Source organism: Agrobacterium sp. ST15.13.013, from assembly GCF_027956525.1.
Classification (GTDB): domain Bacteria; phylum Pseudomonadota; class Alphaproteobacteria; order Rhizobiales; family Rhizobiaceae; genus Agrobacterium; species Agrobacterium salinitolerans.
In genome coordinates, this window is record NZ_JAQKGP010000018.1 from 57,672 (window position 1) to 114,111 (window position 56,440).

Here is a 56,440-nt window from a genome sequence, read left to right on the forward strand (position 1 = left end):
GGGCAAGGATACTCTTGTGAGAATCCATAACGTGAATACCGGCAAGCTGATCGAGGCGAAAGTTCCGACACGCGGTCATGAGGTTATTTATCTCGGCGACGCCTCGATCGACGGCGTTCCGGGTCTGGCGGCACCCATCGCATTGACATTCATGGATGCAGCAGGTGCGAAGACCGGCCAGCTGCTACCAACTGGAAAGCCGGTTGATCTAATCGATGGCGTCAACGTGACGGCCATAGACTGTGCCATTCCGATGGTTCTCATCCGCGCACCCGATCTCGGCGTGACGGGGTACGAGGATCCGCAAACCCTGAGCGCTCACAAGGACCTCATCGCACGGATGACCCGCATCCGCATCGAGGCTGGAAAGTTGATGGGAATGGGTGATGTCAAAGACATGGTCATTCCGAAACCGGTGCTCGTTGCGCCTGCCCGCAGAGGCGGCACTCTCTCGGTACGGTATTTCATGCCCAACGAGTGTCATCCTGCACTGGCGACGACCGGTGCTGTTGGCATCGCAACCGCGGCTGTCACCAAAGGCTCTGTCGCTTATAATATGGTTGGAGGCCTTTCGGTGCCAACCCAGATCCGCATCGAACATCCCGCCGGCTGCCTCGACGTGCAGCTGGAGATGCGAAACGGAGCAATAACGGCCGGACTTGTAAGAACGGCGCGCAGGCTTTTCGAAGGCTTCGCCTTTGCCAAACCAACCGCTGCGATTGAAGACGCAGCCTAGACGCGGCCATAGTGGCGAAAAATATAGTTGAACCGGGAGGAGACCCTTATGCGTAAATATCTGCTTGCAACCGCCGCGCTCTGTGCGCTGGCAGCATCAGCCAATGCCGAATCCGTCAGGATGAGCGTTGGCTCGTACAACCTCAACAACCTGCCTTTCCCCGTGGCTGCGAGCCTTGGCTTCTACAAGGAGGAGGGCCTTGATGTAACGACCGAGAACTTTGCCCAAGGCGGGTCGAAGGTCCTGCAGGCGCTTGTCGCGGGTTCCACGGACGTTGCCGTGGGCTTCTACGATCATACGATCCAGATGCAGTCGCAGAACAAGCATGTGGTCGGCTTCGTGCAGCTTGCCCGTAACTCGGGCCTGGTTCTCGCCGGCAAGAACGACACGGACTTCGATCCGGCCAAGCCCGAGACGATCAAGGGCAAGAAGGTCGGCATTACGTCGCCCGGCTCCTCCTCGGACTTCTTCATTCGCTATTACATGAAGCAGCATGATCTCAGCGACAACGACATCTCCATCATCGGCGTCGGTTCGGGTGCTGCAGCCGTAGCCGCTCTGCAGCAGGGCAAGATCGACCTGCTCGTCAATTACGATCCTGCCGCGACCATCGTCGTGGAACGCGGATTGGGCAAGATCCTCATCGATGCCCGTAGCGATCAGGGCGCCAGGGATGTCTATGGCGGCATCTATCCGACATCGGTCCTTTACGCGACGCAGGACTATATCGATGCCAATCCAGAAGTGGTTCAGAAAGTCACCAACGCGACGGTTCGGGCGCTGCACTGGATGAAGCAGCATTCTGCGGAAGAAATCGTGGCGAAGCTTCCCGATGATTTCGTGTCCGGCGACAAGCAGACCTACATCAAGGCTGTCGAAGCAGCCAAGGCGATCTTCTCCGAAGACGGCAAGTTCGAGCCTGCCGATCTCGAAACGCCGCTTTCGGTTCTGAAAAGCTTCAATGATGCGGTTGCCAAGGCGACGATCGATCTCAACACCACCTACACCAACAAGTTCGTCGAGGCTGCTGCCTCGAAGGCCGCAAACTGAGAGGCCGCCATGTCTTCGCCAGCCAGAAAGCTAGAACCCGTGACGGAACTGAAGCCCCCGCCGATGGTAGCAATCGATGATGTGACCATGGCGTTCGGTTCGTTTGTTGCCGTACAAAACGTAAATCTCAAGGTCGGCGATGGCGAGTTTCTCTCCATCGTTGGGCCTACGGGATGCGGAAAGTCCACCATTCTCAACGCCATTGCGGGCCTGTTGAAGCCAGCGCAGGGCAAGGTTTCCATCGACGGTTCGCTCGTCAAGGGCGTACAGAACAACATCGGATATCTGTTCCAGCAGGACGCGCTTCTTCCCTGGAAGACAGCGTTTCAGAATGTCGAGCTTGGCTTGATGTTCCGCGGCGTTCCCGAAAATGAGCGGCGCGCCAAGGTTCAGTCCTGGCTTGAAAAGGTCGGCCTGAAGGGATTCGGAGACCGCTTTCCGCACCAGCTCTCCGGTGGGCAGCGCAAACGCGTGCAGATGGCACAAGCACTCATCACCGAGCCGAAGGTCATCCTCATGGACGAACCCTTCTCCGCATTGGATATCCATACCCGCCACCTTATGCAGAACGAATTGCTGCGCCTGTGGCAGGAGGACCGCCGTGCGGTGGTCATGATCACCCATGATCTGGAAGAGGCGATTGCGCTCGGAGACCGGGTTGTTGTTCTCGCTGCTGGCCCGAAGAGCCGCGTCATCGAGAGCTTCCCTGTCGATCTTGAACGTCCCCGCAACGTTGCGGAAATCAAACTCGATCCAAAATTCATGACGCTCTATCGCGATATATGGGCGTCCCTGCGTGGCGAAGTGGAGAAAAGCTATGCAAGCCGTTAATGTTCGTATCATCCAGGTCGTTCTTCTGGTCGTGCTTTTGGGAGGCTGGCAGCTCGGTGTCACCTCGGGCGCCATCGACCGGTTCTTCTTTCCGGCGCCCTATGACATCGTCAAACAGGTGATTGACTGGGTTGCCGATGCCGGTTTTTACAAGCATGTCGGCATCACGCTGAGCGAAACGGTGCTTGGCTATCTCATCGGTACAGGTCTCGGCGTCGGCGCCGGCGTCTGGCTGGGCCTCAGCCCCTTCGTCGCCCGAGTGCTTGATCCGTTCATCAAGGCCGTGAACGCCATTCCGCGTGTGGTTCTGGCTCCGATCTTCGTGCTGTGGCTCGGCCTCGGCCTGTGGTCGAAGGTTGCGCTTGCGGTTACGCTCGTTTTCTTCGTCACTTTCTTCAACGCCATGCAGGGCGTGCGCGAAGTGAATCCGGTCGTGCTTTCCAATACTCGCATTCTTGGCGCCAAGCGTTCGGATCTGCTGCGTCACGTCTATTTCCCCGCTGCGGCGAGCTGGATTCTGTCGTCGCTGCGCACCTCCGTCGGATTTGCCGTGGTCGGCGCAATCATCGGCGAATATCTGGGAGCTTCCGCTGGCCTCGGTTATCTAATCGCCCGCTCGGAAGGCAACTTCGATGCGGTCGGCGTCTTCGCGGGCATCATCATCCTGGCGGTCTTCGTTCTTGTTATTGACCTCATTCTGGATTTTGCGGAGAAGAGGTTGATTACCTGGCGGCCGAATGCAGGCGAGGAGCGTCCCGCGTAAGCGGAATGAAACAAGACTATTTCCATCGGGGCGGCCAGTCGGCCGGCCCGCTTTTTCTTTAACGACGTTGCTACTCCCATCGGTCGCTTGCGGTCCAGTTTTCGTCGCCACACTTCCAAAAGTTCTGGGGTGCGAAGCCCCAATCGAGTTACCTGTTAACGCCACAACGCCGCGATTGGGACAGCGGATAGCCGCTCTCCGAACGGGATCACCTTGTCATGGTCGTACATGACAATGCCTGAAACAAATCGTTCCCTTGTTGCTTCAGCCAATATGCGCAGTCCAGGAAATCGGAATTCGTCACGGATGCCGCCGCTTTGATCTCGATACCGACAATCCTTCCCCCTATCATGTCGGAGTCAGTCAAGAGACAGGTCGCGCAGAGATGCAAGAAGACCGGAATCTAGAAAATGGATTTTAGGGCTCTTGGTCAGACGTTTAAGTTTATTGGAAAACCAGGGTTGAACCGTTCGGGCAAGGAAAAGGCTCTCAAATATGCCGACGTATTTCTGCGTTGTGACGTGATTCATCCCAATAGCGGCGCCGATCCCGGAATAGTTCACGATTTGTCCCGAATGCTCGGCCAGGATGCGCAACAGGCCTGGCATTTGTGCAATCTGTTCAATCTGCGCGACATCGCGAACGTCGCGTTGGACGATCGCCTCGACATAATCTTCGTACCAATCATGTCTGCGGCTCAGGTTCCTACGACCCAGCGCCTCTGGATATCCACCGGCCAGAACCGCGGCCATCAGATCATCGCCGACGATGGCTTCTCCGCCCTTGGCTTCATTTTGAAATGCATCGCGCAGAAAGCTGCCGCCGGCAGTTTTGATCTCGCTTTGCGCAAGCGGAAGCAATCGGACCACCTCCATCCGCCCTGCGAGCGAGTCCGACACGCGCGGCAGGGTCATTAGATTGGCTGAACCGGTCAGAAGGAAGCGTCCGGGGCGTTGGTCAGCATCGCAGGAAGGCGGCACAGTGTTGAGATTGATGGTGCCTGCCGAAAACGGGGATCACTTTCGGCAACAGCGCGAAGATGGTGTTGGCCGTCAGCGATTTGCCCGAGCCGGATTCACCGATGTTGCGGAGAATCTAGGCACGCTTGAGATCGAAGGGTACGTTCTCAACAGCGTGTGGACGCTCCATGCCGCGCGGTAGGTTAACGGTCAAACCACGAACCGCAATCACCGCGTCATCCGGCAACACAGGCTCGGTCGTAACGACCATGCCAGAGACAATATTCCTGGGCCGAAACTCTGACTGCCACGAGAAAAGCCTGCTCAAGGCAAGGCCTGGAGGTGAAGAGATTAACAGAAAGCTAAATCCAACATTCACTAGTCATTAATTGCAGCCTTTATGAATTGGCGGCAAATTGGGATCAAACCGGAAACCGGACTGATGGATGTAAGGACGCTCCAAATGCGTACAGAACCCAATTTCGCCAGCACGCTCGACACCCTGGAAACGCCCTGCCTTATCGTGGATGCGGATCGGATGGAGAGAAATATCACGCGGCTGCGGACGCGTCTCGATGCACTGGGCGTTTCTCTACGCCCGCATCTGAAAACTGCCAAGTCGATCGAGGCCGCCCGCAAGGTCATGACCTCGCCGGAAGGGCCTGCGACCGTATCGACCTTGAAGGAGGCCGAACAGTTCGCCGCAGCAGGCGTGCGCGACGTGATCTATGCGGTTGGGATTGCACCCGACAAGCTCGCTCGTGTCGCCGAGATGCGGGACCGCGGCATCGACCTCATGGTCGTGGCCGACAATGTCGAGCAGGCCGAGGCTATTGCCGCAGCATCCAAGGCGGCGGGTTTACGCATTCCAGCCCTCATCGAAATCGATTGCGACGGCCATCGCTCCGGCGTTCCGCCCCATGACCATGCCCGGCTGCTTCAGATCGGCGAAGTACTTGCCGCCGGCGCCGAGTTGCGCGGCGTACTGACCCATGCCGGTGATAGCTATCGCGGCGGCGGCCCGGAGACTCAGGAACGCTTCGCCGAGGCAGAACGCCGGGCTGTTGTCGAGTCCGCGCAGGTCCTGCGCGCCGCCGGCCTGCCCTGCCCCATCGTTAGTGTCGGCTCAACGCCGACGGCTCATCACGCAAAGGATTTGACCGGCGTGACCGAAGTCCGCGCTGGAGTCTTCGTGTTCTTCGATCTGGTCATGGCCGGGATCGGCATCTGCCGGGTGGATGACATTGCGCTCAGCGTTCTCGCCACCGTCATCGGCCACCAGCGCGATAAGGGCTGGATCATCACAGATGGCGGCTGGATGTCGCTGTCGCGGGACCGCGGCACCAGCAAACAGCCCCTCGACATGGGCTTTGGTCTGGTCTGCGACGTCAACGGCGAAGTTTTCAACGATGTGATCGTTGCCGATGCGAACCAAGAGCACGGGATCATTGCTGTCCGGCCGGGTTCCAACGGCCGCCTTCCAGACTTGGCCGTCGGAGACCGCGTCCGCATCCTGCCCAACCACGCCTGTGCGACCGCGGCACAGCACGGCGCCTATCATATCGTGCGCGGGGTCTCGCGCGATGTGGAAGCCGTCTGGCCGCGCTTTGGAGGCTGGTAATGACAAGATTGCTGGACATCAGCACGGATGACGCGCCGCGCCCGGCTGGGCATTATGTCCAGGCAAGGCGTGGCGGTGATCATCTTTATATATCCGGCCAGTTGCCGATCCGCCCCGATGGGGAGCCCCTGCCCGACGACAGTTTCGAGACGCAGGCTGCGCAAGCAATCGACAACATGCTGGCGATCCTCAAGGCCGCCGACGGGCAGCTGGCAGATCTCGTCCGCGTGACGGCGTATATCGTTGGGGTCAGCAATTGGCCGCGTTTCAACGCGGTCTATGCCGAACGGCTGGGTGAGGCGCGCCCCGCCCGCACAGTCGTTCCCGTCCCTGAACTGCACTATGACTATCTCGTCGAGATCGACGCGATTGCCGTCATTGGCCATTAAATCCAACGGACATCCGGTCGCAAGAACACCACTCACCTAGGTCAAGATTCATGACTCCACTGCTCAGATCCATCCCAAGCGACCCGGAACTCCCGGCCAAGGCCGATGTCGTGGTCATCGGTGCCGGCATCATCGGCGCGTCCGCAGCATTTTCGCTGGCCGAACGTGGTCTCTCCGTGGCGCTACTGGAAAAAGGTCTGGTTGGCGCGGAGCAATCGAGCCGCAACTGGGGCTGGTGCCGCCGGCAGAACCGGGATGAGCGCGAATTGCCACTCTCGGGCGTCGCCATGGACCTGTGGGACGAGATCGCGGCGAAGATCGGCGAGGATGTCGGCTTCCGCCGGTGCGGCCTGTTCTATGCCACGGACAATCCGCAACAGCTGGCGGAATGGGAGCAATGGCAGACGACCGCCCGTAAGTTCGATGTCAATACGCGCATGCTGAGCCCCAAGGAGGCACATGAAAGCGTTCCGGCGCAGGGGCGTCGATGGCTCGGCGGGGTTCATTCCGTTGATGATGGCAAGGGCGAGCCGGCCATTGCCGCTCCGACAATCGCGAGCGGTGCCCGCAAGTTCGGCGCAACCATCCACCAGAATTGCGCCGCGCGCGGGCTGGATGTTGTCAACGGCGCAGTCGCCGGGGTCATCACAGAAAAAGGCACGATCAGGACTCAGGCCGTCCTCAATGCCGGCGGCGCATGGGCATCCATGTTCAGTCGGCCCTACGGCGTCATATTTCCGCAGGCAAGTGTCCGCCAGACGGCGGTGCGCACAGTACCGACGGTGGATGTCGGCGATGCCCTTTACACACCCGAATGTTCGCTGACGCGCCGGCTCGATGGCAGTTACACTTTGGCCGTCAGCGGCAGGGCAACACTTGACCTGACGCCCCAGGGCATGCGCTATGCCCGCTGGTTCATGCCGATGTTCCTGAAGCGGCTCAAGGCCGTACAGGTCGGCGTCAGTACGTCGATGTTCCGCGGTCCGGAAGCGCTGGCACGATGGACGATGCAGGAAACATCGCCCTTCGAGCGGATGCGGATTCTTGATCCGGCCCCCAGCAAGCGCACAATTGCCGCCATGCTGAAGGGTGTCCACGACCAGTTTCCGGCGCTTGCCGGCGTCACGATCGCCGATAGCTGGGGTTCCTATGTGGACTGCACACCGGACGCAGTGCCGGTGATCTCTGCAGTCGACCGCGTGCGCGGCTTTTATCTGGCGGCCGGCGGGTCCGGTCGCGGTTTTGGCATCGGTCCGGGCATTGGACGACTCGCGGCCGACCTGGTTGCCAATGACAAACCCTGCGTTGATCCCACGCCCTTCCGGCTGTCGCGCTTCTTTGACGGATCGAAGGTGAATGTCGGCGCGCTTTGATTGCAGTCGAGATCGCCACCGCCAGCTAAACGCACGCGTCCGGTCCATCGTCGTCGGCAAACTTTATGCGTAAGCCGCGACGTCAATCACAACAATCTGCGTTCACCGGCAGTCTATGCGGCGAAAAATGAAGACAAATATCGGGCATGGTCATCACACGAGCAGTCGCACGCGACTGCAGGAAACTGCGAGCAAACCGATGTCAGCGATGCAAACGCTCCTACTCAACAAGGATCAGGTAAGACGCCTGATCGACATGCGGCAGGTGATAGGCGCTGTGGAAGACGCCTACAGGGCCTATAGCAGCAACCAGGTCGCACAACCCGACTATATCGGCATCCACCTGCCGGACGGACGCGGAGAGATCGATTTCAAGCTTGGCTATCACAAGCAGGCGGAAATGATTTCGATGAAAGCCCATTCCGGCGGCTTCGCCAACAACCCCGAGCAGCATGGCGTGCCGAACAGCATGGGAACCATTCTGCTGTTCGACGCCACAAGCTGCGCGCTTATCTGCATACTGGATGGAAGTCTGATCACAGGCTTTCGAACTGGGGCTTCTGGCGCCGTCTCAGTGAAGGCCCTTGCCCGAAAAAATTCCCGTGTCATTGCATCGATCGGTACGGGCAATCAGGCGAGAATGCAGATCCGCGCGATTAGCAGGATCATGCAGATCGACGAGATTCACGCCTGGAGCCGCACGTCGGCGGCCCTGGCTGCTTACAAGCAGGACATAGAGCGCGAGTTTAACATACCGGTTACGCTGGCGGCGTCCAAGAAAGACGCTGTCGAAAAGGCGGACATTCTGATCACGACGACGCGCGGCAAAGGCGATCTGGTGCAGGCCAATTGGGTAAAACCTGGAACCCACATCGTTGCGATCGGCACTGATCAGCGCGGCAAACAGGAACTCGAACCCGAAATATTCCGAAACGCGAAGATTGTCGTCGATTCCATTTCGCAGTGCTCGCAAAAGGGTGAAACCTTTCATCCGCTCGCAAACAACATCATCACCATGGACGACATCCATGGCGAAATAGGAGAGGTCCTGCTCGGCGCGAAATCCGGTCGGACAAATGATGAGGAAATCACGATCTTCGATTCCACCGGCATGGCGATCCAGGATAACACGACTGCCCGGTCCATCTACCAGAACGCCCTCGCCAACAATGTTGGCGCATTCTTTTCCTTTTTCGAGTGATCACCATGACAAGCTTCCCGACCCTTCAGGACATCCAGGACGCGCGAGCGCGCCTGAAACCCCATATCCGGCATACGCCCCTGTTGCGCGCAGACAAGATTGAAAAGGTTGTCGACTGCGAACTCTACCTCAAGCCTGAGACCTTGCAGGTTACTGGCGCCTTCAAGATTCGCGGCGCGCTCAACAAGGCTCTCTCGCTGTCCAGGGACGAAATTGCAAACGGGATTATCGCGACATCTTCGGGCAATCACGCACAGGGGTTAGCCTATGCCGCCCGTATGCTGGGCGTGAAGGCTATTCTGGTGCTGCCGGTCACATCACCGAAGATCAAGATCGCGAACACAAAAGCGCTGGGGGCAGAGGTCGTTCTCTTTGACGGAGACAATGCAGCGCGGTGGAAACACGTCTACGCGATGGCCGCCGAAAACGGATATGCCCCCATCCACGCTTTCGAGGATCCGATTGTGATGGCAGGCCAGGGAACGATCGGCTGCGAAATTCTCGATGATCTATCGGACGTTGATACGGTCATCGTCCCCGTCGGCGGTGGCGGACTGATTTCGGGTATCGCAACAGCCATCAAGGAAACTAATCCCTCCGTGCGCGTCATCGGCGTAGAGCCCTCTTTGACGCCGAAATATTACCAGAGCCGGATCAATAAGGAGCGCACTTCGCTTCCGTTGCTGAACACGATTGCTGACGGGCTGCGGCTCAGCGTGCCGGCCCAGAATCCGTTTCCCATCATTGAAAAATACGTCGATGAGATTATTTTGGTTGAAGACCGACATATCGTTGATGGCATGCGTGCGTTGGCAAAAGATGCCAAGCTGATTGCTGAGCCGGCGGCCGCGATCACGGTGGGGGCGCTGCTGGCTGGCTCGATAAATCTCAAGCCAAATGAAAAGGTCTGCGCCGTGCTGTCTGGCGGAAACTGGGACTTAAGCGATCTCGCTGAAGTCTATGCCGAGGGATAAGCATTTGAGTCGGTCTCACCAGGCAGCCGGCGACCAAACGTCTCATTGTATGGATTGACTGCTCATCCCTACCGGAAATGGTCCGGGAGAACACATCGGTAACTTGCGCCGTCTGGACGAAAGCCGTTCTTATTCTGGTGCAGGTTGGCTGCTGACTTGAGACAGTTGCCTGTTCTTGAACGTCGGAGTTCTTCAGGTGACCGTGACGAAGGTTACGCAGCGTCTCGATCGTCCTCCAGGCGCCGACATAGCCTAGCTTCATCACGAAGCTGTCGCCCGCGCGGCCGCGACAATCGAGGCTTTTCCGCGATTCTTCGATCAAACGTCTTGCCTCCTGAGTATGAAGATGAAAATTAATGTGATTAGAATATTAAATTCAGGACGAACTTAATGCTTACATCCGATGATCTCGCCTTCTTCTCGGTCCTTGTCGGCTCGCGATCCCTGGCGGAGAGCGCGCGCAAGCTCAACGTGACGCCGCCAGCCGTCACTCAGCGGCTTCGTGCGCTCGAAGAAAAAGTGGGTGTCAGGCTGATCGATCGAACCGGCAAAAGCCTCTTTTTGACCGAGGAGGGCTCGCTCGTCGCTTCGCACAGCGTTATCGTCAGCAACGCAATCGATGAGCTGTCAGAAGCCCTGGCGGACCGCAGGGGCGTGGTGCGGGGACATTTGAGGATCGCAGCCCCACACGGGTTCGGCAGGCAGCATGTCGCACCCGTCGTGGAGGCGTTCGCGCGCGAGCATAAGAGCGCGCTCGCCACGCTGGAACTGTCCGACCACCCTTCCGCCTTGCTCATGGAGAGTTTCGAAGTGATCATTCACATCGGCGCGCGGGGACATCTCGACCAAGTGGTAACGACGCTGGCGCCGAACCGGCGCATTCTCTGCGCCAGTCCGCACTATCTGACTTCGGCGTCGCCGATTTTGGAGCCGGCAGATCTCGCCAGGCATCGCTGCCTTGCCGTCCGCGAGAACGAAGAAGACGTGACGCTGTGGCGTTTCACCGGGCCCCGGCAGGAGACTGCGACAGTGCGTATCAATCCAGCCATGTCGAGCAATGACGGTTCGGTCATCCGAGACTGGGCACTGGCGGGCCAGGGCGTGATGATGCGGTCGGAATGGAGCGTCGCTGAAGACCTCGTCGCCGGCCGATTGCAGGAAGTGCTGCCCGACTGGCAGCTTCCCTCGGCCGACATCATCGCCATGCTGGGATCGAGGCACGGGCGGAGCGCCCGCTCCACCGCTTTCTTGAAGCTCCTGCGTCAGTCGCTCAAGCCGCCGCCATGGCGAAGCGGCAACTTGGCATCAGTCGGTCAGTAGCCGAGGATTGACTTCGTCTCGAGATATTCCTCAAGTCCGTGGACGCCGTATTCGCGCCCATTGCCCGACTGCTTGTAGCCGCCGAATGCCGCCGCACCGTTCCAAGCCGGATAATTGATATGAACCTGACCCGCGCGGATCCGGCTCGCCACGCGTCTCGCCCGGTCGATATCGCCTGACTGCACATGCGCGCCGAGACCGTAGACCGTGTCGTTGGCGATTGTGATAGCCTCTTCCTCGTCCTTATAGGGCATGATCGCCAGGACAGGGCCGAAGATTTCCTCGCGCGCGATGCGCATGTCAGGCGTGACGTCGGAAAAGACCGTCGGCTGTGCGAAAAAGCCGCTCTCGATCCCGCCAGGACGACCAGGTCCGCCTGCCACGAGCTTGGCCCCGCCATCGATGCCGGCCCTGATCATAGTCTGAACGCGTTCGAACTGGGCGCGGTTGGCGATCGGCCCCATCGTTGTCGCGGCGTCGCGCGGATCGCCAACCACCATGGCATGGACGGTGTTGCGTGCCAGTTCCTCCACTTGGGAAAGCCGGTGCGCTGGCACTAGCATCCGCGTCGGCGCGCTGCAGGATTGGCCGGCATTGCGCATGCCCGCCTGCAGTCCTTTCGGGACCGCGATTTCGAAATCGGCATCATCCAGCAGGATGTTGGGCGACTTGCCACCCAATTCCTGAACCACGCGCTTGATGGTCGGTGCGGCCGCCTGGGCGACCAGCACGCCTGCACGCGTCGAGCCGGTGATGGAGATCATGTCGACATCCGGATGGCTGGACAGAGCAGCACCAACGGCCTCGCCCGTGCCGTTGACCAGGTTGAACACACCGGGCGATGTGCCCGCATCGTGCATCAGTTCGGCAAACAGCACTGCGCTGTAAGGCGAAAGCTCGCTGGGCTTCAGGACAATCGTACAGCCAGCGGCAATCGCGGGCGCCACCTTGGCGGTGATCTGGTAGAGAGGCCAGTTCCAGGGGGTGATGAGGGCACAGACGCCGATGGCCTCTTTCGCTGTCGCGAGGCCTCCGTTCACCGACAGGAACGGATATGTCTCGAGCGTCTCCATCTGGACGCGGATATGTTCGGCGGCAAAGAAGACCTGCGACGACCGGGCAAAGCTGATCGGCGTCCCCATTTCGCTCACGATCGCCTGAGCGAACAGCTCGGCGCGTTCCATGACGAGCGCATGCATTCTTTTCAGAAGCGCAAGCCGCTCCGGGATACTCGATTGGGCAAAACTGGGAAAGGCCTTGCGTGCGGCGGCCACGGCCAGGTCAACGTGGCGGGCGCTTCCGGCAGGGACATGGCCGGTAACCTGTTCAGACGCCGGATCGACGACCGGCAGCAGGTTCACATCGGCGAATGCCTGCCATTCACCGTTGATGTAAAACTGGTTCTCTCGTTTCATCGCTACGTCTTCTCCTTGGTCCTGCACGACGTATTCCGTGCGCTTCGAACAGGATGACTGAAAGGGCAAGAGATCGACAGACGATCTCGCCTGAGTGCCCGATTAAGGCTGGGCTTAACAACGGCGGTCCCGAATGTGCAGGTCCGCCGGTCGCCTCAGCATGATCAGCCAAGTGTCTGGCTGGCCAGTGAGTACGTCACCGGCGCACGCGTTCCCTCCGTCGCAAAATCCGCAAGCCGCTTGCCCCGCGACATAGTCAGTACGGTATCGTAGACGGTAAGACCGCTGCGCTGCACGAAGAGTGCAAAGTCACCTGTTTCGTAGTGCGTATCGAGACGCAGGAACCGACCCTCATGATCGCGGATATGCGGCGAAACGACAGCGACGGCCTCCTCGTCGTTCGAGGCCACAATCGGCCCGACGACATGGCCGCGCCCGAACCGGCGACAGAGGGCAAAAGCCTTCAGTACGCCATCGTGGAAAAGGCCGTAGCTTCGCGAATGGGCCATGAGCTTTTCGATGACGCCTGAGCGCACCACGCCAAAGGCCGCCGCGTCGAGCGCCGTCACTGCGGCGAGATCATCAGCGCCCAAGACCCGCAAGTCGCCGGAAAAATCCTGCTCGAAGGGCGCATCGGTGACGATACCCTGGCACTGATAAACAATCTTTTCCGGCACGAAGTCGAGGGACAGGTAAAGCCTCTGGGCAGCCCGCGTTGCGTTGAGGCGCAGATCTATGCCGTCAAGATCTTGTAGCGCATATTCCATCAGCCAGAGGCCCGTGCCATGCGTCTGCAAGCGCGGCGAGGTGATGACCATGCCGATCGTTGCGAGCTCGGGCGATTGACGGAACCACATGGCGGAACTCATGATGCGGCCGATGTCATCGATCGCAACGACGCCTTTGCCGACGTCGCGCAAGAACTGCCAGTCCTGCGGGCGGTGCGGCCAGCCGACCGAAATCGACAGCGCATGAAGCTGCTCAAGGTCCGCCCTCGCCATATCGTCGATCTGCATCGCGAAGGCGTCGATCTGGTTTCTTTCTCCGAGCTTGAGGATTTCACTCACACGCATGTCCTCTATCAATTCCCACCATTTCGTGCCGCTCGTGGCGCATAGCGGCTCGATCATAACCCCACCGCGCCGCAGCTTTTGCTCGAAATCAGTGGAGCTTTGCAACATTTCACCGAAACGGTGATGCGTTCGGCATCACATCCTTCACAATGCCGTGCCCGATAGCTGTCGAACCGTGCCAAAGACGGCCGAAGCCTGCACCCGTGACCCGGTGAACGTGGCTGAAGTTCTGGAAAAACTGGTTTGCTTCATTAGCGTGTTCAGGACGCTGAATGCCGCGATCGTCGAATGGACCGAACGACTGCTGGTCGCAGCCCTGCGACGTCGAGGGCATCAGGAGGGGATGGCACAAACCCCTCGCTCCCGCCCCCTGAACCTGTAGAACCCCGAAATGGAGCTATTGCAAAACATGGATTCCATCTTGTGCGTTACATACAACAGAGTTTCGGAGGATGTGGTGGGAGAGGTGAACGCCGGTGTCACGACGGCCTGTATCCGCTATCCCTTGAGATAGCGACGCATGCAGTAGAGCAGCGTTGCCTGCTCTTCGCTCTCGCGAATGTCGATCACGCACCCGAAAAGAATTCGGTGCGTTGCTTCGTCGACGGCATTGGTCAGCTCGCATTCAAAGCTGACCGAGGCGTCAGCCAGAATCGGGACACCCGTGAGGCCGTCTTTCCATTCGCCAAGCGCAAATCGATCCTTCACCGGTCTCTTTCCGCCGAAAGCGTTCGAGATATCCTCCTGGCCCGGCATCAGCGTGTTGACGCAGAAGTGTCGCGCACGCTCAAACGCATGAAAAGATGAGCTGGCTCGATTGATGCAGACGAGAAGTGTCGGCGGCGTGTCGCTGACACTGCAAACAGCCGATGCGGCGAAGCCGTAACGCTTCCCGCCGTATGTGGTGGTGACGACGTTGACCGCAGAGCCGAGACGCGACATGCCGTTGCGAAACGTGGCTTTGTCCACAATATCGAAGCGGTGGTTCACCATGTTCATGTCGGCCTCCTGCGGCTCCGGTAACGCTAGGCTGACAGTTCTTTTCGAACGATTTCCGCACCTGCGGCGAGAGCATTCAGCTTGCCTCGTGCTACCCGGCGAGACAGGGGTGCCATGCCACAATTGGTACAAGGGCAAAGTTTGTCGGCATCGACAAACTGAAGTGCCTTTCGCAGAGTAGCGGCCACTTCCTCCGGCGTCTCGATGGTATTGCTCGCAACATCGATCGCTCCGACCATCACCTTCTTGCCGCGAACCAGTTCCATAAGATCCATCGGAACGTGAGAGTTGTGGCATTCCAGGGAGATCATGCCGATGCTGGATTTCTGCAGCTTGGGGAAAGTTTCCTCATACTGCCGCCACTCCGACCCAAGAGTCTTTTTCCAGTCCGTATTGGCCTTGATACCGTAGCCGTAGCAAATATGAACGGCAGTCTCACATTTCAGGCCTTCGATTGCCTTTTCCAGAGTGGCAACACCCCAGTCATTCACCTCATCGAAGAAGACATTAAATGCGGGTTCATCGAACTGGATGATATCCACCCCGGCAGCCTCCAGTTCTCTGGCCTCCTGGTTCAGGATCCCGGCGAATTCCCAGGCCAGCTTTTCGCGACTTTTATAGTGGTCGTCGAAGAGCGTATCGATCATCGTCATCGGCCCCGGCAGAGCCCATTTGATCGGCTGTTTGGTCTGCTGACGCAGGAACTTGGCGTCTTCGACAAAAACCGCCTGTTTGCGCGACACGACGCCGACGACTGTCGGAACGCTCGCATCATAGCGATCCCGGATTCTGACGGTCTCGCGTTTTTCGAAATCGACACCATCGAGATGCTCGATGAATGTCGTGACGAAATGCTGGCGCGTTTGCTCGCCGTCGCTGACGATATCGATACCTGCCTGCCGCTGGTCGTCCAAGGACAAGCGCAAGGCGTCCTGCTTGCCCTCGATCAGTTCGTCATCCTGCAATTTCCAAGGCGACCAGAGTTTCTCAGGCTCTGCAAGCCATGAAGGTTTCGGCAAGCTGCCGGCGGTTGACGTGGGCAACAGTGTTTTCATGATGGGGGACCTTATGCTTTCAGTTCATCAAAGGGCGTGTTTGGTAGACCATTGCTCAAGAACAGTCCCATAGGGTTTGATGAAGTGCTCCTCAGCGAACCTTCCCTGCTCGACAGCCAGCCGGCTACGCTCTTCGCGATCGTAGACGATACGCGTCAATGAGTAGTCCTGATGCCCGAGACTCGGACGATAACAGGCCCCTGCCGCGGAATTGGCATTATAAATTTCGGGCCGGTAAATCTTCTGAAAAGTCTCCATGGTGCTGATTGTGCCGATGAGCTCGAGATTGGTGTAATCGTCGAGCAGATCACCGAGGAAATAGAATGCAAAAGGCGCGACGCTGTTCGGCGGCATGAAAAAGCGAACCTTCAATCCCATTTTCTGGAAGTATCGATCGGTCGACGACAATTCATCCTGCTGGTATTCGACACCCAATACAGGGTGCTGATTACCGGTCCGGCTGTATGTCCTGCTGCTGGAGGCACTCAGGCAGATGACCGGAAGTTTTTGAAAGTGTTCTTTGTAGGCATCTGAATTCAGGAAACACTTGAACAGGTTTCCATGCAGATCGCCAAAATTCTCCGGCGTGCCAAATGCCGGGCGATCCTTATTGTAAGCCGGCAGCACGACGCTGAAGTCATAATCCCGAACATACGAGGAGAAATTATTCCCGACGATGCCTTCGATGCGTTCGCCTGTCTTATGATCGACGATATTCGTTTTCAGGATTTCGATCAGGGGGAAAGCATCAGTATTGCCTTCAGCATCAATCCTCATCTCGACGGAAACGATCTCGAGCTGGACAGAATAACGATCGTTTTTCGGATTGTCCCAATGCGCCAAGGCGTTGAAGCGATTGTCGATCATCCTCAGCGCGTTGCGCAAATTCTCCCGGCGGCTCTCCCCTCTGGCCAGATTGGCGAAGTTAGTCGTGAGCCGCGTATTTTCCGAGGGTTGATAATCCTCGTCAAAAGGAATGCTCTTGAGAGCGAACGTAAATTCACCGCTCATGGCAATATTGTTCTCATGGACCGAGAAAAAACCTGAATCTGTTTCTTTTTCTTTCAGTGCTCTCATTTTTTCTCTCGTGTTTCTCAATCAACAATCTTTAGCTTGTCTATGGCCTGGAGCGCGCCCCTCTTATGCCTGAGCCGTTGATGGAGAAAAATTGATTTCATTTCATTGAAGCATGAGCCGTCCTCATGGTTTTGGGTAAGCGACATGGCTTGCGGGACAAGTGGGTCTGGCCCGCCGACCGGAAACGAGGCCTTGACCCCACGAGCGGCATGGGACATTGGTTTACCGTCGTGGTTCTGTGGACGACAGTCCGGAGCTAAGAGGGAATTCGGTCAGATGCCGGAGCTGCCCCCGCAACTGTAAGCGGCTAGCGAACGTCCATTTTTGTCACTGGGTTTATCCCGGGAAGACGGGCGGGAGCGGTCATCCGCGAGCCAGGAGACCTGCCACGACAGATAACGTCCACGGGCGGGGTGTCCCGGAGTGCCGCTTTCGCGATCGGCATCTCCGCGCCGTCGTCTCTGCGTCATTGCCCAGCCCTGCCACAACCTGATGGCAGCGCCGATGATCAGCACCGACACGACAGACAAGCCCATGCAGCACCTGTCGACAACACAACTCGTCGATATCGTCTTCCCTGGTGACACAAACCATCACGGAACTCTGTTCGGAGGGACCGGCCTCGCCCTTATGGATCGAGTCGCTTTCATCGCGGCGACCCGCTTCGGGCGCGCACCCTTTGTGACCGCGTCCTGCGAACGTATCGATTTCAAACAGCCCGCACGCATCGGGCACATCGTCGAATTCACGGCAAGACCCGTCAAGGCTGGCCGCCGTTCCCTGACTGTTGAGGTCGAGATGGTGGCAGAGACGATTGTCGGCCGTCAACGGCATACCTGTACGCGCGGCGTCTTCCATATGGTTGCCGTTCCAGAGGGCGAGAACGCCGCGCATTACGCCTTACCCAAACTGCTTCCCGAGGACGCGCCGGGCGAAAGCGAGATGCTTGCCATGGTCGAAATCGTCTTTCCGGATCAGGCTAACAGCGTCGGCCGGATGTTCGGGGGCGAGGCAATCGCCTACATGACAAAAGCTGCGTTCGTGACGGCATCGCGCTACTCCGGAAAGCTAGTGGTGCTGGCATCATCCGAGCGTATCGACTTCGCAAGGCCAATCGAGATCGGCGAAATCGTCGAGGCGGAGGCACGTGTCGCGAGCGTTGGCCGCAGTTCCATGTCCGTCGAGACAAAACTCTGGTCGGAAAACCTTCTGACGGGCGAGCGGCATATCACGGCTACCGGACATTTCACCATGGTCGCGGTCGACGAAGATCACCGGCCGGTTCCTGTTCGAGAAAGCGAACAGATAGAAGTCTTTCCCCTCGACCAAGGAGGCGCATAACGATGCTGGACAGGCAACATCTGTCGATCCTGCGCGAAGTCGATCGCATGGGCAGTCTGACGGCGGCGGCAGAACGGCTGAATGTGACCCAGTCCGCGCTGAGCCACACGATCCGCAAGCTCGAAGAACGCTATGGGGTCTCCATGTGGGAAAAGGACGGCCGCAATCTTCGTCTCACCGAGGCCGGCCGCTACATCGTCGCGCTGGCGCAGCGCGTCCTGCCACAGATCGAAAGGGCTGAGGATGTCTTGTCCGACTACCGCTACGGACAGCGAGGCTCGCTCAAGATCGGGATGGAATGCCATCCCTGTCACCAATGGCTGATGGGCGTGACAAAGCCCTATCTGGTAGACTGGCCGCATGTGGACCTGGAACTGACGACATCATTTGCTTTTGGCGGCGTGGCGGCGCTGACCGGATACGAGATCGATATCCTGATCACCCCGGACCCGATCGAAGCGCCTAGCATCCATTATCTACCGGTGTTCGACTACGAACTGGTTCTTGCCGTACCGGCCGATCACTCTCTGGCGGCCAAGGACCATGCCGAACCTGCGGATCTGCTGGATGAAACGCTCTTCACCTATCCTGTGCCACCCGAGCGGCTGGATGTGTTCACGCATTTCCTTGCGCCTGCAAATTGCCGCCCGCGCCACCACCGGAATGTCGAGACCACGGAAATGATGCTACAGCTCGTCGCAGCCGGTCGCGGCGTCAGCGCCATCCCGAACTGGCTGGTGCGTCGGGAAGCCGCCGAGCTCGGAGTTCGTCCCGTCAGTATCGGCAAATCAGGGATACAGAAGAGTATTCACCTCGGTTTGAGAAGCGGTGAAGAGGCCGTTGACTTCATCGCCGGTTTTCTCGCGACGTCGCGCATGGCCTCAGCCTGACACGTCGTTGTCAGCATCGACATTGCTGTAATAGAGCTTGCCGATCTCGATCGGCTCACGGCCCTGGCTGCGGCGGTGGATATTGCTGTCGCGCAGGGAACAGACGCCGCCGCAATATGCCTGCTGGTAAAACTCGTCGCGTTTGCTGACATCAATCATCCCTCAATGATAGCGCCATCGCTTCAGGTGAGCTCAGCGACCAATGATGGCGTTCAAATGCCGCATTGTACACAACCAGATGAGCCGACCTCAAGGCTCGATCCGCTGGTGCAAAGGCAGACGATAGAGCTTCTCCGCGATCTCGTGGATGAGCAGCGCATGAGCCTTCTGCTGACCAGCCATGACCTCCGTCTTGTCCGGGCGGTGGCTGATGACGTCGTCCAGCTAGGTTGAGAATTGGACCAACATGGGGCGGATTGGCGGATGAGAACAGGCAGTGAAGAGCGGATTTGCTGAGTTGAGGACTAAGTTATTGGTTATACTCGATACTCAACATACGCGAAGCAGTGCCTTCTAACGCGTCGAGACCTACACGCAACCGGAGCGCTTGTGGGGTAGAGCCGGCAAAACGGCGTCCTTCAGGAGACGAGACGCCGGATGCGACAGCCGCTCGATCTCTCCCGTCGCACATTCTTCGACGATTTTACCTTCCTCCATCACGATAACCCTGTCGGCAAAACGCTCGACCAGCCTTAGATCGTGGGTGACGAAGAGGTAAGCAATACCTTGTTTCTTCTGCAATTCGGATAGCAACGCGAGCGCCGAGGCCTGAAGGTGGATATCGAGGTTCGACACGGCTTCGTCGAGAATGATCAGCTTGGGTTTCGGCGCGAGCGCGCGGGCGATGCAGATCCGCTGCAACTGGCCCCCGCTGACCTGCGATGGCAGCCGATCGGCGATGTCGGCCGACAGCTGCACCATGTCGAGCAGTTCGGCGACGCGGGCGTCACGCGCGGATGCATCGAGGCCTGTCAGGTGCCTGAGCGGCTCGCTGATGGCGGCCCGGACATCGAAGCGCGGGTTTACCGCACTCAGGGAGTCCTGAAACACCAGCGTCACTTCGCGGCGAAACAGCCGTTCGCCTTTTCCAAGCTTATCGATTGGCGTGCCCCGGTAGGACACCGCACCGCTGTCGAGCCGTTCAAGCCCGCACAACAAGCGGGCGAGCGTGCTCTTGCCGCAACCACTGCGGCCGAGAAGGGCAACGGTCTCACCATCGTTGATCGAGAGCGAAACCTGATCCAGCACTTTACGCGGCGCGCTGGCCCCGACCACCGAGAAAGTCCGATAGGTTTTGCTGATGTTATCGGCGCTGATCAGGATCATCAGGCAAGCTCCATTCCGTAAAGCGCGAGATGGGCCTCCACCAGCATGCGCGTGACCTCATGGCGTGGAGTGCTGAAGATCTCCTCGACCGGCGCCTGCTCCACCAGCATGCCGAAATCCAGCACCGCGACGTCGTCGGCGAGCCTTGCCACCACGCCCATGTCGTGCGTAACCAGCAGGACGCCGAGGCCACGCTCCCGCACAAGCTTTTCGATCAGCTCAAGGATGCGCATCTGCACGACGAGGTCCAGGTCGGTCGTCGGTTCGTCGGCAAAGAGGTAGGGGGCTTCGCTCAGCAACGCCAATGCGATCATCATGCGTTGAAGCATGCCGCCACTCATCTCGAAGGCATGCATGTCAAGAACCCGCTGCGGCTCCTCCAGGCCCACTTCGGCCATGGCCAGTTCAATCCCGTGCTCCGCGTCCGCTCCATGGCGATCAAGCGCTTTCAACGTTTCGACCGCGTGGTCGCGCATGGTAAGGACGGGATTGAAGGCGCTGCGCGGGTTTTGCATGATCGTCGCGACATGCCTGCCACGCAACTCCCGCGCTGGCATCGATTTGCCGTCTAGCAGCACTTCGCCGGCTTCGAGCAGCACGCCCGGCGGCAATACCCCGAGACTTGCCGCACAGGCCATGGATTTGCCCGATCCGCTGGCGCCGACCAGGGCCAGCACGCGGCCGGGCTGCAGCGTCAAAGACAGGTCATCGACAAGAACATGTGCATGGTCGCCATGAGGCGCGGTCACCGTCACGTTGCGAATGGAAAGGCTCTTCGCTGTCAGTGGCAATGTTCTGCCCTCAGATGCGGGTCGAGGCGGTCGCGCAGCGCATCGCCGAGGATGTTGAAGGCCATGACGGCGATGAACAGCGCAAAACCGGGCCAGAAGATCAGCATCGGCGCGGTCCAGACGAATTGCCTTGCATCGCTGATCATCACGCCCCATTCGGCAGTCGGCGGCGTCACGCCGAGGCCGAGGAACGACAGGCCGGAGACATGGAGCATCATATGGCCGATATCGAGTGTCGCGAGCACCAGGAGCTGCGACAGTGTAGCGGGCAGCAGGTGCTCGACGAAGATACGGATTGGCCCCGCGCCACTGAGACGCGCCGCCAGCAGGAATTCCCTGTGCCGCAGCGACAGCACGATGCCGCGGACGATGCGCGCGTACCATGCCCAGTGCGATAGCGCGATCGCGATGATGACATTGACGAGGCCGGTTCCGAGCATGCCAATCATGAAGAGTGCCAGAACCAGCGTCGGGAAGGTGAGGAACACATCGGTGATCCGCATGATGATCTGGTCGACACGACCGCCGATAAAACCGGATATGCCGCCGATGGTGATACCGAGACCCAGGATCACCACGAGGGTGATTGCCACGGAGCCGAGCGACACGCGCGTGCCCGCGATCAGCCGCGAAAGAATATCCCTGCCGAGATGATCGGTTCCGAGCAGAAAGGTCGCGTCGGGCGCCCGCAGCCGCTGGGTCAATTCGACCTGGTCGGGATCGTGCGGCGATATCCACGGCCCCGCGATTGCCGCCAGCACAAGAAGGACGATGATGCAGCAAGCGATATAGGTGCTGAGGCGCGGCGCGAGGATTTTCGCCCGTGTCGGTGAGACGGTCATTATTCGACCCCTTCGGCGGATAGCCGGATGCGCGGATCGGCCCAGGCATAGATGATATCGACGATCAGGTTGCAGACGACGAAGATCGTTACCATGACCAGCGTGAAACATTGGATGACGGGATAGTCCCGGTTCATGATGGCCGAAACGGCATAACGTCCGACGCCGGGCCAGCCGAATATGCTTTCGATCACCAGCGTACCGCCCAGCAGTTCGCCGATATGCATGCCCATTGCCGTGATGATCGGCAGCCAGGCATTGCGCAGGATATGTGACCTCTCCACCTCTCTCTCCGAGAGGCCTCGCAGACGGGCGTAGCGGACATGTCGCTGGCCCGCGACTTCAAGCATGCTGGCGCGCAGCAGCCGGGCATTGATGGCGAGCGACATGAAGGAAACCGCAATTGCCGGCATGACGATATTTGCGATACCGCCGCGGCCCATCGGTGGCAACCAGCCAAGGTGCACCGAAAACACCATGACCAGCAGGAAGCCGAGCCAGAAGTTCGGCATGGAAACACCGAGAAAGGCGAGGAAACGGACCGCCTGATCGGGCCAGCGCTCACGATATCGCGCGGCCCAGACACCGAGCGGGACGGAAATACCGATTGTCAAAGCCAGCGCCACACCGGCGAGTTGCAGCGTCGCCGGGAGGAAATGCAGGAGATCCGGCAGCACGGGCCGCTGCGTCGCATAGGATACTCCGAAATCACCGCGCACCGCCTTGCCGAGCCAATCGAAATACTGAACGGCGATGGATCGATCGAGTCCTAGCATCTGGCGCGCATCGGCGAGCGCCTGCGGCGTCGGCGGCACTTTGGACAGACGCAGGTAATCCATGGCCGGGTCACTCGGCCCCAATCGCAGCATCAGAAAGATGACGAGCGAGGCGCCGAGCAACATGGGCACGAGCAGGATGACCCGCCGGAGAATGAACCCGGTCATGGAACTCAGTTCGCCTTCGGCGCCAGGCGATCGAAGGGTATCTCGCTCGACATCGCGCCAAAGGGGATTGCACCGACTTCGGGCTTGGCAACGGCGATGGCCGTGACATGGGTCAGCGGCAGATAGACCGCCTCTTCATGGAGCCGCGTCAGGATATCCCGGTACAGCGCCTGCCGTGCCGTCTCGTCGGTGGAAATCAGCACCTTGCCGATCTTGGCATCGATCTCGGCTTTGTCCGGCAGGCCGAGCTGCGCCTGATAGTCAGCATGGGAGGGAACGCGCATCGAGCTTACGAAGGCGTGCGGATCGTAAGGAGCGCCCCAGGTGCGGTTGAAGATCAGCCCGAAGCGGCCATCGTGCTGGCGCGCATAGATCGCGCTCTCCTCTTCGCCGGTCAGCTTCACATCGATGCCGATCTTGCGAAGATCGGCCTGGACGATCTCGGAAATCGACTTGCTGACAGCGTCCGTGCCGATGAAGCAGAGTTCGATGGACAGCGGCTGCCCATCTTTGCTGCGGACACCGCCGCCTTCGCTTTTCCAGCCTGCTTCGTCGAGTAGCCGCTTCGCCTCGGTGGGATCATAGGCATAGGGCTTGAGGCCGATATTCGCATAGGGGACATTGGTGGCGAACAGGGTGTCTGCCCGGCGCTGCGTGCCATAGAGGATGGTCGCGATCATCGTGTCCTTGTCCACCGCGTGATTGATCGCCTTGCGGACGGCCAGGTCGCGGGTGGCACCTTGATTGGTGTTGATGGCGAGAACGCGTGTTTCCAATGGCTCGGACAGCGCTGCCGTAACGGTGCCCATCTTGTTGAATCGCTCATAGGTATCAGGTGAGATCGGGCCGTCCGTGCCGTAGATCAGATCGATCTCGCCGGTTTCGAAGGCAATGGCGCGGGTGTTCGGATCGGGGATTACCTTAACCGTGACCTTGTCATAGGCCGGCTTCTGTCCCCAATAGCCGTCATTGCGCGTGAAGACGTCGCGTTCGCCGAGAAGGGTTTCGGTTAGCTTCCAAGGCCCCGTGCCGACCGGCGCCACAATACCGTCCTTGGTGCCGCCATCCTTGAACTGCGAAGGCGCGACGAAACGGAACGGGCGCGGAAGCGCCAGTTCCTGCAGCAGCGGATAATAGGCCTCCTTCAGCGTAACCTTCAGCCTGTAGGGATCGACGACCTCGGTCGAGACAATCTGGTTGGCAAGCTCCAACCATGCATGGCGCGAGCGGTTGGCGAGCACCGCATCGAAGTTCGCCTTTGCCGCTGCAGCGTCGAATGTCTCGCCATTGGAGAATTTGACATCTTCGCGCAGCTTGAACGTATAGCTGCGCCCATCGGCGGAGCTTTCCCAGGATTCTGCAAGCCACGGCTTGATCGTGCCGTCGGCTTCATAGCGAACCAGCGTTTCATAGACCATGTTCTGCGCGAACATTTGGTTAGGCGAATACAGATGCGGATTGAGCGGCCCGACATTCATCGGCCAGGAGAAATTGAGGTTCTGCTCGGCAAGGGCGTGGGACGCGGAAAACGAAGCGGCAAGCGACAATGCGAATGCGAGGCCGCGCAATGTGTTCTTGAACATGAAACTGATCTCTCAGGAAATCCGATGGAAAGTATGCTGATTTGCAAAGAACATCATACTTGCAGTGCCGTCAATCCCGACATACGCTGTTTGCCGTACTTCCGACTGGACAATAGGCGACGCGGAGGCCAGAACCATCTGACCTTGTGGGCTGATGTCAGGAAGGATTTGGCTATGCACCGGATTACGATCACCATCGATGAAGACCTCATGGCGGAACTCGACCGTGCCATCGAGACCAAGGGTTATCAGAACCGATCGGAAGCCTTGCGAGACCTGGCACGCGCTGGCCTGAAGCAGGCGGCGCAGGAACAGGGCTCCAACCAGAACTGCGTCGGCGTCTTGTCCTATGTCTACGACCACACTGCCCGCGATCTGGCCCGCCGACTGACCGGCACGTTCCATGACCACCATGACTTGACCATTGCCAGCATGCATGTGCATCTCGATGCTGAGAACTGTCTTGAAGTCGGCGTGCTCAAGGGGCCGATGGGCGAGGTTCAGCATTTTGCCGATCACGTTATCGCCGAGCGTTCCGTGCGTTATGGTCGCCTGCATATTGTCCCGGCACACAAGTCCTGAAGCCTGACCGGCAGGCCAGATGGGCCTGATAGTGCCGAGGCCACCGACGATTATCCCAACACCGATCAGCGCACTGCAGCGCATGCTCATGAGCGCATGCATCTGACATTGAAGAAGCAGGCAACTCGCCCGCCCGAAGGTAACCTTCTTCAGCAACAGGCACGCTTCGATGCATTCGTCAGCGAATTCAATGGTGAAAGGCCGCATGAGGCTATCGGCATGAAAGTGCCGGCCGATCTCTACACCGCCTCTTTGCGACCCTACATTGGCCTGCCGGAGATTGATTACCCCTTCCATGATCGGGACATCATCGTCACCAATTGTGGACGCGCCTGCCTCTATCGCAAGAAGATCAACATATCGACCGTGCTGGCCGGACAGAAACTGGGATTTGGTTGCGGGGGCCTGATTCTATAGAGACTTGCAAATTCAGCTAGTTAATAAGCACATCTGCGGAAATCGTTTCCACTTGGTCCATTGTGCCCCAATTCGGACATCCACCTCAAGTGATGAACTGAGCGATTTAGGGCCGCAAGATGGCGGTCCGCTTTCGGTTCGCACATGCGAAGAGCAGCCGCTTTGTTGTCCCATAACATTTACCGATTTGGTGCAAGTTTACCCGCGCACGGGATTTCCCCTATACTAAGTCTATCCTTTCGCTGTTAACGGGCGAGCAACTGGATCATCACTGAAATGAAGGATTACGTGGGCCGCCGACCTGAGCGCCGTAAAGGTCTACTCCGGCACGGCCGATGGTGATGACGTCGAGCGTTTTCTGCATGTTCGCGTCTCTGATACGTGTTGAACCGCGCCCGCCTCGGCGCAGACGACTTTCTGCCGGAAGCATGCCGCCGGCAGCGAATTGATCTTGAGCAGGGGTCCGTTTGGCGGCTCCTAGATCGCCTGCGGTTTGAAGTCGCTCTTGGCGACTGGCATGACGGCTTGGAGCAGCGCCACAGACTTCTCCAGACCTTCCAGGCTGTTCAGAAGGACGTCTTCATGCTCGATAGAAAGCCAGCCGTCGTAGCCTGCCATCTTCAGCCTGTAGCAGAACTGTCGCCACCATTCCTCTCCGTGGCCGAAACCGAGCGTGATATAGGACCAGCTCCTGGCGGGAATGTCCATCAGGCTCCCGTTCTCTAGGAGGCTGCCAACGGCCTGTTTCGGAGAGTTCAGGAATGTGTCCTTGGCATGGACGTGATAGACGGCCTCGCCGAGCGCTTCCGCCGCCACAAGAGGATCGGCGCCCATCCAGAAAAGATGGGAGGGGTCCAGGTTTGCGCCGATGACAGGGCCCACCGCCTCCCGCAGTCTGAGCAGGGACGGAACGTTGTAGACGCATTGGTTGCCATGAAGTTCCAGCGCGATGCGTTCGACCCCGTGTTCCTTTGCCAGCGCAGCGATCCTCGTCCAGTACGGGATAAGTTTCTCCTCCCATTGATACCGGAGTATGGCCTGCGTTTCGGGAGGCCAGGAGGAAACCACCCAGTTCGGCATGGTGTCCGTTGCGTTTCCGGCGGGGAGGCCCGACATGGAGCAGACAGTACTAACCCCGAGCTCGCCGGCCGCTCGGATTGTATCCTCAAGGCCCTGCCCTTGCGCGGGGTCAGTCGGATGCAGCGGGTTTCCGTTGGCGTTGAGGCTGATGACCTCCAGTCCACGGTCTGCGAAGGACGCGAGGAAGCCCTTCCGCACGTTACCGTCCTTCAATATCCCCGGCAGGTCAAAGTGCGGAGCGGTGGACCAGCCGCAGGTGTTGACTTCCACTCCGGAAACCCCGAGCCGGCGGGCATGGTCGAGCATCTCGTCGAACGGCAGACCACCCAGACTGTCTGAAACAAAACCCAGCTTCATGCGTAGAACTCCGGCTTCATGATCATCTCCACGGGCATCTTGTGTCCCTTGTTCAGCGCTTGCACTCCCGCCTCGGCAACGACGGCGGCGCAGTACCCGTCCCAACTGCTGGACGCCGTCTCTGGGAACAAGCCGCTCTCCGCGAAGCGCAGGAATGCCCTGTTCTGACGCCGGTAGGCCTCATGGTAGCGGCCACGCCAGTCGGCCTCGTAGCTCGTGCTCTGTCCCAGATTACGGTCGACCCGCGTGTAGTTCACCGGGTTCATCGCTATTGTCGCCTTTTCGCCCACCAGTTCGGCACGAACATCGTAGCCATAGGCTGCGTTGTTGTTGATCTCGATGTTGACAAGCTGACCGTCCGCCGTCTCAAGCACCATATGAACGGGCGCGACGAGGGTGTCGGAGCGCTTTGGCTGGAACGCAGAAATCGAAATGTATTCGGTGCCAAGGACATGGCGCACCACGTCGAATTCATGGGGTGCCGAATTGGTAATAGCCATCGCACCGGTAAAGTCGGCAGCCGGGGTCGCCACGTTGCGGTGGAAGTTATGCATCATGAGGGCTCGGCCGATCGCACCATCCTGCACGGCTCGCTTCATCTCGACGTACGACTGATCGAAGCGGCGCATGAAGCCAAGCATGATGAAGCGCTCACCAGCCTGCTCCTCCGCCTTGAGAATATCGAGGCACTCCGATGACGATTGCGAAAGGGGCTTTTCACAAAGGACCCGCTTGCCCGCCTTGATGCAGGACAACGAAAGGGTCGCGTGCGTAAAGTCCGGGCTCGCAATGATGATCGCATCGACGTCCGGTCGTGCCGCGATACCATCCGGATTCACGTCCACATCCCGAGCGCCGTAGCGGTCCGCGACTTTTCTCGCCCGATCAGCGTCCATGTCGCACACGACTTGGAGCGTTGCGCCCGGCAGATCTTCCGCCACGATCTTTGCATGGTCTGCCCCCATCAGTCCCGCCCCGATGATTGCGATCCTGGTACCCATTTCCTATGATCTTTCTGTAACTGATGAAAGGGATGGCCGGCGCCAGCAGAGCACCGGCCTGTGTCGTTGCGTGCCGGGCCTCGTTTCCCGACACGCTTCCCTTGGGAGGGTTATTTCTTTGCGTACTGATCGACGTTTTGCTTGGTGATCGAGGCAAACGGAACCAGCTTTTCCGCCGGCGCCTGTTCGCCCTTCTTCAGGCCTTCAACAACTTCAAAGGCAGCCTTGGCCTGCCCTGCTGCATCCTGGAAGATCGTCTGGGACATCGTGCCGGCCTTGATGGCGTTGAGCGCGTCGGCCGTGCCGTCGACGCCCGAGATCAGTACGCCCTTAAGGCGATTGGCTCCCTGCAGGGCTTCGAGAGCACCAAGCGCCATCTGATCGTTGGCAGCAACGATGGCATCGAAGTTCGGGAAGCTCTGGATCCAGTCTTCCGTGACCTTCATGCCCTCGGCGCGATCATAGTTGCCCGATAGACTTGCGAGCGTCGCAACATCCGATCGGCCGAGCGCATCCTCAAACCCCTTCTTCCGCTCCTGCGTGTGGGAGAGACCCGGCGTGCCTTCGAGATAGAGAATCTTCGCATCTTTCGGCAGATTCGCCTTCATGTATTCGCCCTGAAGGCGGCCGGCATCGATGTTCTTTGAGCCCACAAATGTATATTTGCCGCCAGCAGACTGGATCCCGAGAGCAATCACGGGAATGCCCGCCTCATTGGCCTTTTCAACTCCAGGCACAATGCCCTGATAGTCGACCGGCACGACAACGATGGCATTGACCTTCTGCGCGATGAAGTTATCGATCTGGTCGAGTTGCTTGCTGACATCGTTATTCGCGTCAGAGAAATTGACCGTCACTGCCGGGTCAGATTTGGCAGCCTCGATGAAGGCATTCTTACGTGCCATGACGAACACGTCGGTGTCGGCCATGTTGGCATAACCGACGACGAACTTGTCGACTGCTGTTGCGGCGGTTGCAGAAAGCGCGGCCAGAGAGACTGCGCAGGCGAAAGCAAATTTTGCGATAACTTTCATGGTTTCCTCCCAAAGGGTGTGTGTTGGTGCAGGGGCGGAAATCCCGCCGACACAGAGTTATTTCCGGGACCGAAGGTCCCTGGAACGGGTTTATGCCTTCTTCTTGCCACGGGCTGATTTCGTCCAAACATCAAGGATCACCGCGATCGCAATGATCAGACCCTTGATGATCTGCTGCCAGTAGGAGCTGACATTCATGAGATTGAGGATGTTGTTGATAACGCCGATGATCATGGAGCCAATGATCGTACCGGTGATGGTTCCGGTCCCCCCCATCAGACTGGTGCCACCGACAACCACGGCCGTGATCGCGTCAAACTCGTAGCCAACGCCGCCTGCGGGCTGGCCGGAATTGATGCGCGACATCAGAACAATGCCGGCAACGGCACAGAGGACGCCATTGAAAATGAACGCCTTGATGACGATGCTGTCGGGGTTGATTCCGGAGGCAAGTGCGGCGCGCTGATTCCCGCCGACGGCATAGACGTATCGACCGAACTTGGTTTTGTTGAGCAGAAGCCACGACAGGACGACCACTACCGCCAGAATGAGCACGGAGATGGGGACTGGGCCTAGTGAACCCTGTCCTATGACCTTGAAGTCACCGAGGCCAGTTACGGGCGATCCGCCCGTATAGAGCAGAACGGTTCCGCGTGCGACCGTCGTCATGGCAAGCGTCATAATGAACGAGGGGATTCGGAAGAACGTGATTACGAAGCCGTTGATCGTGCCAGTTATGACACCCACGACAAGACCGGCTGCCACCGCAAGTACGATGCTGCCGGTCATCGACATCACGCTTGCCGCGATTACCCCGCAAAGAGCAAGAACCGAACCGAGGGAAACGTCGATATGCCCCAGGATGATGACGAAGGTGATGCCACAGGCCAAAAGACTGACAACGACCACCTGTCTCAGGACGTTAGTGAGATTTGCTTCCGTCAAAAACGTCGGGCTCAACATCGAGGCCAGGATGCAGATGCCGACGAAGATCAGGACGGTGCCGTACTTGCGATAGATCTGGGAGAAGCTCATCTCCCGTAGACCCCGCAGCACCCGTCCCTCCCGCTTTTCTGCTCCTGCTACTGGATCTATACTCATCAATGTCCTCCCGTGGCGAGGCGCATGATGCTTTCCTGCGTCGCCTCGCTCCTTGTAAGTTCACCGGTCACCCGGCCTCCGCTCATCACCACCACGCGGTCGCTCATCCCGAGAATTTCGGGCAGCTCGGATGAGATCATGATGATCGCGAGCCCTTGGCGGGCGAATTCGGTCATGAGCTTGTGAATTTCCGATTTGGATCCCACGTCGATCCCGCGCGTAGGCTCATCGAGAATGAGAAGCTTCAGATCGCCCAGCAGCCATTTCGCAAGAACGATCTTTTGCTGGTTGCCGCCGCTCAAGTTCTCCACAGTCATCGCTGTGTTGGGCGTTTTGATCTGCAGCATCTTGATCATGTGCTGCGCAGCGCTTTCCTCCTGCCGTTCGCTGATGAACAGCCGCGAGGTGAACTTCTTGAGGTTTGCCAAAGAGATATTTTCGCCCACGGACCGGCACAGAACCAGGCCCTCCGACTTGCGATCCTCGGACACCATGGCAATGCCGCTGGCGATCGCGTCCCTCGGCGAGCCAAGCTTCAAAGCAGCACCGTTCAATCGGACCACTCCGGCGTCGGCGCCATCAAGTCCAAAAATCACGCGCGCGACCTCGGTTCGGCCGGCACCTATGAGACCCGATAAGCCTACAATCTCGCCAGCACGAACATTGAAGCTCACGTTTTCGAAGACGCCGTGGCGGGTCAGGTTTTCGACCGACAGGACGACCTCACCGATCGGCACTTCTTCTTTGGGAAATACCTCGGAAATCGTCCGCCCGACCATCTTAGAGATAAGCGTGCCTGTATTGTAGTCACTAGCCGGTCCCGCAGCGATATATTGACCGTCGCGCATGACGGTAATGTCGTCGGCTATCTGGAAGATCTCATCCATCTTGTGCGTGATATAAATGATGGCGACACCAGCGGCTTTCAGCTCTGCGATCTGCCGGAAGAGCATCGCGACTTCGGTGTCGCTGATTGCTGATGTCGGCTCGTCCATGATGACAAGAGAGGCTTCGCGCGAGATTGCCTTGACGATCTCGACGAGCTGCATGGTCGCGATCGACAGTTCGCGCATTTTCGTGTCGGGGCTGTAACGCAGGCCTACGCGGGCGAGCAGGACCTTTGTTTCGTTGTTCATCCTGTCGAAGTCGACGAACTTGGACAGAAGCCCGGTTTCGGCGCGGACAGGTTCGCGACCGAGAAAGATGTTTTCGGCGATCGTCATATCGAGCACCGGGCTAAGCTCCTGATGAATCATGGAAATGCCGCGATCGAGTGCCGCTGCAGCATTCTGATGATCGAGCTTTTCGCCCCGAAAATAGATCTCGCCGCCATCGATCGCGTACATACCGCTCAGAATCTTCATAAGGGTTGACTTGCCCGCGCCGTTCTCGCCAACGAGCACGTGCACGGTACCGGCACGGACCTGGAGGTTCATCTCGTCAAGCGCGAGCACACCGGGGAAAGCCTTGGTGATTGACCGCATCTCAAGGACAAAGTCGTTTTCGTCATTTATAGGCGCGCGAGCGCCGCCGCCGCCCGATAGCGGCGCCACCTTCAAGGTCCCGGACATGAAAGATTTTCCTCCAAATGAAAGGACTCTCCCAAGTCCTCTCTGCCTTAACGGCGGTATTTCATGAGGAACAAATCACTAAAACCGACCTGATTGTCAACTTAGGGATGGATTTTACTCTCAAATACTCTCATAATTGACTTCATTTTATGAGAGGCTTCGATGTCCCGACCGACTATCCCAGATCTTGCCAAAGCTGCCCGCGTGAGTATTTCAACGGTCGATCGCGTTTTGAATGGCCGCGACCCAGTCCGCGCACAGACCGCCGAACGGGTTCTCAATGCCGCCCGGGAGATAGGCTATCACGGAGTCACGGCGATTGAGCGGCGGCTGGAACACGACAAGCCAGTTATCAAGTTCGGTTTCCTTCTCAAGCAGTCGCATCGAAAGCTTTACCAGATGTGGGGCGAACTGCTGACGGCGGCCGTAGAAGCTTTTCCGGATGCGCATGGGCGACCGATCGTGAGGTTTATGAACGATCTCGCACCAGACAAAGCTGCAGAGGCAATCTACTCCCTCAGCCGGGAGGCGGACGTGATTGGGATAATTACGTCAGATCATCCGCAAGTGAACCACGCCGTAGACGGTCTTGCCGCCGAAGGCATTCCCGTCGTGACGATGATCTCTGACCTCTCAACTGCCGCACGCGCGGCTTATGTCGGCAACGACTGCGTCAAGAAGGGTCGGACCGCCGCTTGGTTCATAGCGGGACTCAATGCCAACGGCGGCAAGGTCGCTGTCTTCGTTGGCAGCCATCGGTATCTGGCCCAGGAGCTCAACGAAATGGGATTCCGGTCGTATTTTCGAGAAAGCGCGCCCGGCTTTCAAATGCTGGAAACGGTCGCCACTCTTGAGGAACCCGAGATCGCATATGAAGCCACTTGCCGTCTTCTCCAAACCGAACAGGATTTGGTCGGACTTTACGTTGCCGGCGGCGGCATCACCGGCGTAATGCAAGCCCTTCGCGAGAATGGCGGGCCTGTGGCACAACGCCCTGTCGTCATTGCTCACGAGCTGACGAATGAAACGAGGGCAGGTCTTGCGGAGGGGTTGATCAAGGTGGTCCTATCCCATCCTGCAAGGCTACTGGCGGAGACTCTGGTCCGAGCCATGGCAGAAGCGCTTGACGCTGATAGACCAACTACTCTTTCTCAGCACATTCTCCCCTTTGAGTTTTATTCAGCGACAAACATCTAGTGCAACATTGATTGCTAGCGCCGGCGGTGATCCGTCCGCGACGCAATCCGCGGGTTGCGTCGGACACTTTTATGCAAGCGCGTGACCACCAAGCGGTAATCCGGGCCCTTCGGGCCGATCGGTGTCTTGCCCTTCAGGCGCACAGTCATCGACTCTCCGCCCTCGGAGCTGAAGGTAAGCAAATGTGTCCGAGACAAGCCGTAAAGTTTCCGAATGCCGACGCCCTACTTTCTGCTTGTGGTGCGCAAGCTCCGCGAATGCCTACAGCCGGGAGAGCCCAAACGTTTTCCTGATGCCGCCATCCAATGCCTTGGCTGGAATAAACCGTTTCAGGCGGCTCAGAAGCGTAGCCTGTTTTCCAACCGGCCTGCGCATTTTGTGAGGACCTGTGATTGCTGCCATGATTTCGGCAGCAACAGTCTGAGGACTGCTTGCCGTCCTAATGGCGGAAAAAACGGCCTCATTGGATTTGGCTAATTGAGTGGCGTAGTCATCGATACGCATCTCCGTCTGCTTCGCATTGACATCGAGACTTGTCCTCGTGAACGTCGGCTCGACCAAGACGGAGCGAATGTTGAATTGCCGAACTTCGTGGTCAAGCGTTTCAGACAGTCCCTCCAACGCATGCTTGCTGCTGGCATAAAGGCCCATATAAGGTGCGGGGAGAAAGCCGAGAACCGAACTGACATTGACGATCAGACCGGAATTCTGCTGTCGCATCGCAGGCAATACCGCTCGTATCATGCGCAGTGGGCCAAAGAGATTGGTTTCAAAAAGGGCCTTCGCCTCATCGTCCGACGTGCTTTCGACCGGCCCGACAAGAGAGACGCCTGCATTGTTCACCACGACATCAATCCGGCCTGAACGGGACAGAACCCAATCGACGAATTGCCTCACCGACTCGTCATTGTCCACATCGAGACGCCCGTACTCGACACCGGGAACCGGTCCACTTTTGTCCGGATTGCGCGATCCTGCAAACACCTTGAACCCATTCTGTGACAGCAACCTCACGGTCGCCTGCCCTATGCCGGAGGATGCTCCGGTCACCACAACAATCTTGTCTCTCGACATCTACGCTCTCCAAAACTAGCGTTGGACTAGAAATCAATATAGATTTCGTTTGTAATCTATATTTCAATTAGATTGCAAGCGAAATAAAACGCGCTTACAGAAATTGAGGAGGCGCATGGTCAGAAGCGGGAAACATCGGTCGAGTTAATGCGGGATTCTCGCCTGGGGAGTGACAGGTGTGACGGATGCTTATGCCGTCAATTCACGCCGTTCGCCTGTCCGCTGGTGGATTGCCCAGCGCACGCTGGAACGCGGATCGTTGCTCGCCTCTTTCGACGTAGTCCTGCAAGCCAGGGCTATCCAGCAGAATATCAGAGTGCTTGAGCGACCGCAGTACGCTCACCATCATGAGATCACCGGCGCTGAACTGAGCCCCCTCAAGCCACTCCTTCCCTCCAAGCGTATCGACCAGTTGCTGGAGCCGCTGACTGAGATGACCAACGCTGCCAGAGGCGATACAGGGCTCGATCGTATTGACCGCTGCAAACATCCACATGATGGAACGCGAGCGCGCATTTGCTTCATCGGGAAGGAGGCCAGCGAAACGCTGTGCTATGTGAAGCACGATCGCACCGGATTCGAAAAGAATGAGATCGCCCTCCTGGTAGATCGGCATCTGGCCGAATGGCTGTATTTCCAGATATTCGGGGCGGCGCATCTCGGAAAAAGTCAGATACCGTAGAGTGTAAGGCTGGCCGACTTCCTCGAGAGCCCACCTGACGCGCATATCCCGGTGATATCCCCTACCCCCGTCCGGCGGATGTTTGAAGATGGATACGACAGGGTTCATGTCAAGGCTCCTCATTGGCAGGATTGAAGCGGGACGAGGGCATGGTTTCCGAAAGGGTCCAGTGGGCACGCAAAACACACGCCACCTCTCGCCAGGCAGTATTATCACTCCGCGGCATCATCTGCTGCGGAGGGACGGGTTGGCTATTCCGCAGCAAGCGAATGCTGCGCTGTTTCCGAGTTTCCGTGCTCTGTCGAACCCATGTCTGCCTTGGGTGGCTTGATGCGGAACCATGCAGCATAGAGCGCCGGCAGGAAGAGCAGGATGATGAGCGTACCCACCGCCGTTCCGCCGATAAGCGTGTAGGCCATCGAACCCCAGAAAACCGAATGCGTCAGGGGAATGAAGGCTAGGACCGCGGCAAGCGCCGTCAGGATGACGGGCCTCGTTCGCTGCACCGTGGCTTCGATAACGGCATGATAGTCGTCCAGACCCGCGGCCTTGTTTTCCTTGATCTGCTCGGTGAGGATCAACGTGTTGCGCATGAGGATGCCCGCCAGGCCGATAAGACCCAGGATCGCGTTAAACCCGAAAGGCTGGTTGAACAGGATCAGGGTCGGCACGACGCCTGCAAGACCGAGCGGTGCTGTCAGCATCACCATCGTCATCGTCGACAGGCTGCGCACCTGAAGGATGATGACGATCAGGGTCGCTGCGATCATCAGTGGGAACACCTTCACCAGGGCGGTATTCGCCTTGAGGGACTCCTCGATATTGCCGCCCATCTCGATTGTGTAGCCAGCAGGCAGAGATGCAATGAGTGGCTGAAGAGCGGTCATCACCTGTTGCGAAACCTCCGGCGGTTGCGTCGCCTCGTTAATGTCGGATCGGACCGTCACCACAGGCGTTCTGTCACGGCGCTTGAGGATCGGTTCTTCGAAGCGCACCTCCGTGTGGCCGATCTGATCGAGGGGGATCGCACGGCCGTCTCTCGTCACGAGCGAGAAGTCCCCGAGTCTGGCAGGATCGAGGCGGATTTCGCCGGCACTTCTCGCCACGACAGGAACGTTTCGGATGTTCTCACGGACTTGCGTGACGGGAACGCCACTCAGCAGGAGCTGTATCTGCTGGGCAGCCTCGGCGGACGACATGCCGATGAGGTTCAGGCGATCCTGATCGGGAACGAACCGGACAACGGGTGTTCGATTACCCCAGTCACGGTTGGCATTTCTGACATCAGGTACCGAGCTCATGAGAGCAAGTGCCTGCTCGGAGATTTTGTACAGCTCTTCGGCATCCGGTCCTTTGATCCGAAACTCGACGGGGAATGGCGTGTAGGGGCCAAAGACGAGTTGCGTCACGCGGACGAATGCCTCGGGCGCCAGCCCTTGCGCAACGGCTTCCCGAAGACGCAGTTTCAGCACCTCACGCTCATGGGCGTCGGATGTCAGCACAACGATCTTCGCGAAGGCAGGATCGGGCAGTTCGGGCGACATGGCGAAGAAGAAGCGGGGGGCGCCCTGGCCGATGTAGCTGGTGGCGATCTTCGCTTCGGGTTGCTGCTTCAACCACGCCTCGAGTTTCTTGACCGTGGCGGTCGTCGTTTCGATGCTCGTGCCTTCTGGCATGCGGACTTCGACAAGAACCTCAGGACGGTCCGATGTGGGGAAGAACTGCTGCTTCACCGCACCCATCCCGACGACCGAAAGCGCCATGACAACGCCAACAATGGCGCAGGTCAGGAACTTGTGCTTGACGGTGAATTCAATCGCACCGCGCAGGCGTCTGTAGTTCGGCGTATCGTAAATCGCATGATGGCCGCCTGCCACCGGCTTGATATCGGGCAACAGCTTTACGCCGAGATAGGGCGTAAAGATCACCGCCACGAACCAGGAAACAATCAGTGCGAAACCGACGATCCAGAAGATATTGCCCGCATATTCACCCGCTGCAGAGGCGGCGAAACCGACCGGCATCAGGCCGATAATGGTCACAAGCGTTCCCGACAGCATCGGTGCCGCAGTGTGGCTCCAGGCATAGGCAGCCGCCTTGATGCGATCCATACCCTCTTCCATCTTCACGACCATCACCTCGATGGCGATGATGGCGTCGTCGACCAGCAGGCCAAGTGCCAGGATCAATGCACCGAGCGTGATGCGGTCGAAGAAGCGCCCTGTCTCGAGCATGATGATGAAGACGACAGCAAGCGTCAGAGGCACGGCCAGAGCCACCACGATGCCCACCCGCCAGCCGAGCGCAATGAGGCTGACGAAGAGCACGACGCCGAGGGCCATGGCGAACTTCACCATGAATTCACCCACCGCCGCGTCAATGTTGACGGCCTGATCGCTGACCTTCGTCAGCGTTATGCCAAGGGGCAATGATTGTGCGATCTGGCTCGAGCGCTCTTCAAGAGCCTTGCCAAGCTCCAGACCATTCCAGCCCTCCTGCATGACCACGCCGAGCATGATGGCCGGCTCGCCGTCATGACGGATGACATAGCCTGCCGGCTCCTGATAACCCCGGCGTACCTCAGCAATGTCGGAAAGCTTCAACGCGCGGCCGGAAGCGACGATGGGCGTATCAGCGATAGACTGAACACTGTCATAGGCACCGTCGAGGCGAATGAAGACCTGCGGACCCTGCGTATCGATCGAGCCAGCGGGCGTAACGGTATTGCGCCGTTGAAGGGCTGCGGCAATGTCCTGAGGAGATATGCCGAGCGTGGCGAGTTTCTCATAGGAGAAGTCTACGAATATCTGCTCGGGCTGTTCGCCGAGAATGTTGATCTTCTTCACGCCGGGAACATGAAGCATGTCCTGCCTGATCTTTTCCGCTTCCCGGACGAGATCGCGCATCGGCATGCCCTGCGCCTTGAGAGCGTAAAGGCCGAAGCTGACGTCGGAGTATTCGTCGTTCACGAATGGTCCCAGAACACCCTGCGGCAGGTTTCTGGCTTCATCGCCGAGCTTCTTGCGCGCCTGATAAAATTCTTCAGCGACGGCGCTTGGCGGCGTATTGTCCTTGAGCGTGACGGTAAGATAGGCAAAGCCGGGGCGCGTCGTTGTCTCGACCCGGTCGTACCAGGCCAATTCCTGAATGCGCTTCTCCAGCGGCTCGGCAACCAGATCCTGCATCTCGCGCGCGGTTGCGCCCGGCCAGACAGTCGTGACAGTCAATGTCTTGATGGTAAAGGAGGGGTCTTCGGCGCGTCCCAGCTTGACGAAAGCATAGACGCCGGCAAGCGACAGAAGGACGATGAAGAACAGCGTGACGGCGCGTTCGCGAACCGCAAGGGCGGACAGATTGAGGTTCATCAGTTTGTCACCTCTTTTGTCCCAACGCTGGTGCGAACTTGCGCTCCATCCTTCAGAAGATGTGCGCCAAGCGCAACGACCTCCTCTCCCGGCTTGACGTTAGTGACGACCACTTTCTCTTCGCTTACCCGCTCTACTTTCACATCACGAAACTTCACGACGGACGATTGCTGATCGATCACCCAGACACCAGTGCGCGTCCCGTCATCCAACAGGGCGCCTATCGGCAGTTCGGCGTGGTTTTGCGCATCCCTGTTCTCGATTTCGATGGTGACGGTCGCCCCCAGTGGAGCATTGGACGCGGCCCCTTCAAGCACCCAGCGCGTTTCATAGGTGCGGGTCTGCTGATCGGCAGAATCGGAGATCTGGCGCAGCTTGGCCTTTTCGGCATTGTTTCTGCCATAAACCGATGCGGAAGCCTGAACTCCAATGTCAGGACGCATGGTTTCGGGTAACCAGACAATGGCTTCGCGCGGACCAGACTTCGCGAGCCGGACAACCGGCTGCCCGGCGGTTACCACCTGGCCCGGCTCACCGAGCGTCTCGACAATGGTTCCATCTGCATCGGCAACGAGAACCGCATATTTTGCTTCGTTCTCCGCGACATCGGCGTCAGCCTGAGCGGCGGCCAACTGTGCCGTCGCCGTATCCAGCAGGGCCTTCGATCGTTCATATTGCTGCGTCGAGGCAGCAGAGGTCTTCACCAGCACGGCAAAGCGTTTCTCATCGGCTTTCGCTTGGACAAATGTCGCCTGTGCTGCGATGACAGCGTTTCGCTTGGCGGTCAGAGCAAGACGAAGATCGGTCTCGTCAAGCCTCATCAATGGCTGTCCAGCGCTTACCTGCTCCCCGACGTCGACAAAACGTTCAACGATCTTTCCGGGAACGCGAAAGCCGAGATTACTCTGGACCCGGGCACCAACGGTTCCGGTAAAGCTGCTGCTCGAATTGCCAGGAAGCCTGGCCGTCGCGAGGTTGACCAGTGGCGCCAAAGTCCGGGGATCGGCAGCCTTTGCCTCGGGTGCCTGCGTCGGAAGCAGCAGCGCTGCGGCTCCGCCTGCGGCCAGCGCCAGCACTGCTGCTGCAGTGACAACAAGTTTCCGTTTCATTTCATCGCCCCTTCTTGACGGCCATCCTGAAAATATTAGATTGCACTCTAACTCTAAAAGACATATAGATGTCAAATGAAATCTAATTGGAGGTCCACATGCGAGTGAGCCGTTTACAGGCAGAGGAAAACCGGGAACGGGTGATCAACGTCGCCAGCCGCTTGTTTCGAGAGCATGGTTTCGACGGGATTGGCCTGAAAGACCTGATGAAGGGTGCGGGGCTCACCCAGGGTGGATTCTACAAGCAGTTCGCATCCAAGGACGATCTTGCGGCGCTTGCATCACGGCGTGCTCTCGAGAGCGCCACGAGAAGGTGGTCTGATGCCGCAGCAGACACGTCGGATCCGCTGGAATCGATCATCACCTTCTACCTTTCCAAAGACCATAGTGGCGAGAAGGCAGAAGGATGCCCGCTCGTTGCTCTCGGCTCCGACGCTGCGCGTCAAACCGCCGAAGTTCGGCGCCCGTTTGAAGACGGTATCCGAGCACACTTCGAGGTGCTTGAAGAGCTTATCGGAGAGGGTGGCGATAAAGCTCGAAGCGAAAAGGCCATGGCAATATTGTCCATGATGGTCGGTGCGGTGACGCTGTCCAGGATCATTGGGGATGAAGCGCTTTCGACGAGTGTACTCGATGCGGCAGCGAGCGAGGTCCGGCGCATTGCTGGCCGCGATGGCGGCTAACGGATGGTTTTTGGATATTCGTCGCCGATAGCTGTCACAGCTCGGCCGTAGCCCCACGCTATCAGAAGAGAATAGCGCGAACCGCATGTCCCAAGTTCACGACCGGTCATTCGGTCGGGTGCCGAAGGCATGCCAAAATTTTGATCGTTAACAGGTGGAAATGCAAATGCGTCGTGTCGTTGTCACGGGAATGGGAGCCGTCAGCCCCCTTGGTGCAAATGTCGATATCTCCTGGTCCCGGCTTCTTGCTGGCAAAAGCGGGATCCGACGGCTGGGCGACGACATCGTCGGGGATTTGCCTTCAAAAATCGGAGGCGTGGTCCCTTCCCTGGCTGAAGATCCTGAAGGAGGATTTGATCCTGACAAGACCCTGCCCTCGAAGGATCAACGTAAGGTCGACCGCTTCATCATCTTTGCGCTGGCGGCGGCGGAAGAGGCTCTCGCACAGGCGAACTGGAAGCCAGCTTCCGAAGAAGGAAAACTGAGAACGGCGACAATCATCGCATCGGGCATCGGTGGCTTTCCCGCGATAACGGAGGCGGTGCGTACCGTCGACCAACGCGGCGTCCGCCGCCTCTCGCCCTTCACCATTCCATCCTTTCTCGTGAATCTCGCTGCCGGACAAGTCTCTATCCGGCATGGTTTCAGAGGCCCGCTGGGAGCGCCGGTGACGGCATGCGCCGCCGGCGTTCAGGCGATTGGCGATGCAGCGCGACTGATCAGGTCCAATGAAGCCGACATTGCGGTTTGTGGCGGAACCGAGGCCTGTATGAACATTGTCAGCCTTGGTGGTTTCGCAGCGGCAAGATCGCTATCGACAGGCTTTAACGAGACCCCGGCCAAGGCCTCACGTCCTTTCGACACCGCCCGCGACGGCTTCGTGATGGGTGAAGGCGCAGGCATCCTCGTCATTGAAGCGTTGAGCCACGCCCTTGCTCGTGGTGCGACGCCGATTGCCGAACTCGTCGGGTACGGCACGACAGCCGACGCCCACCACATTACCTCAGGCCCAGAGGACGGAAGCGGCGCGCGCAGGGCGATGGAGATTGCCATCGCCCAGGCGGGTATCGCCCCGCACGAAATCGGCCATCTGAACGCACATGCGACTTCGACCCCGGTTGGAGATCTCGGAGAGCTCAGAGCAATCAAGAGCCTGTTCGGCCAAAAGAAGTCGATCGCCGTCAGCGGCACGAAGTCGGCGACGGGGCACCTGCTGGGGGCCGCCGGCGGCCTTGAGGCTATTTTTTCGATCCTGGCGCTCCAGCACCAGATCGCGCCCCCGACCTTGAATCTCAGTTCACCAGACCTTGAGGCCAATGGCATCGACTTTGTCGCAAACGATGCCCGACCTCTCGATGTTGAGTATGCGATATCCAATGGCTTCGGCTTCGGTGGGGTCAATGCAAGTGCAGTGTTTCGACGCTGGCCGAAGAGAGGCAGTCGAACGCCATTGGCTGACTAGCCCCCGCGCGTGGTCACCTTTGAACAAAGTCTCCACCAGGACACTCCCGCTATGCAACCAACGACTGTCGTTTCACCACCCGGCATAACGCTCCTCAAGCCAAGGATTGCCGTCATCGGCGTCGGCGGTGGCGGCGGCAATGCTGTCAACAACATGATCATGCACGATCTCGAGGGTGCGGAGTTTATCGTTGCGAACACCGACGCCCAGGCTTTGTCGATGTCAAAAGCGCCACGCCTTGTCCAGCTTGGCCTGACCGTCACGGAAGGACTTGGTGCCGGATCACTGGCTGACATTGGACAGGCGGCAGCCGAAGAGTCGATTGATGAGATCATGGACCACCTCGACGGAATGCATATGTGTTTCGTGACGGCGGGCATGGGGGGCGGAACGGGAACAGGTGCCGCACCCGTCATCGCCCGTGCTGCGCGCAAGGCGGGCATACTGACAGTCGGCGTCGTCACCATGCCCTTCACATTCGAAGGTACGCAGCGAATGCGAACAGCGCGGCAGGGAATCGAGCGTCTCAGCGAATGCGCAGACACGGTGATCGTCATCCCCAATCAGAATCTGTTCCGGGTTGCCGATGCGAAGACGACCTTCGCGGATGCATTCGAAATGGCAGATCATGTGCTGCATGCCGGGGTCAGTTCCGTCATCGATCTGATCGTCAAGGAAGGATTGATCAATCTCGACTTCGCCGATGTAAGGTCAGTCATGCGTGACATGGGCAGAGCGGTCATGGGTACGGGCGAGGCAACGGGAGACGCCCGCGCCCGACATGCCGCCGAGGCAGCAATTGCCAATCCGCTGTTCGATGAAGCGTCCGTCAGGGGAGCAAGAGGCCTTCTCGTCTCGATCTCCGGCGGACCGGACATGACCCTTTTTGATGTCGACGAAGCGGCAACACGTGTTCGCGAGGAGGTCGATGACGACGCCAATATCGTCGTCGGCGCGACATTCAATGATGCGCTTGAAGGGCGGCTGAGAGTTTCAGTCGTCGCCACAGGTTTGAGGCAACCGGCAGAGGTGATCCACCTTTCGGAGCGAATGGCGTGATACTCGCTCATACTGTGGGGCCTGCGCGCCGATTTGTAAAATTGATGGCCATGGAGATTTGAAATGTTGAAGCGTTTTCGAGAAAAATGGCGGTCGTGGGAAGATGCCGTCCTGGGTATCGACGATCCGCAGGGAGACTACCTCGCCACACTGGAAAAACGGCTGGCCCGGATGGAGACTGAAGTGGCTGGATTAAGTGCTCAGTCCCGCGAGGAGGTTGTGTGGGAAGACGGCCGCGAAAATAAAGGGTGATGGCTTTATTTCCTGCAAATCAGCCACCAGTGTCGGCGCGCACGGCCAATGCCAGGCTCACGCGGTGGAGGGTTCGCTGAGCATCCGACATAGGCTGAGGGCATTCAGCATCCGGCCAACCTTTTTCGCCAGTGCATCTTCAAGTTCCTGAAGACTTTCAAATGCCATTACAAGGCGCTCACTTCCATTGTCGGTGAGCAAAAGTCTTCGCGCCCTGCGATCATCGACATCCACGGACATCGTCACCAAGTTCTCCCTCAGCAGAGGCTTGAGATTTGAAACGACGGTTGAGTGGTCAAGACCGAGAGCAAGCGAAACCTCCGATATTCTAGGGGAACCTGCCTCGCCAATCGCTGCAAGAAGAAATATCTGCTCTGCGGTTAGTCCTATCGAACGCAATGCATCTTTGACCTGGCGGGAAATGATGCGGTTCGTCCGCTGCACGGCAAAGCATAGGTCCCCGGCAAGCTGGTTTTCCACCATTTCAGCTTTTATCGATCCTTGATCGGAAACATGGGTTTTGAACACCTGCACGGGCTCCGGTCTCACGCTCGGAAGTGATATTTTAGATTGCGAATGAACTCTATATAATTTAGATTTCGAAACCAATCTATTTTCAAATTCTGAGAACCGGTTGCGAACCCCGGCCTTGGGAGCGGAGCAGAGCCTCGGAGAACTTTTTAGGATCAGCCATGGCCGATATGCCGGACAGCAAAAATTCTCACGTTTCAACAATTTCACAGAAGACACCATATGGAATTCTTCATGGAGCAATCACACCCGCGCTGTTCCGGCTGGCATTGCCCACGGTCGTCGTTCTCGTGGTCCAGACCTTTGTTGGGGTCGCGGAAACCTATTTCGTCAGTTTCCTTGGGACCGAGGCTTTAGCAGGTGTGACCCTCGTCTTTCCGGTCCTCATGCTGATGCAAATGATGTCGAATGGCGGAATTGGAGGCGGAGTTTCCTCAGCCGTGGCGCGAGCGCTGGGTGCCAACCGCCACGCTGATGCCGATGGGCTCGTCTGGCATTCGATTGTTCTGGCCACAGTATTCGGAGCCATTTTCTCAGTCGCTGCAATCCTCCTTGGACCTCTGCTCTACCGCTCAATGGGAGGGACGGGAGAAACCCTGAAGGCCGCCCTCATCTATTCAGGAATTGTGTTCGCAGGCTCCATTCCGATCTGGATCACGGCTTTGCTTTCGGCAGCCCTGCGGGGCGCTAGCAACGTGAACGTGCCTGCACTCGTCATCATCTCCGGCGCGTTCCTTCTCCTCGTCCTGTCGCCGCCGTTGATTTTCGGCTGGGGGCCCTTCCCGCAGCTCGGCGTGGCAGGCGGAGGCGCTGCGGTCTTCATTTATTATCTGATCGCGGCACTGGTGCTTGCCCTTTACCTGCGCTCGTCAAGCAGCCCGCTAAAGCTCAAAATTGTGCCGCTGCAAGGTCGACTGTTCAAGGACATTCTGGGTGTCGGCCTGCCTTCCGCTGTCGGCACGATCCAGGTCAATCTGACGGTTACTTTCGTAACGGCAGCCGTTGGCCACTTCGGCGCAGATGCGATTGCGGGGTTCGGCATCGCATCGCGGCTTGATTATCTGCAAATTCCCATCATCTTCGGTCTTGGAACCGCTATCGTCACCATGGTTGGGATTAATATCGGAGCGGGCCAGATCGAGCGCGCCCGCCGGGTCGCCTGTGTTGGCGCAGGTATTGCATTTGGCATCACGCAGACAATCGGCATTCTCGCCACTCTGTTCCCCATGATTTGGATGAGATTGTTCACGGCAGATCCGGATGTGCAGCAGCTAGGCTCGCAGTATCTGCAAATCGTCGCACCGGCCTATGGTGCGGTTGGATTGGGACTGGCACTTTATTTTGCAAGCCAGGGACTGAAGCGTGTTCTTCTTCCGGTTCTTGCCGGAACAGTCAGGATGATCCTGGCTGCTTTCGTCGGGTGGGCTTCGGTGATCTGGTTTGAGGCGAGTCTCAATTCCCTTTTCCAGATCGTGGCGGTGGCGGCCATCGCATACGGTGGATTAACGGCCGTCGCCGTGCTGCCGCGCCGCATTTTCCATCTTGGCAGGCAACAGGACGTTCAAACTGCCCGGTAGAGACGTCGAGTGCCCAACCAGAAGATCGCCATCGCAAAGGCGTCAACCGGTTGGTTCTCACCGCTGGCTTCGAAAATCATATCAAGATAGACGGAATTTCACCGCTGATGAACTGTCGACAACACGTGTCACCCCAGTCAACAAGCTTGCCTGTACTGCTCCGCCTGCGACAGGCAAGCAGTTATGTAGTTGTAGTTCAGAAAGACGATCGCACGATTAGCTCGAAACTGTTCTGGAACGAGTTGCAGGCGCTTTTGGCAATGGGGATACCCAACGAATTCTGGCCATACGTTCGAACGGAGGTGCTCTCAATGATCCACCACAGCGACCTACCGCCTGGAACGGTTCTCTTTGCCAGAAAAAACAGGCGTGGCGACGTCCTAAGCGTCGTCTCGTGGCGCGCTAAAGGCATCGATACCGAGATTTACACGTCGATTGAACAGGCTTTGGCTGCCGTGAATGCCAAAGATGCCTCGAAGAGGTCCTACGCTTAGACTTTGGCCAACGATATTGTCCGTTGAGATTGATGTGCTCCTATCCGAGCGGCGAGACACGGGCCAACAAATCTGGCAATAGCGCTTTGCCTCGCGGTGAGAGTTCGGCAGCCGCCTCGGCAGCGACCGGAATTCTTTGCACCAGGCGCAAAGCGAGTAGCGGCCTACATAGTGAATTTCGTCTGAGTATTTCCGTGGGCGACAGGCCGTGCAGCGGCCGAGACCGGCAATCTGACGGTTCACGCTTCACAGACCCGACACATCGCCGGTCCCCGCCGGCTCCCGACGGTCCTATCCTCCTGCAGCACAGACAGGAGAGAACGAAATGCGTGGAGCGGATATTTTGGTGGAAATGCTCATCGGTTACGGGGTCGACACGATTTTCGGCGTCCCGGGGGACACCAACGTTCCTCTCTACGAGGCCCTTCAGTTGCGTGAAGACAAGATTCGTCATGTCATGGCCCGCGATGAGCGTTCAGCCGGCTACATGGCTGACGCCTATGGGCGGTTCACCAATAGACCGGGGGTTTTCGAGTGCCCCTCAGGCGCGGGCGCGATGTATTCGCTGCCCCCGGTCGCCGAATCGAACGGCTCGTCCGTGCCAGTAATCCTTCTCACCATCGACATCCCGCTTCCCGGCGAAGGCCGCGGCGTTCTGACGGAACTCGACTGCGCTAAGCTCTTCGAGCCGGTGACGAAACTGTCCGTTCAGGTGAAATCGCCGGAAAAACTGCCGGAAATCATCCGCCGGGCTTTTCGTGTCGCATGCTCCGGCAAACCCGGCGCCGTGCATCTGCAAATTCCGGAGGACATGCTGCTTGCCGAAGTGGACCCGGGGCGGATCTCCCTTCATGTCGAAGAGGAATGCCGCACCTTCCCCGCTTACCCGACACTGCCGCCGCGCTCGAAGCTGGAGGACCTGCTCAAACTTCTGGCCAGGGCCGAGAGGCCGCTGATCGTGGCAGGCGGCGGGGTAAACCGCGCGCGTGCCGGCGACCGGATCACGCAGCTTGCCGAAAAATACAACGTGCCCATGTGCACGACAATGACCGGCCAAGGCGCCATTGACGACGACCACCGCCTCGCCATCGGCGTCATCGGCGACAACGGCTTTCATCCCCATGCGAACTGGGCGCTGGAGCATTCGGATTTCACGCTCTTCGTTGGCTCGCGCATCGGCTCGGTCGTCACCATTGGCTGGACCTTCCCGCGGATCACCCTCAATCGCCGTCTGGCGCAGATCGATATCTCCCCGGAAATCATGGCGAACAACTATGAGAATCTGCTGTCCATCCAGGGCGATGCCCTGTTGGTTCTGGAAGAACTCCTGACGCTGGACGCTGCAATAGAACCCGCCCGACACGAAGCGTGGATCGGCAGCCTCAATGATCGTCGAAAGGTTTTCTGGGAGCACGCCGAGGAAGCGCTTTCCGACGAGCGGGTTCCCTTGCGGCCGGAGAGGGCCGTACGTGCCTTCAATGAGGCGCTCCATGACTCCTGCAAGCCGGCTTTGATCTACTCCGACGCCGGCACGCCGACGCCCTACATGACGCGCTTCCTTAAAATCAATGATCGTGAAACGCGTTTTGCCATTCCGCGCGCCTTCGGTGGACTCGGTTCGGCACTTCCCGCCACGGTCGGAGCCTGGCGGGCCGATCCATCCAAGAGGCCGATCGGTCTCTTTGGCGACGGATCGTTCGGCATGACGGTCGGCGAATTGGAAACGCTGGTGCGCTTGCAGGTACCGGCAATCCTTATCCTCTTCAACAACGGCACATTCGGCTGGATCAAGGGCCTCCACCGGCTCAAAGGTCACAATCAGTGCTTTGGCGTGGACTTTCTGGCGCCACGCGGTCAGGCAATCGCGGAAGCCTATGGCCTCAAGGCATGGACAGCCAAGACAGGTTCGGAACTCGATGCCGCACTCGCAGCCGCCTTTACCCATGACGACGGACCGTGCTTCATTGACGTTCACGTCGAATCCATCGCCGACCGAGTGCCGCCGGTCTATTCCTGGCTACTGAAGCGGGGAGAAGATCCGCTTGAACCGAAGCCCATAGAAAAGTCCTATTTTTGACTTAAGGGATGCGTCAGAGGTAGGAATTGCCGCCGGCGCGCGAATTCGGTAGCAAACCAGTCGCGGAAGATCCGCACATTGGCCGAGTTCATCCGCGCCTGCGGGAAACAGAGATAAATGCCCTCGCCCGATGTCTGAAGCCTGCTTAGAGCGGGGTTCAAAATCCCCGCGGCCAGTTCGGTGCGCACATGGAATTCGGGAACGATTGCCAGTCCCATACCGTTGATGGCGCATTCGAGGATCATATCGAAGTTCGGCAGGCGCGGGCCATAAATGCGGCTCTTGTAGTGCACGCCTGCACCCCGCAGCCAATGCAGCCACAGGCTCGGGCGGCTGGAATTCTGGATCAGCGGATATTCCAGCAGCGCCTCGTCGTTCGGGAGACCTTGCAGCGGCATCAGCTTCGGCGCGCCAACTACAACCAATTCCTCGTCGAAGAGCAGCTGGCTGCGCGCTCCGCTCCAATTTCCGGTGCCGCGCAGAAACGCCAGATCCAGCTCGGATGTCGCAAAATCGAGATCGTGACGGCAGGGATAAACCTCGAACCATGTCTGGGGATGCGCGGCTGCAAACGCGGTCAGCATCGACGCGCCCCAACGCCGCATCAGTGTCGGCGGAAAGCCGATCTTCAGCATGCTCTGTGCTTTTCGACCGCGGACGGCATCGATGGAGACATCTTCCAGCTTATCGAGAAGGCGCGAAATCTCATCATAATACCGCGTGCCCTCCTCCGTCAGGATCAGTTTAGGCCCGGCGCGCTCGAACAGGGTAAGACCCAGAAAATCTTCAAGGTTTTTTATTTGCCGGCTGATGCCGCTTTGGGTGATCCCCATGTCCTCGGCCGCCTTGGTAAAACTCAAGTGACGCACGGATGCATCGAATGCATGCAGGGCACTCAAGGATGGCAGAAAACGGCGCATGACGAAGCTCCTGTTGGGATCATGAATAAAAGTCATGAAGAACCCATTTTTCAATGCTTTTCTTTGGGAAAGTTTGAACGCAGTCTTTCCACAAAAGAAAGTGGGAACGACATGGACTACGGCGACAGCATTGACCGCAATCTGCTCAGCATCCTGGAGGAAAACGCACGCGTGCCTGCCAGTGAATTGGCCCGACGTGTCGGCCTCGCACGATCGAGTGTCCAGGAGCGCCTCGAGCGGCTGGAACGCCGCGGCGTCATTCTCGGCTATCGTGCGATCGTTGGTCGCCGCGAGATCGATCAGAGCGTTTCAGCCTATATCTTCATCACCACCGCCATGCGCGCCACGCAAAGGTTATTCGTGGTATTGCGCGGCTACCCGGAGATCTTGACAGCCGATGCGATCAGCGGCCCGGCAAACATCCTCTGCCGTGTGAACGTCAATTTTTTGGAAGATCTGGAAGCCCTGATCGAAGAGCTTGCCCGGATCGAGGAAATCGAGAGCGTGACCTATTCGGTCGTGCTTTCCAATAAAATCAATCGCGACAACGCATTGATCGCCCGCAAGGCGCAATAGGGAACGAATAATCAACTGGGGATATGGCCATGAACAGACGTGACTTCGGAAGAGTAATGCTGCTTGCAGGGGCTGCAGCACTCCTCCCATCTTCCGCACTTCTCGCAGCAACCGAAGGCGCAACGCTCGAAGCGATCCGAGCCCGCGGTACGTTGCGGATCGGCGTGTTTGCAGGCACCGAGCCTTATTATCACAAGAACCTGGCGACCGGAGAGTGGGAAGGTTTCTGCGTCGCAATGGGCCGTGATCTGGCGCAACATATCGGCGTCAAACTGGAGTTGGTCGAGACGACCTGGGGCAATTCCGTGATCGATCTGCAAAGCAACAAGATCGACATCATGTTCGGGCTTAGCAACAATCCGGAGCGCGCCAAGGTTGTCGACTTCACCAAGGCGTTGATGGACAATACTTTCACCCTCGTTGCCCGCAAGGACCTGGAAGTGACGAAGTGGGAGGAGATGAACAGGCCGGAGATGCGGGTAGCCGTCGACCTCGGCTCGACGCAGGACAATTTCGCCCGCAAGAACCTGCCGAACTGCACACTGGTCGCGCTCAAATCTGCGGATGAGACCATTCTGGCGCTTCAATCGGGCCGCGCCGACGCCATCATTCAGGTCGCCCTGCTTGCTGTCGTGACGACGAAGAACCTTGCGCCGAATGTCAAGCTTATCATTCCTGAACCCCATGCAAGCCAGCCGACCACGATTGGTGTGCGCCGCGATCCGAATGGCGAGTTCCGCGATTATGTCGATACCTGGCTTGCGGAGCGCCGCGAGCAGGGCAAGATCTCGAACTGGATTGTCGAAAGCCTCGCACTCGTCGGGGTCGACAAGGCTGCGTTGCCTGCAAATCTGACGTTCTGACAGGAACCCAATGTCCGCTTCCTCAGCTGCCTTGGGCATCATCATGCTGGATACGACGTTCGACCGTCCACCTGGTGATGTCGGCCATGCCGGGTCATGGCGTTTTCCGGTCAAGTTTCGCAAAGTGCGCGGTGCGTCCGTTTCCCTCGTCGTCCGTGCAGGCGGCGAGGGTCTCGTTGAAGATTTCATCGCCGCCGGACGAGAGCTGATCTCGGAGGGCTGCAGCGCAATCATCACGTCTTGCGGCTTCATGGCGCGACATCAGCGGAAATTGGCCGAGGCGCTCGGCGTGCCGGTCGCCGCCTCCAGCCTGATGCAGCTGCCCATGGTGGAAATGACGCTTGGCGCCGGGCTGCGTCCCGGCGTGATAACCTATGATGCCGCCAGCCTGGGTGATGACGTGTTCGAAGCCTGTGGGGCCGATCCATCGGTGCCCGTGCGCGGCGTGCCCTCCGGCGGCGCTTTTCATGCGCTCATCGAGGGCTCCGCGGCATATGATCATGCGGCGCTGGAGGCCGAAGTGATCGATGTTGCCCGAAAGCTCATCGCCGAGCATCCCTCGGTCGGCGCGATCGTGCTGGAATGCACCAACATGCCGCCCTTTGCACAGGCGATCTCGGCAGCCCTCGGCCTTCCGGTCTTCGACATCCTGACGCTTGGCGAGTGGCTTTTTACATCAACCTCTCCCCGGATATTCCGCGGGGCCGAACAAAGCGCGCTGTGATGCAGTATCAATGGGACTTCTCCGGCCTTTGGCAGTACCGCGGCCTGTTTCTTCAAGGCTTGGGTTATACGGTCGGCTTTACTGTTCTGACCATCATCTCCGGCATCGTCGTCGGCACGGTCTTCGCTCTTGCCCGGCTCTCTGGGATGAAAGTCGTTACCGTTCCGATCATGACGATCGTGGAACTGTTCCGCTGTACACCTGTCCTCGTGCAACTGGTCTGGTGTTATTATGCCCTGCCCATGCTGGTCGGTATCCAGATTTCGCCAGCGATGGCGGCCTTCATCACGCTGACCATGTACGGCGCCGCGTTTTATGCCGAGATCATCCGGGGCGGCATCGTCTCGATCGATACGGGACAATGGGATGCGGGCCGCGCGATCGGCATGCGGCGAGGCCAGTTGATGGCCAAGATCATCCTGCCGCAGGCCTTGCGCCGCATGGTGCCGCCGCTGGTGAACCAGTCAGTCCTGCAGCTCAAGAACACCTCGCTTCTCTCCGTGCTCGCGGTGCCCGACCTGCTCTATCAAGGTCAACTGGTGACATCCGCCACCTACCGGCCACTCGAAACATACACCCTGATTGCAGCCATCTATCTGGCCGTCCTGTTTCCCATGACACGCCTGGCGCATTGGCTGGAGGGCCGCAGGACATGAATAACGAGATCCAGACGATGGCCGGCACGGAACCGATGATCGAGGTCGTGGGCTTGAAGAAGTCCTTCGGACCGCTGGAGGTCCTGAAAGATATCAATCTTTCCGTGCCACGCGGTCATGTCGTGGCGATGATCGGGCCGAGCGGTTCGGGAAAATCCACCCTGTTGCGCAGCCTCAATCTGCTGTCATTGCCCGATGCGGGCTGCATCACCATCGGCGGAAGGCGAATGGACTTTTCCTCGGGCCACGTCGCCATGCGCGACCGGGATCTGGCAACCTTCCGCGCCAATACGGGAATGGTGTTTCAAAACTTCAATCTGTTCCCGCACATGAGCGTCATCGACAATGTGATGATCGGGCCGGTGAGCGTGTTGAAACAGGACAGCAATTCTGCGCGGACACTCGCGATGGAGCTGCTCTCCAAAGTCGGGCTGGTCGAGAAAGCCGATACACGCCCGGAGCAGCTTTCCGGTGGACAGAAGCAGCGCGTGGCGATTGCCCGGGCACTGGCCATGAAACCGGAGGTCATGCTGTTCGATGAGGCCACCTCGGCACTCGATCCGGCACTGGTGGGTGAGGTTCTGGCGGTCATCCGCCAGCTCGCCGAGCAGGGTATGACGATGATCCTCGTCACCCATGAGATGGCTTTTGCCCGCGATGTCGCCGACACCGTCATCTTCATGCAGGACGGCTTCGTCATCGAGTCGGGCGATGCGCGCCAGGTCATCAACGAACCCCGCGAGACGAAAACGCGGGAATTCCTCAGCCATTTCCATGGCGGACTTTCCTGAGAGCAGGACGAAAACGGCAATGACAGGCAAGGTAATCGTGGTCGGCGCGGGCATCATCGGTGCCACCACAGCATTAAGATTAGCGGAAGCGGGCTGGGATGTAGTCCTTTGCGATGGCAATGCGCCAGGCAGCGAGGCCGGCGCAAGCTATGGCAATGGCGGCTGGATCAGCCCGGCATCGATCATCCCGATGAGCATGCCTGGCCTGTGGCGGAAAGTCCCCGGCTTCCTCCTCGACCGAAACGGGCCGCTGACGATCGATTGGGCGTCTCTGCCGCAGCTGGCGCCGTGGCTCCTCCGTTTTTTGTGGGCAGGTGCGAGCAAGGCACGCGTGCGCCGGACGGCGAAATTACTGAACTTCCTGCTGCACGATGGACCCGAACGGCATCTGGAGCTCGCGCGGAAGACCGGACAGGAGCAGCTCATTCTTCAAAAAGGGCTGCTCTACGCCTATCCCGACCGAGCCTCCTTCGAGGCGGAAGCACTGAGCTGGGAGCTGCGTCGCGAGAATGGCGTTGCCTATGCGGAATGGAATGAGGCCGAAATCCGCGAAAGGCTGCCGGCACTCGGCCCTGCCTACCGGTTCGCCATCCATGTGGTCAACGGCGCCCATTGCCGAGACACCGGGCGCTATGTGGCCGGCATTGTGGACGCCGCGCGGCGCAGGGGCGTCCAATTCCACCAATCCGCCGTGACCGCCATCCTCGACGGCGCGACACCGCAGGCCGTTCTCGAGGGCGGCGAAACGTTATCTGCCGACCGCATCGTCGTGGCTGCGGGCATACATTCCGGCCATCTGCTGCGCCCGCTCGGCGTGCGCATTCCGATGCAGAGCGAACGGGGTTACCATGTGACCGTGACATCGGGGCAAACGCCTTTCGAGATCCCCGTGATGCCGAGCACCGGCCGGATGGCCAACACACCGACAGACATGGGTCTGCGCCTTTCGGGCCAGGTCGAGCTCGCATCAGTCGATAAACCTCCGAATTGGGAGCGCGCGCAGGTGCTGCAACGGCATGCCCTGGCGAGCTACCCCTATCTGTCCACGGACAAGACACTCAGGCTTCGGCTCTGGATGGGGCATCGTCCCTCCACACCGGATGGCCTGCCGGTGATCGGCCCGCTGTCGCGGCACCCTGGTCTTGTCGCCGCATTCGGCCACGGGCATGTCGGCATTGCGGCCGCCCCCAAGACGGCAGATCTCGTGCTCGACGCGCTCGAAAATCGCATCAGCGGCGAGGCGCTTCCGTTTCTGCCGAACCGTTTCAGGCAATAATTGGGCTTGTCGCAAATTTTCTAGCTTGACGGAAAGTTGACCATCGGAAGAGAAATTCGCGCTCCAAAAGTTGCGGAGCAAGCCAATGATTCTGAATGCCATTGCCGAAAAGCTAGAGCGCCAATCAAAGGACGATTTCAAGGGAAGGCATTTCGAGGCGTGGGGGATCGTGCAGGCGGTTACGTGGTATTTGCGATACCCGCTCAGTTATCGGGATCTGGACGAGATGTTCCGTGAGCGTGGCTTCGAGGTCGATCACAGCACGATCAATCGGTGGGTTCTGGTTTATGCGCCCATTATCGAGAAGCGGCTTCGCCGGTTTCGCCGACCACATTGTGGATCGGTGCGGATCGACGAGACTTATGTGAAGGTCCGCGGCAAATGGCGATACCTGTATCGCGCCATCGACAAAGCAGGAAATCCCGTTGATTTCCTGCTGACAGCCAAGCGCGACCTCGATGCCGCCAAGCGTTTCTTCCGCAAAATGCTGAAAGATGATCCGTTATTGTCGCCCGGCAGGATCGGCACGGATGGCGCCAATACGTTTCCATCGGCGATTAAAACGTCGGTTGACGATGGGCTTCTGCATCCGGATCCCGTGCACTACGTCACCAAACACCTGCAGCAAGGCATCGAGAGCGACCATTTCCGGGTGAAGAAGAACATGCCGAAGATTGGTGGCTTCCAGTCATTCAACACGGCGCGGCGAACGATCGCGGGTTTCGAGGCGATGCTGTGGCTGAGGAAGGGCTTCGGTTTTTCAGGCGGCTGGACCGTAAACGACCCGAATGATCTCCTTGCGCGCCTCTTCGGACTTCAAAAGCTTAACAAAGCGTGAAAGCAGCGGCGGTCAGAGGGTAATTGCGACGTGCAGAAATGATTGCGACAAGCCCGTTTGGGACCTTGTCTGCGGACTTCATCATGGCCAGCGACCCGTGCGGTCGCACGAGTAGGCCGGACACATGATTGCAATCGACCGAAAGATATCGCATGAATCACCACTGTGCCGCAGGAGCCGTCCACACATGCTCCTATCCGAGCGGCGAGACACGGGCCAACAAATCTGGCAATAGCAGCTTTCTCTGACGGTAGGCGCGACGAGAATCAAAAATCAATAACCTAACGGTAGGTTGCGTTGACTTTCACGTGCTGCCGAAAAACGCGCCTGAATTCGCGATAACTCTCAAACCCAAGAGAGATTGCCAGCCGAACCACCGTCGACTGGGTGACTGAACAACGAACAGCAAGGGAATTTGCTGTACCGAAGGCGACGATTTCCGGATAGGCGACCGCAAATCGTGCTACTCGCTCTTGACGGAAAGATAGCGTCACACCTTGGACCGCAAGCATGCTTTCCAGATCAAGAACTGTTTTTGGCTTCTGAACTTCTGCTTTCGCTTCCATGATGATCCTCCTAGCCTCACCAACAGGCTTCTGGTCACGAACTTTTCCAGCATATATGTGCTGACAGAGGCCGACAGCGCCCCTGTCAGCTAGGCCTTCAACTCACAGGAACCGGCTGTTTTCTCGACACGGATTCAATGGCAGCAAGGGCGATCGCCAGAGCGTTGCGAGCATCAGTTCCAGTTGGTGCGTTCTGAACGACACCGCGACGAGCCGCCTCAACGAAAGAAGCAAGCTGCGCCGTGTAGGCTTGGACGAAGTGGTCCGTGTCGCGCCGCCATGTGTCGTTGGATACGCCAGTCGCGTCGAACAGCGTCATGCTCGAACGTCGTACGTCGCCCATCGTGACCATTCCGCCGGAGCCGAATACTTCGCCGCGAATATCGTAGCCGTACATTGCAGAGAAGTTTGCTTCCGCAACCGCAATAGACCCGTTGTCAAAGCGGATATTGACGACCGCCGTGTCTAGGAAGCCCTTGTCGCGTGCATCCGGGCGAACCAATGCATCTGCCATTGCAAACACTTCGACAGGCTTTGCGCCGGGGTTCAACCAAAGCAATGTGTCGAAGTCGTGTATAAGGGTTTCATAGAAGATCGTCCACGCCGGAATCCTGTCAGGATCACCGCCGAACGGACCCGGATCGCGTGTCAGCGACCGGATGAGTTGAACCGCACCGATCTTTCCAGCGTCGATCGTTGCGCGGCCTTCAAAAAATGCCTGGTCCCAACGGCGATTAAAACCGACCTGCAGGGGAACACCCGCGGCCTTGGCGGCTGCAATGCCGCGATCCGCATCTTCAAGCGTGAGTGCCATCGGTTTTTCGCAGAAGATCGTTTTACCGGCCTCCGCCGCCTGCACAAGGATATTGGTGTGAAAGCGTGCAGGTGTGGCAATGATGACCGCATCCAGACCGGGGTGAGAAAGCATGTCTGCGACGTCGGTATAAGAAGCGTCGGCGCCCAGCGCGTCTGCAAGTTTTGCGGCGGCCCCGGGAGCGGGATCAGCGACGGCCACAAGCTCCGCGTCTACGAGCCTTCTTGCGACACTCTCCCCATGGAATGAACCGATGCGCCCTGCCCCGATAAGTCCGACGTTGACTGTTTTGACCTTGGTCATGATTTTTAGTCCTGTTTTTGAAATCAGAGAGTGAAGGCTTCGCGGAAGGCAGCGAGCGCGGCGTCGGCATCTCCGGATGCCCAAGCTTCCATCCCGATCGGGCCGGAGTAGCCCATATCGCTCAGGGCTTTTGCGATCCCCTTCCAATTCACCTCGCCGGTGCCCGGCTCAAATCGGCCGGGTACGTCAGCCACCTGAATCTCACCGATCCACGACAGGCTCCTGCGGCAAAGTTCGATCAGGTTCCCCTCACCGATCTGCGCGTGGTAGAGGTCAAGGTTCAAACGCAGACGCGGGTGATCGATGCTGGACACGAGCGCCAACGTGTCTTCGGCGCGCCCGAACGGCACGCCGGGGTGATCGACGGGAAGGTTCAGGTTCTCCAGTGTGAAAACCACATTTTCTTCTTCCGCGAGGTCAACGATACGGCATAGCGTCTCCTGAGCCTTCAGCCACATGGTTCCCGTGACGACCTCGACAGGCTGAACCGGCAGTCCACGATCCCCGAGGCCTGTGCCGTGAAGATTGAGGCGCTGAACGCCAAGACGTTTGCCAATCTGAGCCGTTTCGCGTGCGGTTCTCAAAAGTTCGGCTGCGCCCTCATCATCGGTGAGGCGGCCTGTCAGGTAACCGTTCATAATTGTGAAGGTTGCACCGGTGGCTTCGAGCTTGCTGATGTCGTGCTCTGGCCAATTCCAGAGGCCGACGCCAAATCCCTGCTCCTTCAATCGGGAGGCGCGCCATTCGATCGGCTTGTCCCGCCACAGCATCTCCGCGCAAGCCGCTAACGGAAACGGGCTAATATTCGCATTGCTCATTTGGGGTGGTTTCCTGGATTTTGGATATGGCTGTCCC

General features: G+C 58.5%; 54 protein-coding genes, 2 pseudogenes and 1 riboswitch (1 of these 57 running past the window's edge). Of the genes and pseudogenes, 29 read left to right on the forward strand and 27 right to left on the reverse strand.

The genetic code is table 11. From position 1 onward, the window contains the following. The 4 genes in view from PL597_RS18040 to PL597_RS18055 are tightly spaced (at most 48 nt apart) and all read left to right on the forward strand, a layout consistent with a single transcriptional unit that may run on beyond the window. Positions 1-736, forward strand: the 3' portion of a protein-coding gene (locus tag PL597_RS18040; RefSeq protein WP_271365861.1) for a 4-oxalomesaconate tautomerase. It extends 347 nt beyond the left edge of the window; 736 of the gene's 1,083 nt are visible here — the last part of the coding sequence; its start codon lies beyond the left edge, outside the window; the stop codon is at positions 734-736. Between the two features lie 48 nt (positions 737-784). Beyond that, positions 785-1,786: an ABC transporter substrate-binding protein gene (locus tag PL597_RS18045; protein ID WP_162520533.1), complete on the forward strand. Its 1,002-nt coding sequence runs from the start codon at positions 785-787 to the stop codon at positions 1,784-1,786. A 9-nt stretch (positions 1,787-1,795) separates the two neighbouring features. After that, positions 1,796-2,617, forward strand: a complete 822-nt coding sequence (locus PL597_RS18050) for an ABC transporter ATP-binding protein (RefSeq protein ID WP_077984696.1) — start codon at positions 1,796-1,798, stop codon at positions 2,615-2,617. Then, positions 2,604-3,380, forward strand: coding sequence for an ABC transporter permease (locus PL597_RS18055; RefSeq protein WP_077984695.1), 777 nt, complete (start codon positions 2,604-2,606; stop codon positions 3,378-3,380). The genes PL597_RS18050 and PL597_RS18055 overlap by 14 nt, the downstream gene beginning before the upstream one ends. Before the next feature lie 359 nt (positions 3,381-3,739). On the opposite strand, the gene PL597_RS18060 is transcribed toward PL597_RS18055, so the two are convergent. Both PL597_RS18060 and PL597_RS18065 read right to left on the reverse strand, forming a co-directional pair. Next, positions 3,740-4,294, reverse strand: a complete 555-nt coding sequence (locus PL597_RS18060) for an ATP-binding protein (protein ID WP_271365906.1) — start codon at positions 4,292-4,294, stop codon at positions 3,740-3,742. Between the two features lie 94 nt (positions 4,295-4,388). Then, positions 4,389-4,610: pseudogene (locus PL597_RS18065) on the reverse strand (ABC transporter ATP-binding protein); the annotation flags it as partial. Positions 4,611-4,802: 192 nt separating this feature from the next. On the opposite strand from PL597_RS18065, the gene PL597_RS18070 reads away from it, so the two are divergent. From PL597_RS18070 to PL597_RS18095, 6 genes are all read left to right on the forward strand, one after another. After that, the gene (locus PL597_RS18070; protein ID WP_271365863.1) at positions 4,803-5,960 is read left to right on the forward strand and encodes an alanine racemase; all 1,158 of its coding nucleotides are present in this window, start codon (positions 4,803-4,805) and stop codon (positions 5,958-5,960) included. After that, entirely contained in the window at positions 5,960-6,349 is a 390-nt protein-coding gene (locus PL597_RS18075) for a RidA family protein (protein ID WP_271365865.1), read from the forward strand. The genes PL597_RS18070 and PL597_RS18075 overlap by 1 nt, the downstream gene beginning before the upstream one ends. A gap of 50 nt (positions 6,350-6,399) precedes the next feature. Further along, on the forward strand, positions 6,400-7,722 hold the full coding sequence (locus PL597_RS18080; RefSeq protein ID WP_271365866.1) for an NAD(P)/FAD-dependent oxidoreductase: 1,323 nt from the start codon (positions 6,400-6,402) through the stop codon (positions 7,720-7,722). Between the two features lie 208 nt (positions 7,723-7,930). Continuing rightward, positions 7,931-8,923: an ornithine cyclodeaminase family protein gene (locus tag PL597_RS18085; RefSeq protein ID WP_271365868.1), complete on the forward strand. Its 993-nt coding sequence runs from the start codon at positions 7,931-7,933 to the stop codon at positions 8,921-8,923. A 5-nt stretch (positions 8,924-8,928) separates the two neighbouring features. Further along, positions 8,929-9,897 carry a threonine/serine dehydratase gene (locus tag PL597_RS18090; protein ID WP_271365870.1) on the forward strand — a complete coding sequence of 323 codons (969 nt, stop codon included), beginning with the start codon at positions 8,929-8,931 and terminating at the stop codon, positions 9,895-9,897. Positions 9,898-10,287: 390 nt separating this feature from the next. Beyond that, positions 10,288-11,217, forward strand: coding sequence for a LysR family transcriptional regulator (locus tag PL597_RS18095; protein ID WP_077984692.1), 930 nt, complete (start codon positions 10,288-10,290; stop codon positions 11,215-11,217). Here the strand turns inward: PL597_RS18095 and PL597_RS18100 are convergent. The 5 genes from PL597_RS18100 to PL597_RS18120 all read right to left on the reverse strand — a co-directional run bounded on the left by PL597_RS18100 (position 11,211) and on the right by PL597_RS18120 (position 16,770). Then, the gene (locus PL597_RS18100) at positions 11,211-12,632 is read right to left on the reverse strand and encodes an aldehyde dehydrogenase family protein (RefSeq protein WP_269824932.1); all 1,422 of its coding nucleotides are present in this window, start codon (positions 12,630-12,632) and stop codon (positions 11,211-11,213) included. The two genes, PL597_RS18095 and PL597_RS18100, sit on opposite strands and share 7 nt — an antisense overlap. Before the next feature lie 164 nt (positions 12,633-12,796). Beyond that, positions 12,797-13,705 (reverse strand): GNAT family N-acetyltransferase, encoded by a 909-nt coding sequence (locus PL597_RS18105; RefSeq protein ID WP_271365908.1) that lies wholly within the window; start codon positions 13,703-13,705, stop codon positions 12,797-12,799. A 498-nt stretch (positions 13,706-14,203) separates the two neighbouring features. Further along, the gene (locus PL597_RS18110) at positions 14,204-14,704 is read right to left on the reverse strand and encodes a flavin reductase (RefSeq protein ID WP_137412575.1); all 501 of its coding nucleotides are present in this window, start codon (positions 14,702-14,704) and stop codon (positions 14,204-14,206) included. Positions 14,705-14,730: 26 nt separating this feature from the next. Then, entirely contained in the window at positions 14,731-15,759 is a 1,029-nt protein-coding gene (locus tag PL597_RS18115) for a methionine synthase (protein ID WP_191218403.1), read from the reverse strand. A gap of 27 nt (positions 15,760-15,786) precedes the next feature. Beyond that, positions 15,787-16,770 (reverse strand): DUF1852 domain-containing protein, encoded by a 984-nt coding sequence (locus tag PL597_RS18120; RefSeq protein ID WP_271365909.1) that lies wholly within the window; start codon positions 16,768-16,770, stop codon positions 15,787-15,789. A gap of 280 nt (positions 16,771-17,050) precedes the next feature. Then, positions 17,051-17,241: riboswitch (cobalamin riboswitch) on the forward strand. Between the two features lie 18 nt (positions 17,242-17,259). Here PL597_RS18120 and PL597_RS18125 point away from each other — a divergent pair. Further along, complete coding sequence (locus tag PL597_RS18125) at positions 17,260-18,177, forward strand: acyl-CoA thioesterase (protein ID WP_271365872.1); 918 nt, start codon at positions 17,260-17,262, stop codon at positions 18,175-18,177. Between the two features lie 2 nt (positions 18,178-18,179). Further along, on the forward strand, positions 18,180-19,067 hold the full coding sequence (locus PL597_RS18130; RefSeq protein ID WP_142913354.1) for a LysR family transcriptional regulator: 888 nt from the start codon (positions 18,180-18,182) through the stop codon (positions 19,065-19,067). On the opposite strand, the gene PL597_RS18135 is transcribed toward PL597_RS18130, so the two are convergent. Continuing rightward, positions 19,059-19,226, reverse strand: coding sequence for a hypothetical protein (locus PL597_RS18135; RefSeq protein WP_244614260.1), 168 nt, complete (start codon positions 19,224-19,226; stop codon positions 19,059-19,061). The two genes, PL597_RS18130 and PL597_RS18135, sit on opposite strands and share 9 nt — an antisense overlap. 57 nt (positions 19,227-19,283) lie before the next feature. On the opposite strand from PL597_RS18135, the gene PL597_RS18140 reads away from it, so the two are divergent. Beyond that, on the forward strand, positions 19,284-19,460 hold the full coding sequence (locus PL597_RS18140) for a hypothetical protein (RefSeq protein ID WP_271365873.1): 177 nt from the start codon (positions 19,284-19,286) through the stop codon (positions 19,458-19,460). A 135-nt stretch (positions 19,461-19,595) separates the two neighbouring features. Here PL597_RS18140 and nikE read toward each other — a convergent pair whose 3' ends face one another. From nikE to nikA, 5 genes are read right to left on the reverse strand one after another with little or no spacing between them, the layout of a single operon-like run. Continuing rightward, entirely contained in the window at positions 19,596-20,393 is a 798-nt protein-coding gene (gene nikE, locus PL597_RS18145; RefSeq protein WP_269827155.1) for a nickel import ATP-binding protein NikE, read from the reverse strand. Continuing rightward, entirely contained in the window at positions 20,393-21,178 is a 786-nt protein-coding gene (locus PL597_RS18150) for a nickel import ATP-binding protein NikD (protein ID WP_269824961.1), read from the reverse strand. Before PL597_RS18150 ends, nikE begins: the two co-directional genes overlap by 1 nt. After that, a complete protein-coding gene (nikC, locus tag PL597_RS18155) occupies positions 21,175-22,026 on the reverse strand; it encodes a nickel ABC transporter permease subunit NikC (RefSeq protein WP_269824928.1) in 852 nt (283 codons plus the stop codon). The genes PL597_RS18150 and nikC overlap by 4 nt, the downstream gene beginning before the upstream one ends. Beyond that, positions 22,026-22,970 carry a nickel ABC transporter permease subunit NikB gene (gene nikB, locus PL597_RS18160; RefSeq protein WP_137412580.1) on the reverse strand — a complete coding sequence of 315 codons (945 nt, stop codon included), beginning with the start codon at positions 22,968-22,970 and terminating at the stop codon, positions 22,026-22,028. The genes nikC and nikB overlap by 1 nt, the downstream gene beginning before the upstream one ends. Before the next feature lie 5 nt (positions 22,971-22,975). Beyond that, positions 22,976-24,553 (reverse strand): nickel ABC transporter substrate-binding protein, encoded by a 1,578-nt coding sequence (gene nikA, locus PL597_RS18165; RefSeq protein ID WP_271365874.1) that lies wholly within the window; start codon positions 24,551-24,553, stop codon positions 22,976-22,978. A 174-nt stretch (positions 24,554-24,727) separates the two neighbouring features. Between nikA and nikR the strand changes: the two genes are divergently transcribed. Further along, positions 24,728-25,135, forward strand: a complete 408-nt coding sequence (gene nikR, locus PL597_RS18170) for a nickel-responsive transcriptional regulator NikR (RefSeq protein WP_271365875.1) — start codon at positions 24,728-24,730, stop codon at positions 25,133-25,135. Positions 25,136-25,222: 87 nt separating this feature from the next. Then, positions 25,223-25,525 (forward strand): annotated as a pseudogene (locus PL597_RS18175) (integrase core domain-containing protein); the annotation flags it as partial. A 504-nt stretch (positions 25,526-26,029) separates the two neighbouring features. On the opposite strand, the gene PL597_RS18180 reads toward PL597_RS18175, so the two are convergent. From PL597_RS18180 to PL597_RS18200, 5 genes are all read right to left on the reverse strand, one after another. Further along, positions 26,030-26,989: a sugar phosphate isomerase/epimerase family protein gene (locus PL597_RS18180; protein WP_142913347.1), complete on the reverse strand. Its 960-nt coding sequence runs from the start codon at positions 26,987-26,989 to the stop codon at positions 26,030-26,032. Continuing rightward, positions 26,986-27,990, reverse strand: a complete 1,005-nt coding sequence (locus PL597_RS18185; RefSeq protein WP_216331587.1) for a Gfo/Idh/MocA family protein — start codon at positions 27,988-27,990, stop codon at positions 26,986-26,988. The genes PL597_RS18180 and PL597_RS18185 overlap by 4 nt, the downstream gene beginning before the upstream one ends. A gap of 110 nt (positions 27,991-28,100) precedes the next feature. Beyond that, entirely contained in the window at positions 28,101-29,024 is a 924-nt protein-coding gene (locus PL597_RS18190) for a sugar ABC transporter substrate-binding protein (protein ID WP_271365877.1), read from the reverse strand. Positions 29,025-29,114: 90 nt separating this feature from the next. Beyond that, complete coding sequence (locus PL597_RS18195) at positions 29,115-30,125, reverse strand: ABC transporter permease (protein WP_142913344.1); 1,011 nt, start codon at positions 30,123-30,125, stop codon at positions 29,115-29,117. Further along, entirely contained in the window at positions 30,125-31,696 is a 1,572-nt protein-coding gene (locus tag PL597_RS18200; protein WP_271365878.1) for a sugar ABC transporter ATP-binding protein, read from the reverse strand. The genes PL597_RS18195 and PL597_RS18200 overlap by 1 nt, the downstream gene beginning before the upstream one ends. A 162-nt stretch (positions 31,697-31,858) precedes the next feature. On the opposite strand from PL597_RS18200, the gene PL597_RS18205 reads away from it, so the two are divergent. Then, complete coding sequence (locus PL597_RS18205; protein WP_142913342.1) at positions 31,859-32,893, forward strand: LacI family DNA-binding transcriptional regulator; 1,035 nt, start codon at positions 31,859-31,861, stop codon at positions 32,891-32,893. Positions 32,894-33,154: 261 nt separating this feature from the next. On the opposite strand, the gene PL597_RS18210 is transcribed toward PL597_RS18205, so the two are convergent. From PL597_RS18210 to PL597_RS18225, 4 genes are all read right to left on the reverse strand, one after another. Continuing rightward, entirely contained in the window at positions 33,155-33,967 is an 813-nt protein-coding gene (locus tag PL597_RS18210; RefSeq protein ID WP_271365880.1) for an oxidoreductase, read from the reverse strand. Between the two features lie 202 nt (positions 33,968-34,169). After that, positions 34,170-34,757, reverse strand: coding sequence for a glutathione S-transferase family protein (locus PL597_RS18215; protein ID WP_271365882.1), 588 nt, complete (start codon positions 34,755-34,757; stop codon positions 34,170-34,172). A 143-nt stretch (positions 34,758-34,900) separates the two neighbouring features. Continuing rightward, positions 34,901-38,014 (reverse strand): efflux RND transporter permease subunit, encoded by a 3,114-nt coding sequence (locus tag PL597_RS18220; RefSeq protein WP_271365884.1) that lies wholly within the window; start codon positions 38,012-38,014, stop codon positions 34,901-34,903. Continuing rightward, positions 38,014-39,123, reverse strand: a complete 1,110-nt coding sequence (locus PL597_RS18225; protein ID WP_077984683.1) for an efflux RND transporter periplasmic adaptor subunit — start codon at positions 39,121-39,123, stop codon at positions 38,014-38,016. The genes PL597_RS18220 and PL597_RS18225 overlap by 1 nt, the downstream gene beginning before the upstream one ends. A gap of 98 nt (positions 39,124-39,221) precedes the next feature. Between PL597_RS18225 and PL597_RS18230 the strand changes: the two genes are divergently transcribed. From PL597_RS18230 to PL597_RS18245, 4 genes are all read left to right on the forward strand, one after another. Then, complete coding sequence (locus tag PL597_RS18230; protein ID WP_142913339.1) at positions 39,222-39,806, forward strand: TetR/AcrR family transcriptional regulator; 585 nt, start codon at positions 39,222-39,224, stop codon at positions 39,804-39,806. Between the two features lie 166 nt (positions 39,807-39,972). After that, entirely contained in the window at positions 39,973-41,268 is a 1,296-nt protein-coding gene (gene fabF, locus PL597_RS18235) for a beta-ketoacyl-ACP synthase II (RefSeq protein WP_269827144.1), read from the forward strand. A 51-nt stretch (positions 41,269-41,319) separates the two neighbouring features. Next, complete coding sequence (gene ftsZ / locus PL597_RS18240; protein WP_271365886.1) at positions 41,320-42,327, forward strand: cell division protein FtsZ; 1,008 nt, start codon at positions 41,320-41,322, stop codon at positions 42,325-42,327. A gap of 63 nt (positions 42,328-42,390) precedes the next feature. Then, positions 42,391-42,579: a hypothetical protein gene (locus PL597_RS18245; protein ID WP_269827142.1), complete on the forward strand. Its 189-nt coding sequence runs from the start codon at positions 42,391-42,393 to the stop codon at positions 42,577-42,579. Between the two features lie 57 nt (positions 42,580-42,636). Here PL597_RS18245 and PL597_RS18250 read toward each other — a convergent pair whose 3' ends face one another. Beyond that, positions 42,637-43,107 carry a MarR family winged helix-turn-helix transcriptional regulator gene (locus PL597_RS18250; RefSeq protein WP_269827141.1) on the reverse strand — a complete coding sequence of 157 codons (471 nt, stop codon included), beginning with the start codon at positions 43,105-43,107 and terminating at the stop codon, positions 42,637-42,639. A 164-nt stretch (positions 43,108-43,271) separates the two neighbouring features. On the opposite strand from PL597_RS18250, the gene PL597_RS18255 reads away from it, so the two are divergent. Both PL597_RS18255 and PL597_RS18260 read left to right on the forward strand, forming a co-directional pair. Then, positions 43,272-44,687: an MATE family efflux transporter gene (locus PL597_RS18255; RefSeq protein WP_271365888.1), complete on the forward strand. Its 1,416-nt coding sequence runs from the start codon at positions 43,272-43,274 to the stop codon at positions 44,685-44,687. 819 nt (positions 44,688-45,506) lie between these two features. After that, positions 45,507-47,258, forward strand: coding sequence for a thiamine pyrophosphate-binding protein (locus PL597_RS18260; RefSeq protein WP_271365890.1), 1,752 nt, complete (start codon positions 45,507-45,509; stop codon positions 47,256-47,258). On the opposite strand, the gene PL597_RS18265 is transcribed toward PL597_RS18260, so the two are convergent. Beyond that, positions 47,249-48,178 (reverse strand): LysR substrate-binding domain-containing protein, encoded by a 930-nt coding sequence (locus tag PL597_RS18265; protein ID WP_271365892.1) that lies wholly within the window; start codon positions 48,176-48,178, stop codon positions 47,249-47,251. The two genes, PL597_RS18260 and PL597_RS18265, sit on opposite strands and share 10 nt — an antisense overlap. Positions 48,179-48,289: 111 nt before the next feature. Between PL597_RS18265 and PL597_RS18270 the strand changes: the two genes are divergently transcribed. The 7 genes from PL597_RS18270 to PL597_RS18300 all read left to right on the forward strand — a co-directional run bounded on the left by PL597_RS18270 (position 48,290) and on the right by PL597_RS18300 (position 53,902). Then, complete coding sequence (locus PL597_RS18270) at positions 48,290-48,754, forward strand: Lrp/AsnC family transcriptional regulator (RefSeq protein ID WP_077984673.1); 465 nt, start codon at positions 48,290-48,292, stop codon at positions 48,752-48,754. 29 nt (positions 48,755-48,783) lie between these two features. Continuing rightward, the gene (locus PL597_RS18275) at positions 48,784-49,617 is read left to right on the forward strand and encodes a transporter substrate-binding domain-containing protein (protein ID WP_077984833.1); all 834 of its coding nucleotides are present in this window, start codon (positions 48,784-48,786) and stop codon (positions 49,615-49,617) included. Positions 49,618-49,627: 10 nt separating this feature from the next. Next, a complete protein-coding gene (locus PL597_RS18280) occupies positions 49,628-50,341 on the forward strand; it encodes an aspartate/glutamate racemase family protein (RefSeq protein WP_271365895.1) in 714 nt (237 codons plus the stop codon). Then, positions 50,341-50,997 carry an amino acid ABC transporter permease gene (locus PL597_RS18285; protein ID WP_077984671.1) on the forward strand — a complete coding sequence of 219 codons (657 nt, stop codon included), beginning with the start codon at positions 50,341-50,343 and terminating at the stop codon, positions 50,995-50,997. The genes PL597_RS18280 and PL597_RS18285 overlap by 1 nt, the downstream gene beginning before the upstream one ends. Continuing rightward, entirely contained in the window at positions 50,994-51,788 is a 795-nt protein-coding gene (locus PL597_RS18290; RefSeq protein ID WP_271365896.1) for an amino acid ABC transporter ATP-binding protein, read from the forward strand. The genes PL597_RS18285 and PL597_RS18290 overlap by 4 nt, the downstream gene beginning before the upstream one ends. Positions 51,789-51,807: 19 nt before the next feature. Further along, a complete protein-coding gene (locus tag PL597_RS18295; protein ID WP_173991307.1) occupies positions 51,808-53,064 on the forward strand; it encodes an NAD(P)/FAD-dependent oxidoreductase in 1,257 nt (418 codons plus the stop codon). 85 nt (positions 53,065-53,149) lie between these two features. Further along, entirely contained in the window at positions 53,150-53,902 is a 753-nt protein-coding gene (locus PL597_RS18300) for an IS6 family transposase (RefSeq protein WP_271365897.1), read from the forward strand. A gap of 281 nt (positions 53,903-54,183) precedes the next feature. On the opposite strand, the gene PL597_RS18305 is transcribed toward PL597_RS18300, so the two are convergent. The 3 genes from PL597_RS18305 to PL597_RS18315 form a co-directional block, all read right to left on the reverse strand. Next, positions 54,184-54,468: a MurR/RpiR family transcriptional regulator gene (locus PL597_RS18305; RefSeq protein WP_142914335.1), complete on the reverse strand. Its 285-nt coding sequence runs from the start codon at positions 54,466-54,468 to the stop codon at positions 54,184-54,186. 97 nt (positions 54,469-54,565) lie between these two features. Further along, on the reverse strand, positions 54,566-55,585 hold the full coding sequence (locus tag PL597_RS18310; protein ID WP_271365898.1) for a Gfo/Idh/MocA family oxidoreductase: 1,020 nt from the start codon (positions 55,583-55,585) through the stop codon (positions 54,566-54,568). Between the two features lie 23 nt (positions 55,586-55,608). Further along, the gene (locus PL597_RS18315; RefSeq protein WP_191218420.1) at positions 55,609-56,403 is read right to left on the reverse strand and encodes a TIM barrel protein; all 795 of its coding nucleotides are present in this window, start codon (positions 56,401-56,403) and stop codon (positions 55,609-55,611) included. Positions 56,404-56,440 lie beyond the last annotated feature (37 nt).

Excerpts from the sequence above, each read along its gene's own strand:
- PL597_RS18190 (WP_271365877.1), bottom strand. The coding sequence starts at position 29,024 with ATGAAAGTTATCGCAAAATTTGCTTTCGCCTGCGCAGTCTCTCTGGCC.
- fabF (WP_269827144.1), top strand. The coding sequence starts at position 39,973 with ATGCGTCGTGTCGTTGTCACGGGAATGGGAGCCGTCAGCCCCCTTGGT.
- PL597_RS18130 (WP_142913354.1), top strand. The coding sequence starts at position 18,180 with ATGCTGGACAGGCAACATCTGTCGATCCTGCGCGAAGTCGATCGCATG.
- PL597_RS18110 (WP_137412575.1), bottom strand. The coding sequence starts at position 14,704 with ATGAACATGGTGAACCACCGCTTCGATATTGTGGACAAAGCCACGTTT.
- PL597_RS18285 (WP_077984671.1), top strand. The coding sequence starts at position 50,341 with ATGCAGTATCAATGGGACTTCTCCGGCCTTTGGCAGTACCGCGGCCTG.
- nikR (WP_271365875.1), top strand. The coding sequence starts at position 24,728 with ATGCACCGGATTACGATCACCATCGATGAAGACCTCATGGCGGAACTC.
- PL597_RS18215 (WP_271365882.1), bottom strand. The coding sequence starts at position 34,757 with ATGAACCCTGTCGTATCCATCTTCAAACATCCGCCGGACGGGGGTAGG.
- PL597_RS18315 (WP_191218420.1), bottom strand. The coding sequence starts at position 56,403 with ATGAGCAATGCGAATATTAGCCCGTTTCCGTTAGCGGCTTGCGCGGAG.
- nikB (WP_137412580.1), bottom strand. The coding sequence starts at position 22,970 with ATGACCGGGTTCATTCTCCGGCGGGTCATCCTGCTCGTGCCCATGTTG.
- PL597_RS18310 (WP_271365898.1), bottom strand. The coding sequence starts at position 55,585 with ATGACCAAGGTCAAAACAGTCAACGTCGGACTTATCGGGGCAGGGCGC.
- PL597_RS18280 (WP_271365895.1), top strand. The coding sequence starts at position 49,628 with ATGTCCGCTTCCTCAGCTGCCTTGGGCATCATCATGCTGGATACGACG.
- PL597_RS18180 (WP_142913347.1), bottom strand. The coding sequence starts at position 26,989 with ATGAAGCTGGGTTTTGTTTCAGACAGTCTGGGTGGTCTGCCGTTCGAC.
- PL597_RS18120 (WP_271365909.1), bottom strand. The coding sequence starts at position 16,770 with ATGAGCGGTGAATTTACGTTCGCTCTCAAGAGCATTCCTTTTGACGAG.
- PL597_RS18100 (WP_269824932.1), bottom strand. The coding sequence starts at position 12,632 with ATGAAACGAGAGAACCAGTTTTACATCAACGGTGAATGGCAGGCATTC.
- PL597_RS18060 (WP_271365906.1), bottom strand. The coding sequence starts at position 4,294 with ATGACCCTGCCGCGCGTGTCGGACTCGCTCGCAGGGCGGATGGAGGTG.
- PL597_RS18205 (WP_142913342.1), top strand. The coding sequence starts at position 31,859 with ATGTCCCGACCGACTATCCCAGATCTTGCCAAAGCTGCCCGCGTGAGT.
- nikE (WP_269827155.1), bottom strand. The coding sequence starts at position 20,393 with ATGATCCTGATCAGCGCCGATAACATCAGCAAAACCTATCGGACTTTC.
- PL597_RS18050 (WP_077984696.1), top strand. The coding sequence starts at position 1,796 with ATGTCTTCGCCAGCCAGAAAGCTAGAACCCGTGACGGAACTGAAGCCC.
- nikA (WP_271365874.1), bottom strand. The coding sequence starts at position 24,553 with ATGTTCAAGAACACATTGCGCGGCCTCGCATTCGCATTGTCGCTTGCC.
- PL597_RS18270 (WP_077984673.1), top strand. The coding sequence starts at position 48,290 with ATGGACTACGGCGACAGCATTGACCGCAATCTGCTCAGCATCCTGGAG.
- PL597_RS18200 (WP_271365878.1), bottom strand. The coding sequence starts at position 31,696 with ATGTCCGGGACCTTGAAGGTGGCGCCGCTATCGGGCGGCGGCGGCGCT.
- PL597_RS18045 (WP_162520533.1), top strand. The coding sequence starts at position 785 with ATGCGTAAATATCTGCTTGCAACCGCCGCGCTCTGTGCGCTGGCAGCA.
- PL597_RS18220 (WP_271365884.1), bottom strand. The coding sequence starts at position 38,014 with ATGAACCTCAATCTGTCCGCCCTTGCGGTTCGCGAACGCGCCGTCACG.
- PL597_RS18230 (WP_142913339.1), top strand. The coding sequence starts at position 39,222 with ATGCGAGTGAGCCGTTTACAGGCAGAGGAAAACCGGGAACGGGTGATC.
- PL597_RS18090 (WP_271365870.1), top strand. The coding sequence starts at position 8,929 with ATGACAAGCTTCCCGACCCTTCAGGACATCCAGGACGCGCGAGCGCGC.
- PL597_RS18245 (WP_269827142.1), top strand. The coding sequence starts at position 42,391 with ATGTTGAAGCGTTTTCGAGAAAAATGGCGGTCGTGGGAAGATGCCGTC.
- PL597_RS18070 (WP_271365863.1), top strand. The coding sequence starts at position 4,803 with ATGCGTACAGAACCCAATTTCGCCAGCACGCTCGACACCCTGGAAACG.
- PL597_RS18300 (WP_271365897.1), top strand. The coding sequence starts at position 53,150 with ATGATTCTGAATGCCATTGCCGAAAAGCTAGAGCGCCAATCAAAGGAC.
- PL597_RS18290 (WP_271365896.1), top strand. The coding sequence starts at position 50,994 with ATGAATAACGAGATCCAGACGATGGCCGGCACGGAACCGATGATCGAG.
- PL597_RS18305 (WP_142914335.1), bottom strand. The coding sequence starts at position 54,468 with ATGGAAGCGAAAGCAGAAGTTCAGAAGCCAAAAACAGTTCTTGATCTG.
- PL597_RS18075 (WP_271365865.1), top strand. The coding sequence starts at position 5,960 with ATGACAAGATTGCTGGACATCAGCACGGATGACGCGCCGCGCCCGGCT.
- PL597_RS18225 (WP_077984683.1), bottom strand. The coding sequence starts at position 39,123 with ATGAAACGGAAACTTGTTGTCACTGCAGCAGCAGTGCTGGCGCTGGCC.
- PL597_RS18255 (WP_271365888.1), top strand. The coding sequence starts at position 43,272 with ATGGCCGATATGCCGGACAGCAAAAATTCTCACGTTTCAACAATTTCA.
- PL597_RS18140 (WP_271365873.1), top strand. The coding sequence starts at position 19,284 with ATGCCGCATTGTACACAACCAGATGAGCCGACCTCAAGGCTCGATCCG.
- ftsZ (WP_271365886.1), top strand. The coding sequence starts at position 41,320 with ATGCAACCAACGACTGTCGTTTCACCACCCGGCATAACGCTCCTCAAG.
- PL597_RS18080 (WP_271365866.1), top strand. The coding sequence starts at position 6,400 with ATGACTCCACTGCTCAGATCCATCCCAAGCGACCCGGAACTCCCGGCC.
- PL597_RS18210 (WP_271365880.1), bottom strand. The coding sequence starts at position 33,967 with ATGTCGAGAGACAAGATTGTTGTGGTGACCGGAGCATCCTCCGGCATA.
- PL597_RS18085 (WP_271365868.1), top strand. The coding sequence starts at position 7,931 with ATGCAAACGCTCCTACTCAACAAGGATCAGGTAAGACGCCTGATCGAC.
- PL597_RS18135 (WP_244614260.1), bottom strand. The coding sequence starts at position 19,226 with ATGATTGATGTCAGCAAACGCGACGAGTTTTACCAGCAGGCATATTGC.
- PL597_RS18275 (WP_077984833.1), top strand. The coding sequence starts at position 48,784 with ATGAACAGACGTGACTTCGGAAGAGTAATGCTGCTTGCAGGGGCTGCA.
- nikC (WP_269824928.1), bottom strand. The coding sequence starts at position 22,026 with ATGACCGTCTCACCGACACGGGCGAAAATCCTCGCGCCGCGCCTCAGC.
- PL597_RS18055 (WP_077984695.1), top strand. The coding sequence starts at position 2,604 with ATGCAAGCCGTTAATGTTCGTATCATCCAGGTCGTTCTTCTGGTCGTG.
- PL597_RS18095 (WP_077984692.1), top strand. The coding sequence starts at position 10,288 with ATGCTTACATCCGATGATCTCGCCTTCTTCTCGGTCCTTGTCGGCTCG.
- PL597_RS18265 (WP_271365892.1), bottom strand. The coding sequence starts at position 48,178 with ATGCGCCGTTTTCTGCCATCCTTGAGTGCCCTGCATGCATTCGATGCA.
- PL597_RS18195 (WP_142913344.1), bottom strand. The coding sequence starts at position 30,125 with ATGAGTATAGATCCAGTAGCAGGAGCAGAAAAGCGGGAGGGACGGGTG.
- PL597_RS18295 (WP_173991307.1), top strand. The coding sequence starts at position 51,808 with ATGACAGGCAAGGTAATCGTGGTCGGCGCGGGCATCATCGGTGCCACC.
- PL597_RS18260 (WP_271365890.1), top strand. The coding sequence starts at position 45,507 with ATGCGTGGAGCGGATATTTTGGTGGAAATGCTCATCGGTTACGGGGTC.
- PL597_RS18185 (WP_216331587.1), bottom strand. The coding sequence starts at position 27,990 with ATGGGTACCAGGATCGCAATCATCGGGGCGGGACTGATGGGGGCAGAC.
- PL597_RS18115 (WP_191218403.1), bottom strand. The coding sequence starts at position 15,759 with ATGAAAACACTGTTGCCCACGTCAACCGCCGGCAGCTTGCCGAAACCT.
- PL597_RS18105 (WP_271365908.1), bottom strand. The coding sequence starts at position 13,705 with ATGCGTGTGAGTGAAATCCTCAAGCTCGGAGAAAGAAACCAGATCGAC.